Consider the following 57,671-nt stretch of genomic DNA (forward strand, 5'->3'; position numbering starts at 1 on the left):
TCGTAGCAGGTATGGCTCTGCTCAAGGATGCAGTCCACCAGCGGCATGCCGCCCAGATCTTCGGCCAGGCGCCAGGTATCGGCCTTGTCCAGCCACATGAGCGGCGTATGCAGCACGAAGTGGCTGTCCATGCCGGTATTGAGGGCCACCTGCATGGCCTTGATGCTGTCGTCGCGGCAGTCCGGGTACCCGGAGGAGTCGCTCTCGCACACGCCCAGCACCAGATGGCGGATGTTTTTGCCGTAGGCCCAGGCTGCGGCGTGCATGATGAACAGCAGGTTGCGGCCCGGCACGAAGGTGTTGGGGATGCCTTCGCCTTCCTGCTCGATGGGCATGTCTGAGGTCAGGGCCGTGTCGGCCAGCTGGCGGAACAGGCTGATATCCAGCAGGGTGTCGGGCCCCAGACGGTCCTGCCATTCCGGCTTGAGGGCCGCGATGGCGCTGCGGACCTTGCCGCGGCATTCCAGTTCCACGGAGTGGCGCTGGCCGTAATCGAAGCCCAGCGTACGGACGCGGGCAAAGCGGGACAGGGCCCAGGCAAGGCAGGTGGCCGAATCCTGGCCGCCGGAAAAGATGACCAGGGCCTGCTGGTCGGAAAGGGGAGGCTGATGGGACATGATCTTATTTTTCCTCCGGCCAGAAGGGGCAGACGCGGGCCGGAGCATAACCGGCCATGAAGGCATCCATGAGGGTGCCGAAATGGATGCGGTTGCGGGGCTTCATCTTCTGGGCGTCAGGGCAGTCGGCAGGGAAGAAGCGCAGAGAATTGCGGTTGCCGGTGTAATTCTTCAGGGCTTCGGGGCGGGAGAGCACCTCGGCCCACATGCCGCGCCGTTCCTTGATGGCTTCGGCCTGCAGGCCCAGCAGCCAGTCCTGGTACTCCTTGTCCAGCCCCTTGTGGGGATAGAAGAAAGCTGCGCCTTCACGCACCATGATGCCGTTGAGCGAGCGCCCGTCCTTGAGACGCACGTCCGCGACGATGCGGCCGTACTTGTCCTTGCCTTCCTTGTCCACGGCGAAGAACCGGACCTCCTGGCCGCGGGCCAGACGGGTGAGCAGTTCCCGCGCTTCGCGGGCGTAGAACTGGGGCTTGCCCTTGCGGGGCTTGAGTTCCGGCGTGTCGATGCCGGCCAGGCGCACGCGGCTGCGGTTGGTCAGCTGCATGGTATCGCCGTCCAGACAGGAGGCCACCGAGGTCTTGCCCCGGACGGCGATCTGTTCCAGATGGGGCAGGGCGTCCGTCTGTGCGCGGCCCGTGCCGGGGAAGACCCCGGCCACGAGCACGCAGCACAGGAAAAGGATCAGGCAGAGGCTACGCAGCATGACTAATTTTCGTAGTAGGAACGCAGGGGCTGGCTGCGCACGGGATGACGCAGCTTGCGCAGGGCCTTGGCTTCGATCTGGCGGATGCGTTCACGGGTGACGTTGAAGAGCTTGCCCACTTCTTCCAGGGTATGGTCGCTCTTTTCGGCGATGCCGAAACGCTTGCGCAGCACCTGTTCCTCGCGGGGCGTCAGATCGGCCAGCACGGCCGCCAGTTGTTCGGACAGCTTGGTATTGATGACTTCCTCGGCGGGGGCCACGGCCTTCTTGTCCTCGATGAAATCGCCCAGGCTGGAGTCTTCCTCGTCGCCGATGGGCGTTTCCAGCGAGATGGGTTCCTTGGCGATCTTGAGCACCTTCTTGACCTTTTCCACCGGGTATTCCATGCGCTCGGCGATCTCTTCGGGCGTGGGATCGCGGCCCAGCTCCTGCACCAGGTAACGCGAGGTGCGGATGAGCTTGTTGATGGTCTCGATCATGTGCACCGGGATGCGGATGGTGCGGGCCTGGTCCGCGATGGCGCGGGTGATGGCCTGACGGATCCACCAGGTGGCGTAGGTGGAGAACTTGTAGCCGCGCTGGTACTCGAACTTGTCCACGGCCTTCATGAGGCCGATGTTGCCTTCCTGGATGAGGTCCAGGAACTGGAGACCGCGGTTGGTGTACTTTTTGGCGATGGAGACCACCAGACGCAGGTTGGAGCGGATAAGCTCCTGCTTGGCGCGCATGGCGGCGGTGTTGCCGCGCTTGATGCGCCACAGCACTTCTTCCAGGTCGTTGACGTTGTGGCAGCACTTTTCCTGCAGGCGGCTCAGGATCTCGATCTTGCCGATGATCATTTCCTTGAAGGAGAAGAGCTCGTCCACGCTGAGCTTGAGATCGCGGGCGGCATCATTAGGATTGATGGTGCGCTGCTCGAGGCCGGTGAACATTTCCTGGATCTCGGCCTGGGTACGGCCGGTGGACAGGATGTAGGCCGAAAGGTCGCGCTGGCAGTTGTGCATCTGGCGCACGTAGTCCTCGACCGTCTCGATGATGCGGTCGATGAGGGTCTTTTCCAGCTTGATGTCGCGCAGGCGGGTGACGATCTCTTCCTTGTAGCTGATGATCTCCTTCTGGATGGCGGTCACCTTGCGGTCAAGGGTGTTGCAGTCGTCCAGCTTCTTGTAGATCTTGCGCTTTTTCTTGAAGATCTGCTTGATCTCGTCCAGCAACAGGATGACGCGGGAGCGCTGGTTGAGCTCGTCTTCGCTGGGATCGTCTTCTTCGATGGTCTTGACCACGTCCTTGAGCTTGATGCGGTTTTGGCGCAGGTCCTCGCCCACGTTGATGAGCTCTTCCACGGCCACGGGCACTTCCACCAGGGCGTAGAGCACGTCCTGTTCGCCCATCTCGATCTTTTTGGCGATGACCACTTCACCGTCGCGATCCAGCAGGGGCACGGCGCCCATCTCGCGCAGGTACATGCGCACCGGGTCGGTGCTGCGCGAGGAATAGTCGGCGGATTCTTCGTCTTCGGCCAGCTCCAGGGAGCCGTCCATGGCGTCGTCGTCGGTTTCGGTGGGCGTGGCGGAGATTTTTTTGCCGTCCTTTTCGGAATCGACGATGGCGATCTCCAGCTGCTCAAAGATGCCGATGATCTCCTCGAACTGCTCGGGGGTGTTCATCTCCACGGGAAGGGCTTTGTTGACCTCGTCGAAGGTCAGGTAGCCCATGCCCTTGCCCTTGGCGATGAGGCTTTGAATTTGCTGGATATCTTTAAGATTGCTCATGTCCCTGCTCCAAGGTTTCCTGCAGTGCGCGAAGATATTCCAAATCAGCGGCAAAGTCGCCGGTGCCGGTGTTCTGCCGCAGGGCGGCCGTCACGGACTGGCGCTGGGTTGCCGCATAATAGGCATCAAGATCATGGCGCAGGGCTGCCAGTTCCCTGTCGCCGTCATCACGGGGGGCCGCTTCGGCGCCCCGGCAGAAGGACCAGAAATTCTTTTCGCGCTGGTCCAGATGGTAGGGGGCCTCGTCAGAGCCCCATTCTTCGATCTTGTCCCACAACTGACGGGCGATATCCGACTGCAGGGCCAGGTCAGCACCCAGGTCCCGCAGATCGTCCAGTCGGTCGGGGTAGCGGACCGCATACATCATGATCTGGCGGTCACGCATGTTCTGTCGCGCCCGGCTGGGGCGCGTGTTCTGTCCGTCAGGGCCGGGACGTCTGCTGTCGGCCAGTCCCTGACGCAATTCCGCCTCGGAAAGCTGCAAATGGGTGGCCAGCCGTGACACATAGGGGCTGACCAGTTCCGGCACTTCCACATGGCGCAAAAAATTCTTGGCCCATTCCACGGTCTCGCGCGGGGCCAGGGCGCGCAGCACGTCCAGACAAAAACGCAGCCCGTCCGGCGCCTGGGCCTGCAGGGCCTCGAAGGCCTCCACGCCCTGCGTGCGCAGCAGGCTGTCGATGTCCTCGCCCTCGGGCATCAGGACAACGGTGCAGGCCAGACCGCGGGTGAGCAGCATCTCGCAGGAACGCAGGGCGGCCTTGCGGCCGGCGCGGTCCCCGTCGAACAACAGGGTGAGCTGCGAGGTGAAGCCCGAAAGACGCTTGATCTGGTCCGGGGTCAGGGCGGTGCCCAGCACGCCCACGGCATTGTCGTAGCCGAACTGGTGCAGGGTCAGCACGTCCATGTAGCCCTCGGTCAAAAGGGCCCGTCCCTTTACAGTAATGCCTTTTCTGGCCTGGGCAAGACCGTAAAGATGTTCTCCTTTCTTGTAGATGGGCGTATCGGAGCTGTTGATGTACTTGGCTTCGTCCTCGTCCGCGATGATACGCCCGCCAAAGGCGATGACCTGGTTGGAAAGGTTCTTGATGGGAAAGATGAGACGGCCCCGAAAGCGGTCATAGACCGAGCCCCGGTCCGAACGTCCCACCAGTCCGGCCTCGGCGGCCAGGCGCATGTCATAGCCCGCGCGCTGCAGGGCCAGATCCAGCGAATGCCAGTCACGCCGCGCCCAGCCCAGACCGAAACGTTCCACGATCTCCGGGCTCAGGCCGCGCCGCTGTATGTAGGCCCGGCACTCCTCGGCTTCCGGGCTTTTGAGGGCCGCGGCAAAGTGGGCCGCCGCCAGCTCGTACATGCGCAGCATGGTCTGGCGGGAAGAACGCCGCTGCCGGTCCTCTTCCTGCCGTTTTTTGTCAACGGGCCCGCGCTCCAGGGTGATGCCGGCCTCGGCGGCCAGCTGCTCCAGGGTCTCGCGGAAATCCAGGCCGTTGATCCGGCCGTAGAAATCGAAGATGTCCCCGGATGCCTGGCAGCCGAAACAGTAGAACAGGCCCTGTTCCTCGTTGACCGAGAAACTGGGCTTGGTCTCCTGATGGAAGGGGCAGGGCGCCACCCAGCGCGGCCCGTTACGCTTGAGATCCACGTAACGGCGCACGATATCCGTGATGTTGAGCCGCTCCTTGATGGCGCGGATGGCATCTCTGGACTGCATGAGGCCCCCGCCGGACTGCCCGGCTGTGCTAGCGCAGGTTGACGATGGTCATGCCATCGCCGCCGCGATCCTCCGGAGCGGTGGCAAAACGGGCCACGGCCGGGAAGGAGCGCAGAAAATCATGGATCTGGCGACGCAGGGCGCCGGTGCCGCGGCCGTGCACGATCTCCACTTCACTGAAGCCGGAAAGCAGGGCCTTGTCCAGGAAGCGTTCCACTTCGGCCTGGGCCTGGTCGGCACGCATGCCGCGCAGGTCGAGGCGCAGGGCGGGCGCATCGTCGTTGGCGATGGCGGCCTTGACCGGGGAGACGCGCTGCGGCGCACGGGGGGCCGCAGCCTGGGCGGACTGGCCGCTCTGGCGCACGTCCTTCATGGCGGCCCACAGGCTCACGCCGTTGAGGTCCACGCGCACGCGCTTGCGGCGCTCGTCCACGTCGGTCACCACGCCGCGCTTGTTGAACACGGTATGGAAGACCTGCTGGCCGGGCGCGAAATGTTCGATCTGCGGCAGCACCGAGGTCTCTTCCTGCACCACGGGCGCGGCCAGATCGGCACGCAGGCGCGACATCTCCTTCAGGGCCTGCTTGTGCGTGGCGCGGCCTTCCTTCCAGGCGCGCATGAGCTCGCCGGCCTTGGCGCGCACTTCGTCATGCAGGCGCAGGCGTTCCTTCTCGGTCTTCTCGCGCATGATCTGGGTGTCGCGGCGGGCCTTTTCCTGCTCCTGGCGCAGACGGGCGATCTCCTGTTCGCGCTCGGCGGCCAGGGCATTGAGGCGGCCCAGCAGAGCGCTGGTGTCCTGCCCGTCCTGCAGGAGGTAATGCTCCGCACGGCGCAGGATGCTTTCCGGCAGGCCATGCTCGCGGGCCACGTCCAGGGCCTGGCTGGCGCCCACCTGGTCGTAGGCCAGTTTGAAAAGGGGCTTCTTGCTCTGCGGGTCGAAGAGCACCGAAGCGGCCCGCGCGCCTTCGCGCGACAGGGCGTAGGTCTTGAGGGCCGGGAAGTGGGTGGCGGCCAGCACGAAGGTCTGCTTGTCCAGCAGGCCGTCCAGCACGCCCTGTGCCAGGGCCGCGCCCTGGGCGGGGTCGGTACCGGCGCCGAATTCGTCCAGCAGCACAAGGCCGGTGCTGTCCAAATGCTTCCAGGCCTTGGCCAGATGCTGGATCTGGGCCGTGAAGGTGGAAACGTTGTCTTCCAGGCTCTGTTCGTCGCCGATGAAGGCATCCACGCGACCGAACCAGGGCAGATGCGAACCGGCGGCCGCAGGCACGGGCAGGCCGCTCAGGGTCATGGCCACGCACAGGCCCAGGGTCTTGAGGCAGACGGTCTTGCCGCCGGCGTTGCCGCCGGTGATGATGAGGGCTCGTTCGCCGGGACGCAGCACGATGTCCAGCGGGCGCACCTGCTGCAGGCCGCCGCTCTTGCCGCGTTCGTCCTTGCGCTGGCGCAGGCTGACCAGGGCCAGCAGGGGATGGCGGGTCTCCAGCAGGCAGACGCCTTCCTCCACGGGCGAGAGCGGCACGCAGCGGCCGTCGTATTCGGCGGCCAGGCGGCGCTTGGCCTGCAAAACGTCCAGCTGGGCCAGCAGTTCCAGGGCGGCACGCGCCCCGGGCAGTTCGGCCAGCAGCAGGCTGCGCAGATAGGCCAGCACCTTGTGCTCTTCCTCGCGCTCCTCGCGCTTCAGCTCCTGGAGGCGGTTGTTGATCTCCACCAGGAACATGGGCTCGAAATAGCAGGTCTCGCCGGTCTGGGACCAGTCATGGATGATGCCCTGCATGCGGCCCTTGAAGTTGGCCTTGAGGGGCAGCACATAGCGGTCCGAGGACAGGGTCATGAACTCGTCCTGCAGCCAGGCCAGCATATTGTACTGCATGGCATAGTCCTTGACCCGGCGCATGCAATTCTGGTGCAGGCGGCGCAGTTCGCTGCGCACCTGGAAGAGTTCGGGCGAGCTCTCGTCGCGGATCAGGCCGTCATCGGAGATGCAGCGCAGCAGGGCCGCCGTGAGCTGCACGGGCAGCGGCGTTTCCTGGGCCAGGGCCAGCAGGTGCGGCCACTGGTCCTCGGCTTCGGGCAGGGCGATGGAGGCATGGGCGGCCTTGGCCAGCCGCAGCATCTCGCGCAGGGCCCAGAAGGCATCGGTATCGGGCTGCAGGCCGGGCTTTTCGGCCACCCGCAGGAAGGCGCCCACATCGGGGAAGGACCCCAGGGCAAAGCCGCCCTCGCCCATGGGACGGGCGGCCCAGACGGCGGATTCGTCATACAGGCGCGCCGCGTGGGTGACGGCGGCGGCGTCTTCCAGCGGACGCAGCTCGAGAGCACGCTCGCGGCCGGCCGGGGAAAGGCACAGGCCGGCGAGGTGCTCTGTGATCTGCGGGAATTCGAGCGCGTGGAGAGTGCGGCTGTGGATCATGGAGGCTCTTAGGCGGTCAGGCGGGCCTTGACGGCGGCGGAAAGGGCCTTGCCGTCCACACGGCCCTTGTGGGTGGCCATGATGGCGGAGATGACCTTGCCCATCTCGCGGGGCGAGGTGGCGCCCACTTCGGCGATGGTGGCATCGATGAGTGCGGTCAGCTCTTCTTCGCTCAGGGGCTTGGGCAGGTAGCTCTGGATGACGGCCAGCTCGGCGGCTTCCTTGTCGGCCAGATCCTGACGACCGGCGGAGGTGTACTGCTCGATGGAGTCCTGACGCTGCTTGCCTTCCTTGATGATGAGATCGAGCATCTCGGCGTCGTCCAGGGTGCCGCCGGGACGGCACAGGTCCACCAGGCGGTTCTTGACGGCGGTCTTGAGCAGGCGCAGGACGGTCAGACGCACGGCGTCCTTGGCCTTGTAGGCCTGGACGTAATCTTTTTCGATAGTTTCAAACAGGCTCATGGCGTTGGGATGGGTAGGGGGTGAAAAGAGGAACTGCGGAAGACCACGAGGGCCTTCCGCAGTTCAAAGGTGACGTGCAAGGCCTGAGAACTAGGCCATGTTCATCTTTCTGATTTTCTTCATCAGGCGCTTACGGGCAGCAGCCTTCTTCTTCTTGCGCATCACGCTGGGCTTTTCGTAGTGCTGGCGCTTTTTCATTTCGGACAGCACACCGGCCTTTTCCACCTGCTTCTTGAAGCGGCGCAGCGCGATATCGAAGTTGTAATCGTCTTCGTTCAGAAACACTCCGGGCACGAATATCACCCCCTCCTGCGAGAGCTCCGGCCAGGCCGGGCAATGACGCGGGCGTCATCCGACCTTGTTTACAAGGTCAAGGACAGTCTTGTAGTCCTGATGCCCAAAAAAGGCAAGCATTTTTTTACAGGACACATAAAGGAGAGGGCAGCGGGTGCGGGCCCCTGCCGGAAGGTGCTGAAAGGACGGAAAGGCTACTCGGCGTCGGAGTCGTCTTCTTCGCAGGCGTCAAAGACGCTTTCCTGCATGTCCAGCAGCAGCTCCACATAGCGGCGCAGGTTGCTGCGGAAGAGTTCCGGCGTGGCCAGGCCTTCCACACAGAAGCGGATCTCGAAGCACTCGTCTTCGATCTCGCCGATGTAGGCCTTGGCGATCCGGTATTCGCGGGAGGCTTCGGAAGCGGCGCTGTAGAAGAGCTCCAGCTGATCCATGTCGTCCACTTCGAAGGCGCAGACCAGAGAGAAGAAGTCCTTGTCTTCCTCGTCGAGGATGAGGGAAAGGGAAATCTCGCCCGCGAGGAAGGAGATGTCGCCGTCTTCGTCGATCTCAGGCTGGAAGCCTTCTTCAGCCAGGGCATCGAAACAGAATTTCTTGTCCATTGGGGTGATCCTTTTCCCGGCGTGGCCGGGGACGGGGCTTTGCGGTCCTGGGGACCATGAGGAGGCGGCGGAGAAAAGATAAAACAGGCGGGGCCTGTTTTATCTTTTCCGGAAAATGGGGGGGCGGCTAGTCGAGGGCGTCCTTGAGCATCTTGCCGGGACGGAATTTCACCATCTTGCAGGCGGGGATGGTCAGGGTCTCGCCGGTACGGGGGTTGCGGCCCTGGCGTTCCTTGCGGGTCTCCACCACGAAGGTGCCGAAACCGGTCAGGGTCAGCTTGTCGTCCTTGGCCAGGGATTCTTCCACAGAAGCCAGGAAGGCATTGAGCGCGCGTTCAGCAGCGGCTTTGGTCAGATTGGCCTTGGCGGCAATCTTTTCAACCAGGTCAGCCTTGGTCATTGGGATATCCTCCTCATCTCGTCAGTGATACGCCATGTCCGCCGCGGGGCGGATCCCCTCTGGCGTGTTGTTTTTGTAAAACTACCTGTCAGGCAATCAGTTTTTCAAGGGGTTGTCAAGCAAGGAAGCCCCGAAACGGCTGATATGCTGAAAGTCCGCCACAGTGAGCTGTTCCGGCCGCAGGGTGGGCGTGATGCCGGCCTGCTCGATGGCCGCGGAAAGCCAGGGCGCCAGAGGGCAGCGGCGGGCGATGCTGCCCAGCTGCTTGCGGCGCTGCTGGAAGCAGACCTTGATGACCAGGGCCAGCAGATCCGGGCGTTCCGGGCGCTGGTCCAGGGGCAGGGGTTCGAAGGAGAGCACGGCGGAATCCACCTTGGGCGGCGGGCTGAAGGCGCCGGGGCCCACGATGAACTCCATGCGCGGCCGGGCAAAGCTCTGCACCCAGACCGACAGGGCTCCGTAATGGCCGTTGCCCGGCCCGGCGGCCAGGCGCTGGCCCACTTCCTTCTGGACCATGAAGGCCGCCCGCACCAGGCCCGTGGCGCGGGAGAACAGGTCCCACATCATGGGCGAGGCCACGTTGTAGGGCAGGTTGCCGATGATCTTCCACGGATTGTCGGGCGTGATGCGGCTCCAGTCGAAGCGCAAGGCGTCCGTCAGCACGGCCTGGGTACGCGCCGCGCCTAGGCGCTGGCGCTCGGCGGCCCAGTGGCTGTCCTTTTCCAGCAGCACCAGCCGGGCATGGGGCTGGGCCTCGATGGCGCGGGTCAGGGCGCCGGGGCCGGGGCCGATCTCGATGACGTTGTCCGTGTCCTTGGGCAGCAGCAGGGAGGCGATGCGGTTGCAGATGCTCTCATGCCGCAAGAAGTGCTGGCCCAGACTTTTTTTGGCCTTGGGTTGGGTGCTTTCGTTCATCAGGGCAGGTCGAAGCGGTCAAAGGTGAGTACGAGCCCGGCCCGGCCCTGGGTGGCCGAGCGCAGGGAGGTCGAAAAACCAAAAAGTTTGCGCAGGGGCGCCAGCCCGCGCACATGCTTGAGCCCGGAGCGGTCCTCCAGGTCTTCCACACGTCCGCCGGCCGTGCCGAACAGGCTGATGGCCGCGCCCAGGAATTCGTCGGGCACGCTGATCTCTACTTTCATGAGCGGTTCCAGCGCCACGGGCGATGCCGCGGCCAGGGCCTCGCGCAGGGCCATGCCCGCGGCCATGTGGCAGCCGGGCACGGTGGTCTGGCCCTCGCGCCGTTCCACGGCGGTCAGGGTCACTTCCACGTCCTCCACGGGATAGCCGGTCAGGGCACCGCTCTGCAAGGCATCGCGCACGCCTTCCAGGGCGGCGTCCAGCAGAGGCTTGGGCAGCAGCTTGCGCGCTTCAGCCTCGTCGGCGGGCAAAAAGTCGCCCACCAATACACGGTTGCCCGTGCCGCGCGGCAGGGGACACACATGCAGCTCCACATGGCCGAAGTGGTGCTCCTTGCCCAGCTCGCGGTCGAATTCGCCCTGGCCGTCGGCCTCCTTGCGCACGGTCTCGCGCAGGATGACCTGCGGATGTCCGGCCCGGGGCGAGATGCCGTATTCGCGGGACATGCGTTCCAGCAGCACGTCCAGATGCAGTTCGCCCATGCCGGAGACCATGCGGCAGGCCGTTTCCTCGTCCATGCGCACTTCCAGCGTGGGGTCTTCGGCGGCGTAGCGCTCCAGGGCCTCGTCCAGCACCTTGCCTTCATCGGCATTGCGCGGCTCCAGGGCCAGGGTGATGACCGGCGCGTAAGAGTCGATGGCTTCCAGGGCCAGCAGGCGGCTCTTGTGGCAATAGGTCTCGCCGGTGTGCGCGCCGCGCAGGCCCACGAGGGTCACGATCTCGCCGGTGGAGGCGCTTTCCAGCTGCTCGCGGCGGTCGGCATGCATGCGGTAGATGCGGCTGATGCGGTCCTCGGTCTTGCCGGCGGTGTTGGTCAGGGCGTCGCCCTCGTGCAGGCTGCCTGCGTAGACGCGGGCAAAAGCCAGCTTGCGGCCGTTCTCCATGAGCACCTTGAAGATCAGCACCACGGCGGGCGCGGCGGCATCGGGAGGCACGGGCACCTCGTTGCCCTCGCTGTCGCGGCCCACGGGAGCGGGCACGTCCAGCGGCGAAGGCAGCAGGTCGCAGACGGCATCCAGTACGGGCTGTACGCCGCTGTTGCGCAGGGCAGAGCCGCAGAGCACCGGGGTCACGGCCCGGCTCAGGGTGGCCCGGCGCAGGGCGGCGCGCACGTCCTCCAGGCTGTATTCCCCGCCCAGATACAGGTCGAGGAAGGGCTCGTCGGCCTCGGCCAGATGCTCCAGCAGGCTTTCCCGCCAGGGCTCGGCCACAGCGGCTTCCGCATCGTTCCAGGGGCGGCGGGTCACGGTGCGGCCCTGGTCGGCCTGGTCGAAGTCCAGATGCTCGCGGGCCAGCAGGTCCAGCACGCCGTCGAAGGCCTCGCCCTCTCCGTTGGGGATGGTCAGGGGCAAGGGATTGGCGCCCAGACGTTTTTTCATGCCTTCCAGTACATTGGCGAAATCAGCGCCCATCCGGTCCATCTTGTTGATGAAGGCGATCTTGGGCACGCCGAAGCTCTCCGACTGCCGCCAGACCGTCTCGGACTGCGGCTCCACACCGGCCACGCCGCAGAACACGCCCACCGCACCGTCCAGCACGCGCAGGGAGCGCTCCACCTCGATGGTGAAGTCCACATGGCCGGGCGTGTCGATGAGGTTGATGGTGTGCTCGTTCCACTGGCAGGTGGTGCAGGCCGACATGATGGTGATGCCGCGCTCCTGCTCCTCGGGCATGTAGTCCATGGTGGCGGTGCCGTCATGGACTTCCCCCAGGCGGTGGATCTTGCGGCTGTAGTAGAGCATGCGCTCCGAGAGCGTGGTCTTGCCCGCGTCGATGTGGGCGATGATGCCGATATTGCGGATGTTTTTCATGGCAGTCTCGTCAACGTATGGGCCGGGAGATCCCGGCAGGATGGCGAAAGTATGCGCTTTCCCGCCGTTGCGCGCAAGCGGCGGGGCTGGCGGCGGTGGCGCCGCGGTCATCGTCTGTCCTGACCGGGTGGTTTACAGCAGGCTGAAGGCCCGGCGACGGCAGCGGAAAAAGTCCGGCGTCAGGCCCGGGTGCAGCCAGAAGGCCTCGCAGCCGGGCGTGAGCAGCAGCTCCACCGTCCCCTCTTCGTCCTCCATGGCCAGGCGGGCGGCTTCGTCTTCCTCCAGTACGGCGGCGGGCAGGCAGGGACCGGGCAAAGGTTCGCCGTCCAGTACGGCCCGGGCGGCTTCGCCATGCAGGGCCTGTGCCGTACAGTCCGGGCCGTGGGCAAAGGCCAGCAGCTCTGCATCCACGGCAGCGTCCTGCGGCAGCAGGAACAGGGGCAGGGCGTCTTCGCGCCAGATGCGTCCCGGCAGGTCGTCGCGTTTCGGCAGGGTGTCCTCGTCCAGACCGTGCAGCAGGACCACGCGGCACTGGGGCAGTTCGCCCGTCAGGCGCGTGAACTCGGCAGCCGGAAGGGCAAAGGCATCTTCCACACCGGCCAGCTCCAGGGTCACCAGCACTTCGGGCGTGGGCTCACCGCCAAGACAGAAGGCCCCTGTCAGCGGAACACCGGCCAGGATGGCGGGCATGAGGGCCGCCGCCAGACGGGCGGGCGAACGCAGCGAGGCCGGAAAGGCCACCAGGGCAAAGGGCGCCGGGCCGTCCGTAGCCGTCCGGCGGAAGCCCCGGCGGGGGAAACGCTCGTCCCGGCAGGTCCGGCTGTCCATCTCCCCGGCGTGGGCCTGATGCAGGGCCAGCGCGGTCTTGATGGCGGCACGCAGATGCGCGGGCGTGTCCTCGTACGCTGCGGCGCGCGGTTCGTCAGGTACCCGGAAGGCTTCCAGCCACTGGGGCCAGGCCGGGCCGCTGTCCTCTTCCGCGAAGATGTCCTCACAACCGGTGGGCATGCAGATGCTGTCCATGAGGGCTCCTACAGGCTGTCACAGGCCAGGGCGTACAGGCGGGCCTCCATGAGGCGGCGGGCCGCCAGCCGTTCCGGCCAGAAGGCCGCGGCACGACGCAAGGCGGTATCCGAAGCCCGGTCGGCAGGCGCAAGGCCGTGCCAGGAGAGCACGGCGGCATCCTCGGCGGCCAGGGCCAGCAGCTCGTCCGTCAGGGGCCAGCCGCTGGTCAGGGGCGCGGCGGCGCATTGTTCCGGACCGTGCCCCATGTACACGGCGTGGGCGTTCTCCAGCACCAGTTCGGGGTCGCGGCTCAAGAAGATCTTGGCGCCCGCGCGCAGGGCCATGTCCAGCAGGGAGTGGTCGGGCTCGCCCCATTCGGGCAAGGCCATGAACAGTTCGAAGGGCGCGTAGATGGCGGCCGTGATCAGATCGCAGGCCAGGCCGCACTGGGCACCGCCCAGCCAGGAGATGCGCAGGCTCTCCCAGTCCCCGTGCCGGGCGGCCAGCAGGGCAAGGTCGGCCAGGGCCTGGCCCGGCGCGCCCTTGTCGTTGCCCGCATTGACCACCGCTCCCGGCAGACCGGCGGCCAGGCAATCCAGGGCACCGCCCTTGAGCCCGGCGGTCAGGCAGAGCCCGGCATGGGCGTAGAGCGGGGCCTGAAGGTCACAGGAGGCCATGTCCTGCGCCCAGAGCGCGGGCGGCAGCAAGTCCACGTCCATGCCCAGCTGACGGGCCGCGGCCGTGGCGGCCAGCACGTCCTGCGTGTCGGCGCCGTCAGCGGCCAGCAGCAGGGCCGTCTTGCCGGTCAGGGGGGCGGGCTGGCCCTCCATCTGCATCAGTTGCCAGAAGGTGGACTGTCCCAGGTCACGGATACGCAAGATCTGCCGGGCCATGATAACTCCTTGTGCTGTACTTGAAGGCGGCGAAAGGGTGGGACGAGGGGGAAGAGGGAAACCTTTTGGAAAAGGTCTCCCTCTTCCCCCTCGAGCTCCCCCATCACCCTTGCCAAAACTTTTTATTCAGATCCATGCGACTGTGTCGCAGCGCCTCGGGCAGCCATCCTGCTCCGGTCCCCCGGTGCTGTGGCGGGGCTGCACGGTGGAAGGGCGTACGTCCCTGCCGTGTCGTCATGTCCGTGTCGGCGTGTGCATCGTGTTCCGGCCAGGCAGCGCAAAGCGCTTTCCGGAAGGCTGCGGGCAACAGGCTCGGAGCGGGCACGGGGCGGCGGAAGCGGGACAAGGGCTCGGGCCAGTCTTTCCGGCTTCCGGGACATGACGGGCAGCCGCCCGGCACAGCGAACAGTCTGGACAAATCCTGCGCTATGGTCTGCCACAAATCAAGGAAATTTCTTTTTTTCTGGGCAGGGGCCTGGGGACGGCGCCGGCATCCTTTGTGGACGAAGGGCGGTTCGGGCACATTTCCGCACAGCGGCAAGAGCCCGAGGGGTTGCTTTAGAGAGCGGAGAGAAAAAGGTCGTGGAGAGGGGAGAGGCCGGGCTGTAAAACTTGGGCGGTATGGTATCCGCAGACAGGCAGGGATGCCGCACCAGGCGTGGCGTAAAAGGTCCTGCCTTGCCTGATCTGTACCGGAAGGTACCATGCCGGAAGAGGGAATATCCGCCCATGTGCAGCACCGAAGCCTCACAGGGTATCGGCATGTCCCGGGCCGACGGATCACTGCATGTTTGCAACGATGGGGGAGCGTGCCGTCGTTTGCAGAAAAATTTGCTCTGATAAAGCGCGCTGGGAGGGGGAGGGAGCTTGAGGGAAGGGGGACCTTCTCGCGCTGGCAGAAGGTCCCCCCTCCCTTAAGAAAACAGCCTTTTCTGCTCAGGGCCGGGGGCATTCGCGCCAGCGGGCATTGAGCAGGAAGTGGGCGTCGGTCTGGACGCCGGGATCCTTCATGGCCTTGGCGGCAAAGGCACCCCAGGGCAGGGTGGTGCAGTCTTTGGCGGCGCTGCGGGCGATATGCATGAGCTTGCCCTCGCGCTTGTGCTGGTCGAACAGGAGCACGGCGGCCACGCAGGCGGCATCGAAGCGGCCCATATCCAGCGATTTGTCGATGAGGGCCGCCAGGCGGGCGTCCTTGCTGTCATGGGTGGCGAACCCCGTGGAAGCGTTGGTGATGGACTCACGCAGCAGCTTGCCTTCGGGGTCGGCTTCCAGGTCGATATGGTAGGTCTGGGCCACGGCCACAAGACCGGGCTCCAGCGGCGGCACCTCGGGCTTGCCCAGGTTGCGCCACAACCAGGTGCCCAGCACGGCTACGCCCATGACGGCGCAGAAGAGCAGGGGCACTTTCCAGCCGGTGGCTTTTTGCTGGCTCATGCGCGCTCCTGCAGCCAGCTGCGCAGCTGCTCGATCTGGCGGGCCACGGAACGGGGGCCGGTACCGGCGGGCGTCTCGCGGCGGCGCACGGCGGCGGCGTAATCCAGCACGGCATAGACGTCATCGGCGATGCGGGCGTCCAGCTGCTGGAGTTCGGCCAGCGAAAGGTCTTCCAGCCCCTTGCCCTGCTTTTCGGCCAGGGCCACGGCATGGCCCGTGACGTGATGGGCCTCGCGGAAGGGCAGGCCCTTGCCCACCAGATAGTCGGCCAGTTCCGTGGCGTTGAGGAAGCCGCGGGCGCAGGCGGCGCGCATGCGGTCGGTGCGGAAGGTCAGTTCTTCCAGCATGCCGGCCATGAGCATCAGGGAAGCATCCACGGTGCGGTCGGCATCGAGGAAGCCTTCCTTATCTTCCTGCAGGTCGCGGTTGTAGGTCATGGGCAGACCCTTCATGATGGTCAGCATGCCCATGAGCGAGCCGTAAACACGGCCGGTCTTGCCGCGCATGAGTTCGGCCACGTCGGGGTTCTTCTTCTGGGGCATGATGGACGAACCCGTGGAGTAGCCGTCGGAGAGCTGCACGAAGCCGAAGGCGGGGTTGGCCCAGATGATGAGCTCTTCACACAGGCGGGACAGGTGGGCCATGATGCAGGAGCCGGCGAACAAGGCCTCCAGCACGAAATCCCGGTCGGAGACGGCATCCATGGAGTTGCCGTAGATGCCGTCGAAGCCCACTTCGTCGGCCACGCTCTGCGGATCAAGGGGATAGGTGGTACCGGCCAGGGCGGCGGAGCCCAGCGGGGAGATGCGCACGCGCTTGAGCACGTCGTCCAGGCGCATGCAGTCGCGGCGGAACATCCAGGCGTAGGCCAGCAGATGGTGGGCCAGGCTCACGGGCTGGGCGGGCTGCATGTGGGTGCAGCCGGGCAGGATGTCGTCCTGATGGCCGTCGGCGCAGGACACCAGGGTGGCGCACAGATGGGCGGCGCGCTGCTGCCAGACCGTCAGGCGGTCGGCCACGAACAGGCGGAAGGTCAGGCCCACCTGGTCGTTGCGGCTGCGGCCGGTGTGCAGCTTTTTGCCCACGTCGCCGATGATCTCGGTGAGGCGGGCCTCGATGTTCATGTGCACGTCTTCCAGCGCCGGTTTCCAGACAAAGGCGCCGGATTCGATCTCCTGCTTCACGGCATCGAGACCGTTGACGATCTGCTCGGCCTCGTCGGGCGTGATGACGCCCTGACGGCCCAACATGCGGGCATGGGCCTGGGAACCGCGGATGTCCTGGGCATAGAGGGCGCGGTCATAGGTCTGGGAATCGGTATAGGCGGCCACGGCTTCTCTGGGGCCTTCGGCGAAGCGGCCGCCCCAGCTCTGATTGGTGCTCATGGAAAGATCTCTTTGCCCCGGGAGGGGCCGGTGTATGCGCTGCGGCGCGCGATGACAGGGGGCCGGAAACGGCGGCGCCCCGTGCGGGATGCGGACGGGGCGGCCTTCCGGATGGAAAGAACGGGGCGGACGGGTTTCCCCGCCCGCCGTGAGGAAGACTTACTTGCCCAGCTTGTTCTGGACCGCGGCGTACATGCCGAGGCGCAGGCAGTTGAGGCGGATGAAGCCGGCAGCGTCCTTGTGGTCGTAGTTGCCGCCTTCGAAGGTAGCCAGGTCTTCGGAGAACAGGGAGAAGGGAGAGGTACGGGCCAGGGGCCACACGCCGCCCTTGTACAGCTTGGCGCGCACGGTACCGGTGACGGTCTCCTGAGACTTGTCCATAAAGGCCTGCATGGCTTCGCGTTCGGGCGAGAACCAGTAGCCGTTGTACACGGCGTGGGAGTAGGGCACGGCCAGCATGTCACGCAGCTGCAGCAGTTCGCGGTCCATGCACAGGCCTTCCAGGTCGCGGTGCAGGGCGTAGAGCAGGGTGCCGGCGGGGTTTTCGTACACGCCGCGGCACTTCATGCCCACGTAGCGGTTCTCCACCATGTCGTCACGGCCGATGCCGTGCTTACCGGCCAGTTCGGCCAGGGTCTTGATGATGGTGTAGGGCGACATCTTTTCGCCGTTGACGGCCACGGGGTTGCCGTGCTCGAAGCTCACTTCGATGATCTCAGGCTCGTTGGGGGCCTGTTCCACGGGCACGCAGCGCTCGTGGCAGGACTCGTGGGGAGCGTTGCCCGGATCTTCCAGCTCGCTGCCTTCGAAGCTGGTATGCATCATGTTGGCGTCCATGCTGTAGCGCTTGGCTTCCTTGGAGATCGGGATGCCGTGCTTTTCAGCAAAGGCATTGAGGGCCGTACGGGACATCAGGTCCCATTCGCGCCAGGGAGCGATGACCTTCAGGTCGGGGGCCAGGGCCTTGGCGGCGAACTCGAAGCGCACCTGGTCGTTGCCCTTGCCGGTGGCGCCGTGGGCGATGGCGTCAGCGCCTTCCTTGCGGGCGATGTCCACCAGGGCCTTGGTGATGATGGGGCGGGCGATGGAGGTGCCCAGCATGTAGCGGTTCTCGTACCGGGCGGCGCCGCGCATCATGGGGAAGACGAAGTCGCGGGCCATTTCTTCACGCAGGTCCACAACGTAGGCCTTGGAAGCGCCGGTCTTGTAAGCCTTGGCTTCCACACCGCTCAGGTCTTCGGGCTGGCCCAGATCGGCAGTGACGGTGATGACTTCGCACTTGTAGGTTTCGATCAGCCACTTGAGGATGACGGAGGTGTCCAGGCCGCCGGAGTAGGCGAGCACAACTTTCTTGATGTCTTTGTTCATCGTAAGGCCTCGTAAAAAAGATTGAGAGGGAAGCAGTATTCTCCAAAAGCCCGTCCTTGGCAAGTGCGAAAGGGGGCAAAAGGCCCGCAGGCGCACGCTTTGGCCCCGGCCGTGCCCTTGGCCGGACATCCTGCCGGGAAGGGCAGGCAGCATCTTGACGAAGGCAGCGCAAGCGGATAGAAAAAAACGTTTTAACCGGATGTCTTCCGTGCAATGCGCCATGGGGCGGCAGGGGAGGCACCCGGAGGGGCAGGGCCGCACCCCTGCGATTTTCCCAACCATACAGGAACATCCAATGCCCAAACGCACGGATCTACACAAAATTCTGGTTATCGGCGCAGGTCCCATCGTCATCGGCCAGGGCTGTGAATTCGACTATTCCGGCTCCCAGGCCGTGAAGGCCCTCAAGGAAGAAGGCTACGAGGTGGTGCTGGTCAATTCCAACCCGGCCACCATCATGACCGACCCCCACATGGCCGACGCCACCTATATCGAACCCATCGAGCAGCAGACCCTGGCGGCCATCATCCGCAAGGAACGCCCCGATGCCCTGCTGCCTACCCTTGGCGGACAGACGGCGCTCAACGCCGCTCTTGGTCTGGCCAAGAGCGGCGTTTTGGCGGAGTGCGGCGTTGAACTCATCGGTGCGCGTGCCGAAGTCATCGAAAAGGCCGAAAGCCGCGAACTGTTCCGGCAGGCCATGGAGAACATCGGCCTCAAAGTGCCTGCCAGCGGCATTGCCCACAACATGGATGAAGTGCGCGCCCTGGGCGACGTGCTGCCCTTCCCGCTGATCATCCGTCCGGCCTTCACCCTGGGCGGCACCGGCGGCGGTATCGCCTACAACATGGCCGACCTGGAAGAAGTGGCCGGTCACGGCCTTTCCGCCAGCCCCGTGTCCGAAGTCATGATCGAGCAGAGCGTGCTGGGCTGGAAAGAGTTCGAGATGGAAGTCATGCGCGACAAGAATGACAACTGCGTCATCGTCTGCTCCATCGAGAACGTGGATGCCATGGGCGTGCACACCGGTGACTCCATCACCGTGGCCCCGGCCCAGACCCTGACCGACGCCGAATACCAGATGATGCGCGACGCTTCCTTCGCCATCATGCGCGAGATCGGCGTGGAGACCGGCGGCAGTAACGTGCAGTTCGGCATCAACCCCGACAACGGCGAGATGGTGGTCATCGAGATGAACCCGCGCGTGTCGCGTTCCTCGGCCCTGGCCTCCAAGGCCACCGGCTTCCCCATCGCCAAGCTGGCCGCCAAGCTGGCCATCGGCTATACCCTGGACGAACTGCGCAACGATATCACCCGCGAGACCGCGGCCAGCTTCGAGCCGGCCATCGACTACTGCGTGGTCAAGATCCCGCGCTTCACCTTTGAAAAATTCCCCGGTGCCAAGGACGAGCTGACCACCTCCATGAAGAGCGTGGGCGAAGCCATGAGCATCGGCCGTACCTTCAAGGAAGCCCTGCAGAAAGGCCTGCGCTCCATGGAGATCGGCGCCTCCGGTCTGGGCTTCAACTTCCGTCGCGAGCTGCCGCCCCTGCCCGAGATCATGGCCGGCCTGCGCAAGCCCCATTCGCGCCGCATCTTCACCCTGCGCCAGGCCCTGCTGGCCGGCGTGAGCGTGGAAGATATCCACGAGGCTTCCGGCATCGATCCCTGGTTCATCCGCCAGATGCGCGACATCGTGGACATGGAGACCCGCATCCGCGACTTCGGTCTGGCCAACGACATGACGCCCCTGAATCCCGAGCTGCCGGAGATCCTGCGCGAAGCCAAGGAATACGGCTTCTCCGACCGTCAGCTCTCCGAGATGTGGAAGCGTCCCGAGACCGACATCCGCCGTCTGCGCAAGGAAATGGGCATCGTGCCCACCTTCTACCTGGTGGATACCTGCGCCGCGGAATTCGAAGCCTACACGCCCTATTACTACTCCACCTATGAAAAGGGCGACGAAGTGCAGACCAAGGACTGCCGCAAGGTGCTGATCCTTGGCGGCGGCCCCAACCGTATCGGCCAGGGCATCGAGTTCGACTACTGCTGCTGCCACGCCTCCTTCGCCCTGCGCGACGCGGGCATCATGGCCATCATGGTCAACTCCAACCCCGAGACCGTGTCCACGGACTACGACACTTCCGACCGCCTGTACTTCGAGCCCCTGACCTTTGAAGATGTGATGAACATCGTGGAAAAGGAAAAGCCCGAAGGCGTCATCGTGCAGTTCGGCGGTCAGACCCCGCTGAACCTGGCCGTGCCGCTGATGCGCGCCGGTGTGCCGATCCTGGGTACCTCGCCCGATGCCATCGACCGCGCCGAAGACCGCGAACGCTTCCAGGCCCTCATCGAAAAGCTGGGCCTGCTCCAGCCGCCGAACGGTACCGCCATGGACCTGGATCAGGCGCTGGAAGTGGCCGAGCGCATCACCTATCCCGTGGTGGTGCGTCCCAGCTACGTGCTGGGCGGCCGCGCCATGGCCGTGGTCTATGACAAGGAAGAGCTGGTGGATTACTTCCGTGAACAGGTGCCCGAAAAGCCCGAGCATCCCATCCTCATCGACAAGTTCCTGGAACATGCCGTGGAAGTGGACGTGGACGCCCTCTCCGACGGCAAGGAAGTCTATGTGGCCGGCATCATGGAACACATCGAAGAAGCCGGTATCCACTCCGGTGACTCGGCCTGCGTGCTGCCTTCCTTCTCGCTCTCCTATGACCATGTGGCCCTCATCGCCGCCCAGGCCGAAGCCCTGGCCCGCGAGCTCAAGGTCGTGGGCCTGATGAACATCCAGTTCGCCATCAAGGGCGACGACCTGTACATCCTTGAAGTGAACCCGCGTGCCTCGCGCACCGCGCCCTTCGTCTCCAAGGCCACCGGCGTGCCGCTGCCTTACATGGCCACCCAGGTCATGCTGGGCAAGACCCTGGACGAGCTGGATCCCTGGAGCATGCGCCGCGGCGGCTTCACCTGCGTCAAGGAAGCCGTGCTTCCCTTCCAGCGCTTCCCCGGCGTGGACATCATCCTCGGACCCGAGATGCACTCCACCGGCGAAGTCATGGGCATGGGCAGCGACTTCCCCGAAGCCTACTACAAGAGCCAGCTGGCCTCCGGTCAGGATCTGCCGCAGGGCGGCAATGTCTTCATCTCGGTCAATGACCGCGACAAGCCCATCCTGCCCGAAGTGGCGGCCATGTTCGCCGACCTGGGCTTCCACCTGCTGGCCACGCGCGGCACGGCCCGCTACCTGCGCGAGCGCGGTCTGGAAGTGGAAGAAGTGCTCAAGGTCTATGAAGGCCGTCCCAACATCGTGGACCGCATGATCAACGGCGACGTGGCCCTGGTCATCAATACGGCCTCGGGCAAGAACACGGCCCGCGACTCCAAGTCCATCCGTCATACGGCCGTGAGCTACGGCGTGCCTTACTGCACCACCGTGGCCGGTGCCAAGGCCTCGGCCATCGCCATCGGCAAGCGCCGTGAAGACACGCATGTGGAAAGCCTGCAGGAATACTACGCGCGGGAAGCGCGGGGGTAAGATATGAAAGCATTACTGGTACTTGAAGACGGTTTCTGCCTTCAGGGCAAATCCTTTACCGGCGATTTTGAAACCGGTGGGGAAGTGATTTTCAATACAGGCATGACCGGCTATCAGGAAGTGCTCACCGACCCCTCCTATTACGGGCAGATGGTGTGCATGACCTATCCGCTCATCGGCAACTACGGCATCACCGCCGAAGACATGGAATCCGGCCGCGTGCACATGCGTGCCCTGCTGGTCAAGGAATGCTGCAAGGAGCCCTCCAACTGGCGCTCCAAGGAATCCCTGCCGGACTTCCTCAAGCGTTGGAACGTGCCCGGCATGGAAGGCCTGGACACCCGCGCCCTGACGCGCCATCTGCGCATCAACGGCGCCATGCGCGGCATCATCTCCACCCGTGACCTGGATGTGGAGAGCCTGCGCGCCAAGGCCTGCGCCCTGCCCAGCATGGAAGGTCAGAACCTGGTGCCCTTCGTGGCTGCCCAGAAGCCCTACATCCTTACGGCCGACGGCCCCAAGGACGCTCAGTTCGATGCCAACGGCGCCTATGCCTGGCAGGGCACGGGCATCCCGCTGCTGGTCTATGACTTCGGCGTGAAATGGAACATCCTGCGTCTGCTGGCCGAAGTGGGCTTCGAGCCCCTGGCCGTGCCGCCTTCCTTCACGCCGGACCAGGCCCGCGCCAGCGGCGCCAAGGGCGTGTTCCTGTCCAACGGCCCCGGCGACCCCGCCACCCTGAAGGACGAGATCGCCATCATCCGCGAACTGGTGAAGGAATTCCCCGTGACCGGCATCTGCCTGGGCCATCAGCTCATCGGCCACGCCTTGGGCGGCACCACGGCCAAGCTGAAGTTCGGCCACCACGGCTGCAACCATCCGGTCAAGGATCTGGGCACGGGCCGCATCGAGATCTCGTCCCAGAACCACGGCTTCCATGTGGTGCTGGACGGCCTGGACGATGTGGAAGCCACCCACATCAACCTCAATGACCAGACCCTGGAAGGCCTGCGCCACAAGACCCTGCCCATCATGAGCGTGCAGTACCATCCCGAAGCGGCCGCCGGTCCCCACGACGGGCGTTACCTCTTCGAGCGTTTCCACGAGATGATGAAGGCCGCTCTGGCCTAAAAGATATACGGCCTGAGGAGGGGGGAGCTCTTCTCCCTCCTCTCCAGCGCGCATTGTTGAGCGCATCGTTGACAGGGCTCTTCCCGTGAGGGAAGGGCCCTGTTTTTTTGTCGTGGAGGGGATGGCCGGTGATGGTGCGCAGGGATGCACCTGCAGCACAAGGGCAGGGGAGCCCCCGGGAGGCGGAAAAGGATGTCCGTCCGGGGATAGCCGCTAGACGCGAAGGGCCGGGGCCGCACAGGGCGCCATGGCGGGGATGCACGGCTGTCAGCGGGCGAAGGGCTCAGGAGCGGGAGAAAAAGAAAAAGCACTGCTATTCCCGGGCCCTGACGTTTCGCTCACGCTCTTGGTGCCAAGGTTCCGGCACAGGCTTGCCATCACCTGCGCACTTGGGCTATCGTCGTGGTATCGGTCCGAATCTGCTGCAGGCAGGTCGGCCTTCAACTGTCCGCAAGGGCAACAGACCAAAGGAGTCTGGAGTGAAAAAAGCCATCATGAGCCTTTGTCTGGCTGCGGCGCTTGTTTTTGGAGCTGCCGGCGTTCAGGCGGCAGAGCAGGACAAGGGCAACAATCCCGTGCTGCAATTCACGGGCAGCGTGTGGCAGAAGAGCAGCCTGGATAACAAGCTGAGTTTCCTGTTCGGCATGGATACCGCCATTGCTACGGAATACTTCGTCAACAGCCGGGAAGCTGAACTGGCCGCCAAGAATGGCAAGATGCCTGTGTCCAACCTGTCCAAGTTCGAAAAGGGCTGGATGAAGGCGTTCAAGGACGTGAAGCGCACCACCATCGTGGAAGAAGTGGATGCCTGGTATGCGGCCCATCCTGACAAGCTGGATCGCCCTGTCCTGGGTGTGCTGTGGTTTGAACTCGTCGAGCCGCGTCTTGCGGCCGCTCAATAACGGATCGTCCCTCACGAACTGATACGCCGATGCGTATTGTGGAGACTTCTATGAAAAAACTGTTTGCGATCATCTTGATGGCCGCCTTTATGGCAACGGGCGTCGCCTGCACCAATATGTCCCCCACCCAGCAGGGCGTGGCCAGCGGTGCCGCGCTGGGTACGCTGGGTGGTGCCGGCGTGGCCGCCATTTCCGGCGGTTCCGTGGGCTGGGGCGCTCTGGCTGGTGCCGGTATGGGTGCTCTGGCCGGTGGTATCGTAGGCAACCAGCAGGAAAAGAGCCGTTACCACCATCGTGGCTGGTAACCCCGCTTTCTTTGCTTTGTGACAGCGACCGCTCCCTTCGGGGAGCGGTTTTTTTATGGCCTTTATCCTGTTGCGCTCCACGGTGCGAAAGGGAAAACCATCCGCCATGCGGATGGCCTTGATCCCCGGAGCATCATTTCCTGCATCCCCGGCAAAAGTTCCCTCCTGTTCCTCGTGCTTTTCCATACGAAAGATGCCGGATGGACCTTTCCCGTATTTCCGGGGGACAGGGGCGTCGGGCACGGTCTGCCACGCTACTTCATCCTGCCATAGACCAGAGCAAAAGTTTTGGGGAGGGGATGGGGGAGTTTGAGGGGGAAGGGGAGGACTTTTTCCAAAAAGTCCTCCCCTTCCCCCTCATCACATATTTGCGTCAGCACCTCTCATCCGAAGGGCCCTGCCAGCGGCGGCACAACCGGTGGGACAATCCCAGCTGGTCAAAGATGCGGCCGCAGAACTGGCCCATGAGCCCTTCGAGGGTATCCTCCCCGCTGTAGAAGGCGGGCATGAAGGGCATGATGACGGCTCCGGCCTCGCTGGCCCAGAGCATGTTGCGCAGATGGATGCGGCTCAGGGGGCTTTCCCGGGGGACGAGGATCAGGGGGCGGCGTTCCTTGAGGGTCACGTCGGCGGCGCGGTGCAGCAGGTTGGTCCCGGCACCGGTGGCGATGCTGGCCAGGCTGCTCATGGAGCAGGGACAGACCACCATGCCGTCGTGCTGCCAGGAGCCGCTGGCCGGGGCGGCTCCCAGACAGGCCGCATCATGGCTGACGTCGGCCAGGGCATGCAGGGCGGACGGGGCAAGGCCGCATTCCGCTTCCAGCACGGCATGGGCCCCGGGCGAAAGGATGAGGTGGCTCTCCACGTCGGGCAGGGCAGCCAGATGGCGCAGCAGACACAGGGCCAGGGACATGCCGCTGGCACCGCTGACGCCTACGATGATTCGTTTCATAAAAGCTCCTTGGCCGTACCCTCCCCGGAGGAGGGCCTCTGCCGCAGGCAGCGGAAGGCCGGTGCCCTTTGGCAGGATGGCATGAAAGCGGGAGCGGGGACGGAAAACTGAGGATACGGTGGGAGAGAGGAAAAGAAAAGTCCCCCCTGCCACACGGACAGGGGGGACAAAGCGACAAATCGTGCGGAACCTAGCCCAGGTTCACGATGGATTCTTCGCCGGTCTCAGCGTGCAGCACGTGCACGGCACAGCCCAGTCACGGGTCGAAGGCGCGGATGGTGCGCCCAACATTGACGGGGTTGTTGATATCCGGGACCTGCACACCGATGAGGGCTTCTTCCAGAGGACCACGGCGGCCCTTGTCGTCGCGGGGCGAGCAGTTCCACAGAGTGGCGGAGATGATCTGGTAGCTGTCGATCTTCTGGTCCTTCACACGGATGTAGTGGACCAGCGAACCGCGGGGCGCTTCGGAGCAGCCATAGCCTTCGGCGCTCTGCGGGATCTCGAAGGGAGTGAAGGTCTCGCCGTCGGGCTTGACTTCCTTCAGCCAGCCTTCCACGGCATTGGCGATGAGCAGGGCTTCTTCGGCGCGGGCCACGTGACGGCCCATGATGGAGAAGACCTTGTCCCAGCCCAGGTCGCGGATGGTGCGGGCTTCGATGCCGAACTTTTCCTTCAGCATCTTCACGCCCACTTCGGACAGCGGCGCGTTGGCCACCCACATGCGGGCGGCGGGGCCCACTTCGATGACTTCGCCGTCGTAACGGGGAGCCTTGACGAAGGAGTAGGCGTCCTTCTTGTCCAGATTGGGGTTGGTCTCGGCGCCGTCAGCACCCTTGCCGGTGGTGGCGTCGTCGTACCAGGCGTACTTGAGGTCTTCGGTGATCTTCTTGGGATCGAATTCCACGTCACGGCCATTGAGGAAGACACCGGCCTTGAGCAGGTGGGTCTTGCCGTCGTCGGTCATGGGGAACACGCCGAAGCAGGAGCAGCCGTGCACGCCCTGGCCCTGTTCGAACAGGTCCTTGTACACGGAGCCCACGATGTAGGTGATGGGCAGGTATTTTTCGACGATGAACTGGCGCACCTTCTTGAAGCGGGCCGCATATTCCAGCAGGGCTTCCTTGGTGGGCATTTCAGTGGCACCGCCAGGCACGATGCCCTGCACATGGGGCATACGGCCACCGAAGAGGGCGACCATCTCGTGGGCGATGCGGCGCACTTCCAGGGCTTCCAGGTACTGGTCCACGCCCACCTTGTTGGCTTCGGGGGGCAGACGCAGGTCGGGCTGGGCGAAACGCGGCACGAAGGGCGCGGTATCGGGGCCGGCCACGAAGTCCAGAGCGGCCAGATGGTAGAAGTGCAGGATGTGCGACTGCAGGTAGTTGGCGCCCAAGATCAGGTTACGGGTGATGCGGCCGTTGCCGGTCACCTTGATGTTGAAGGCGTCTTCCTGCGCCAGGGCGGAAGCCATGGCATGGGAGGTGGGGCACACGCCGCAGATGCGCTGCACGATCTGGGTGGAGTCACGCGGGTCGCGCCCTTTCAAAATCTGTTCAAAACCGCGGAACATCCCACCGGTGAGGTGGGCGTCCACAACCTTGCCGTTCTCCACCACCACTTGGGCCTTAAGATGGCCCTCGATTCTGGTGACGGGATCGATGGCGATAGTGGCCTTGGCCATAAAGCTCTCCTTTGAACGTCAGAAAAAATGGAAAAGCCGGGCCGCTTCTAGTTGCTGTAGAAGGGGCTCTGTCCGTCGGGGAACGAGGGCTCGGTGCAGCCGATGCAGATGGCGTTGGCCACGCACCAGTTGACGCCGTTCCATTTACGTTCAAACGAGTCGCAGTACGCACCGGGGCCCTTGCAGCCCAAGTCGTAGCGGCAGCCGTCCTTCTCGGTGAAGGTGGCGGAGAACTTGCCTTCGTCGTACTTGCCCAGATAGGGGCAGTTCTCGTGCACGTTGCGACCGTAGAAAGGCAGCGGGCGGCCTTCGCTGTCCAGCAGGGAGACCACTTCGGCCAGGCCGGCTTCCAGGCCCTTTTCCTTGATCTTCTGGAGGGCCAGGGCGATGGTGCCCACGATCCAGTCAGGCTGGGGCGGGCAGCCGGGGATGTTGACCACGGGGGTCTTGATGCCGGCCTGCTTGAGCAGGGCACCGGTACCCATGGCTTCGGTCACGGAACCCTTGGCAGCGGGGATGCCGCCGTAGGCAGCGCAGGTACCCAGGGCCAGCACGGCGGCGGCATCGGGAGCCAGCTTTTTGACCAGGTCGGCCATGGTGATTTCGGTGTGGCCCTCTTCGGCCACCACGCAGTAGCGACCATCCTTGGCCAGCGGGATGGAACCTTCGATGGCCAGGAAGAACTTGCCCTTGAAGTTTTTGGCAATGTTCAGCATGTGGGTGTAGGCGTCGTGGCCTTCACCGCCCATGACGGTAGGATGGTACTCGAGGCTGATGATCTTCAGCAGCACATCAGCGATGGAGGGGTTGACGTTGTTCAGCAGCGACACTGAACAACCGGTACAGCCCTGTCCCTGCAGCCAGATGACAGGGGGGCGTTCGCCAGTCAACGTGCCGGCCAGGGCTTCGCGCACCGCAGGATGGAACATCTGCGCAACGCCGAAACCCGCCACTGTGCCGGTGCACAGTTTGACGAAATCACGCCTGTTGAGACTCATGCATGCCTCCTCATGTTGGCGTAGTGAAAAAAAACGGCAGTCGGGTTATGCCAAATGACATAAGTAATATGGATGTACCAAGGCCGGAAGATTGTGTCAACGTAACAATCCGAAGAAACAGGCTTAGGACAAGGGATTCCGAGCTCTTTGCTTGTTTTTTTGACGGACTTTTCAGCAGCTGAAGATACGCAGTCCGGCGTAGCCCACGACATGTTCCGCATCGTGCGAAACTGCTGCGGACGTTTCGTGCATGACCAGGGCGGCGCGCACTGCCGCATCGGGCACCCAGGCGTGCAGGGCATAGAATGCCAGCGCCAGCGGCGCGGCCCCGCACATGCTGATGCCCTCCCGGGCCACGGTGGCCAGCAGGGCGTCGGCATCACCTTTGAGGGCGGCGTCCAGGGCCAGGCCGTCCTTGTGCAGGGTGGTCTGCTGGTCTTCGTAGTGGTTCATGTCCGAGCTTACCAGCAGCAGGGGGCGCCGGCCGTCACGGCGCTGACAGCGCTCCAGGACCCGGGCCAGGCGCTGGCCGGCCGTGCGCAGCACAGGGGCCTGGCCGGTGCCCACGCAGACCGGCACCACATGCAGGGGTGCATCGCCCGCGCAGACCTGCAGGAAGGGCAGCAGGACCTCGATGCTGTGTTCCCGCACATGTCCCATGACATCGGTGCTGAAATCTTCGTCGGCCTCGCAGAGCAGGCGGGCCATCTCGCCGTCCACGGGCACGGGGCCCAGCGGGGTCTGCCAGGCACCGCCGGGCCAGACGGACAGGGGCGTGCCCAGTCCGGTATGGTTGGGGCAAAGCAGAAAGACCGTGCGCGGCAAGCGCACATGGGCCAGGGTGGCGCCGATGACCCGGCCGCTGTAGACGTGCCCGGCATGGGGGAGCATGAGACCCGCCAGATGGGCCGCATCTCCGGCGGCAAGGGCCGAAGCGGGCAGGGCCGCCCCCTGTTTCAGGAACGACTCCACTTCGGCGCGCAGGTCGGCCGGGACATCAGTATAAAAACGGCCTGCGACAGCGGGCTGACGAAGATGCATGGCGGTATCCTCCCGAAAAAGATCTTGAACAGGAAGGAGCATAGCGCCGGCGGCGGACAAAGACCAGCAAGACCGGGGCAGCTTTCCCGGCGGGAAAAGGGCAGGGCGGGAAGATGGGCGGTGAAGGCAGAGGAGGGCCTGCAAGGCTGTGTCGGCTGCTTTCCGCCAAAGGACTTTTCGCCTCAGGGATGTATGCGTGCCTCGTCCATCAGGCTTTGGCGATGTGATGCAGGTATTGAGCGAGCATAAGAAAGATACCTTTGTGTCTCAACGGTGCCTTTCTGCATCATTTGTGTTGTGTGGAAGGTATCGTTTCCCTGCGACGTGTTTCTGAAAAGGGTAACACAGGCCCATCAGACAGGTCAGCGGTATGGCATCAAGAAAAGTATCCCCATATGTCCGGGCAATGTGGGCGCAGGAGAAAAGAGACGTAAGCAAGGCCCGGAGCAACATCCCTTTGGGCAAGCCCGGTCGGCAGCGTCAGCAGATTGTTATAAGAGCAGCCGTGAGCCACAACATGCTCAGGCAAACATGCGCAAGCAGCAATGCACGTTTGAGAGGCCATCGGCATACACAAAGCCATATTCCAGACACAAACCAAACGATCAGGCAGGCCAGGTGAAGCAAGTAAAGATTTTCTGAGGCATAGTACCACAGTTGAGCCACAGACCCTTCACCGCCCCACAAGCAAGCGTATTGCTCCGGTGCGGTTTTGACGTTCCAGACTTCACTCACCCATACTATGGTCATGAAGCCACAAAACAGCAGCCATATAAATTCCCATGAAAAAATCTTTATGGATGCTAGTTTGTTATTCATTATGATTCTTTAAGGGGATATACGTTCACGATATGTAGTTTTATGAAGGTCTCTAAAGCGCTTGCCGGCTGCTTTCATAGCATAGGTGGAAACGATACACACAAGCTCCAGGGATATCTTCGCTCATGATAAGCCTGGGAACAGACGGCAGATAAGCGAGCTTAGGGGAACAGTTTTGCCCTGTCCTGAGCCCTGAGCAGGGGACCGCCCTGTGCGCCATTTGGGGATGGATGGGCCACGCGCTCGTGCTGCCCGAAAGCTGGCGCAGGCCGTGACCGTTGCGACAAGGCACCTGCGGGTATCGACAGCAGCGATACAGGGAGGCCTTCCTCCGATCCGAAAAAAAATGCCATGCCCGTCGGTACAGACACCGTTCGGGCATGGCACAAAGTTACAAGGTCTTTTCCCTGTTTTTTAGAACAGCTGGACGCCGCCTATCCAGTGATGACGGACGCGGCCCTGCATCTCCTGGCCCAGGAAGGGAGTGTTGTAGCTCTTGGAGTACAGGGTCTCGCGGCTGACGGTCCACTTTTCTTCGGGATCGAAGAGGAAGAAGTCGGCCGGATCACCGGGTTCGAAGCGGTTGAGGGGCAGATTGAAGATCTCGGCCGGGCGCACGCTCCAGAGGCGGTGCAGGTCGGCCTCACTGATGACGCCCTCGCGCACCAGCTGCCAGGTCAGGGTCAGGGCCAGGTCCATGCCGGTGAAGCCGCAGGGGGCCTCGTCCAGGGTACGCTCCTTTTCATGGGCGGCGTGGGGGGCGTGGTCGGTGGCCAGGATGTCGATGGTGCCGTCCTTGATGGCCCGGCGCAGGGCCTCGCGGTCTTCGGGACGGCGCAGCGGCGGGCTGACCTTGGCGTTGGTGTTGTAGCCGTCCAGCGCGGATTCATCCAGCGTCAGATAGTGGGGGCAGGTCTCGGCCGTGACCTTGACGCCGCGGGCCTTGCCCCAGGCGATGATGTCCACGGTCAGGGCGCTGGAGACGTGGGCGATGTGCACGGGCAGGTTCAGGTATTCGGCCAGCATGATGTCGCGGGCGGCCTGCACGGCCTCGCCCACCGGGGGCTGGCCCTTGACGCCCAGGCTGCCGCTGAGGGGACCTTCGTTCATGACCCAGCCGCGGGCCAGGGTGCTGTCCTCGCAGTGATCGATGAAGGTCAGGCCCAGGTCGGCGCCGTATTCCATGACGCGGCGCAGCAGTTCGGTGCCGGGCATGGGACGGCCGTCATTGGAGATGGCCACGCAACCGGCGTCCTTGAGCTCCTGCAGGGGGGCCATCTCTTCACCGGCCAGGCCCACGGTGGCGGCGGCGATGGGGCAGAGGCGCGGACCGTGGGGATGGGTCTGGGCGGCGCGATCCAGCATGAAGCGGGTGACGCTGGCGTTGTCGTTGACGGGCTTGGTGTTGGCCATGCACATGACCGAACCGAAACCGCCGCGGGCGGCGGCCTCCAGGCCGGTGTTGATGTCTTCCTTGTATTCGAAGCCGGGCTCGCGCAGGTGGACGTGGGCATCCACCATGCTGGGCATGAGGATCAGGCCGCGGGCGTCCACGATCTGGCTGCCTTCAGGAGCGGCGTGATGGCCGGCGGGGGTCATGGTCACGATCTTGCCGTCCCGCACCAGCAGGTCAACGGGGGCGTCCAGGTGACGGGCGTTTTTGATGCACAGGGTCATTTAGCAACCTCCATCGTTACGGGTGGCCAGCAGGTAGAGGACGGCCATGCGGGTGGCCACACCGGACGCCACCTGATCGAGGACCAGGCTGCGCGGGTCGTCGGCCACGTCGTTGGAAATCTCCAGCCCGCGGTTCATGGGGCCGGGATGCAGGACCTTCACGCCGGGGTGGGTGAGTTCCAGATGACGTTCGGTCAGGCAGAAGCGGCGGGAATATTCGGCCAGGTCGGGCAGCAGGCCTGCCTGCTGGCGTTCCAGCTGCAGGCGCAGGCACATGACGGCGTCGGTGTCGCGCACGGCCTGGTTGAGGTCGCCGTACACGTCCACGGGCCAGGATTCCACACCGGCGGGCAGCAGGGTGCGCGGCGCGCACAGGCGCACCTTGGCGCCCAGCATGGTGAGCAGGTGCACGTTGGAGCGGGCCACGCGGCTGTGGGCGATGTCGCCCAGGATGAGCACCTGCTTGCCGGCAAAGGCATCGCCCCAGACCTGCCGCAGGGCGAAGCTGTCCAGCAGGGCCTGGGTGGGATGGGCGTGCCAGCCGTCACCGCCGTTGACGATGCCGCAGGAGACACGCTCGGCCAGGAACTGGGCCGCGCCGCTGCTGGGATGACGGATGACGATGACGTCAGGCCCCATGGCCTGCAGGGTCAGGGCCGTGTCCTTGAGGCTCTCGCCCTTGTTGAGGCTGGAACCGGACTTGGCCAGGGAGTAGGTGTCGGCGGAAAGGCGCTTGCCGGCCACATCGAAAGACGTCTTGGTGCGGGTGCTGTTCTCCACGAAGAAGAGCACCACGGTCTTGCCCTTGAGGGTAGGCACCTTTTTGACGGGTCTCAGGTTGATTTCCTGGAAACTGGCGGCCACGTTCAGCAGGTGACGCACGTCCTGTGCGTCGAGCTGGGTGACGTCCAGCAGGTCTTTGTGCGGCCAGCGGTACGTAGTATCTGTAGTCATGGCGTCGTGGGGTTGCAGGATTAAAAAAAAGCCCGCTCAACGGCGGGACAAAAGAAAAACCGGGCAGAACCCCTGCGAACGGTGTTCACAGGGCGCAGATCACCGCGGTACGTTGCCAGACATTTCATGGGGGCAAACCTAGACGCTGCCGGGCGCTTTGTAAAGCAAAAAGTCAGTTGACGCTTTGGGGGGCTTTGTCTACTTTCTTGAGGTATTGCGCCGGACCAGCGGCAGGTGTCCGGTGCCTGTCCCGGGGGCGTGACGGGGCCCGTGGCCCCACGCCTTTTTGTTTTTTCTGCCGTTTCGTACCGCGATCGCGCCTCCGGGCACGACCTGCGCTGCCATGGAGGAAGGTCGTCATGCTCGTTTCAATCCTTGTCTATTTGTGCTGCGGCGCCGTGGCCGGTGTGCTTGCCGGTCTGCTGGGCGTGGGCGGCGGTATCGTCATCGTGCCCATGATGGTGGCGGTCTTCCCCAGTCAGGGCATCCCCGCCGAGTATGTGCAGCAGCTGGCCCTGGGCACCTCGCTGGCCAGTATCATGGTCACGTCCATCTCCAGCAGCCGGGCCCATCACAAACGCGGTGCCGTCCACTGGGACATCTTCCGCAACATCACGCCCGGCATCCTGCTGGGCACTTTCCTGGGCGGTCTGGTGGCCACCCACATGCCGACCCTGTTCCTGAAGGTCTTCTTCATCTGCTTCCTGGGCTTCGTGTCCCTGCAGATGCTGTCCAACTACCGTCCCCCGGCAAGCCGTGAGATGCCCGGCGCCCTGGGCACCGCCGGTGTGGGCGGCGTCATCGGCCTCATCTCCAGTTTCGTGGGCATCGGCGGCGGGACGCTCTCCGTGCCGTTCATGAGCTTCTGCAACGTGCCTCTGCATCACGCCGTGGGCACCTCGGCCGCCATCGGCTTCCCCATCGCCGTGGCCGGTACGCTGGGCTATATCGTGGGCGGCTGGAACGCCCCCGGCCTGCCTGCCGGTTGCGTGGGTTTCGTGAACCTGATGGCCTTTTTCGGCATCGCTGCCGCCAGTTTCATGACGGCTCCCATCGGCGCCAGGCTTTCCCACTCCCTGCCCACGGCCAAGCTCAAGAAGGGCTTTGCCGTGTTCCTCATCATCGTGGCCCTGCGCATGCTGCTGGGCCTGTTCTAGGATCATCCCCGGGCGGACCGGGACCGTCACCGTTTTGGGGCCTCGCGTCCCTGCCGAGGCCGTCGTGCTCTTTTGCGGAGCGCGGCGGCCTTGGACGGAACGGGCCTGTTCGTCCCTGTTTCAAGGCTGGCACGCGGCCTTCCACCGTAACCATTTCGAATCGGGAGACCCATGAAGCTGAAAACATACAATAACAGGCTCGCTGAGTCCGTCTGGTGGAACCTGCTCTGGCTGACCATCGGCGCCTTTTTCGTCACCGTATGCGTCAAAAGCGTGGTGGCTTCGCACGCCATGCTGGCGGGCGGCGTCCTGGGCATGGCCCTGCTGGTGTTCTACAATACCGGCCTGCTGACGCCCCTGATCTGGTACCTGTTGCTCTCCATCCCCATTTGGGTCTGGGGGTGGTTCTTCGTGGGGCGCCGTTTCTTGCTCTATACGGCCTACGGCACCATCTGCACCACCATCTTCGGCATGTTCGTGGACTTCCAGATCCCCATCAACAACGAAGTCTATGCCGCCGTGGTGGCCGGTGTGCTGCACGGCACCGGCGTGGGCATGATGCTGCGCACCCTGGGCAGCGGCGGCGGTACGGACATCATCGCCGTGGCCCTGAAACAGCGCTGGAATATCCCCATCGGGCAATTCAGCTTTGCGGTCAACATCTGCATCTTCCTGGTGGGCGCCTTCAGCCTGTCGCTGGACATCATCATCGCGTCCACCATCATGATGTTCATTTCGGCCAATACGCTGGAATATGTGGTGGGCCTGTTCAACCACCGCAAGCTGGTGATGATCATTTCCGAGAAGGGCGAGGAGGTCAGCGAGGCCATTTTGGCCAGCGAGCGCTTCGGCGTGACCCTGATTCGGGGCAAGGGCGCCTATTCCGGCGGCGACAGGGAGATCCTGCTCACCGTCACCAACAACGTGGCCCTCAAGCGTCTGGAGAACCTGGTCTTCATGGTGGACCCCAAGGCCCTGTTCGTGGTGGAGAACACCTTTTACGTGTCCGGCGGACAATTCTCGCGCCGGAATTGATGCCCTATGCTGCAAGAACATGACGACCGGCTCCGCATCATCCGCGCCCGGACCATCCTGGATATGCTCGGGGAGCGCCCCGCCACGGGCCGTGACCTTTTCCGTCCCCTCAAGGGGCTGGACAATGCGGCCCTGCTGATACGCGGCGGCTGCGTCCTGGACGTGCTGCCCTGGAAGAGCGTGCGTGTGCCTGCCGGGACCCCGGTGACGGACATGGGCGACGTGACCCTGATGCCCGGCAGCATCAATGCCCACTGCCATCTGCAATTGTCGCATACGGCGGGCCGGACGTTGTTCGGCGCGGGCTTCACGGCCTGGCTGCGCAGCCTCATCGCCCTGTTGCGCGAAGAGCATGACGGCACGGCCCTGACCCGGGCCTGCCGGGACATGGCCGCGGCGGGCACGGCCCATGTGGGCGATTATGCCGGGGACGGTCTGCTGGCGGTGGATGCTGCCGTGCGGGCGGAAGGCATGGGCGTGACCCATTTTTGCGAGTGGTTCGGCGGCCAGGCCCCCTTTATCGACGACGGGCGTCCCTGGCCGCCGCGTTGCCGTTCCCTGCTGGAACGCCAGCCGGAAGTGGCCGGGCGCTGTGCCCCGGCCGGGCACGCCCTGTATTCTACGGATGCCCGCGTGTTGCAGGATGCGCGGCAGTGGTGCCGTCTGAAGGGGCGTCCCTTCGCCCTGCATCTGGCGGAATCCGAGGACGAGACGCGCCTGCTGCTTGACGGCGAGGGCCCCCTGTGGGACTGCTACCGGGGCATGGTGCTGCCGGAAGACTGGGCCGTGCCGCATCTGCGGCCTGTGGCCTATGCCCGGCGCCTCGATCTGCTGGGCCCGGGCACGCTGGCCGTGCACGGCGTGCAGCTGGAGCCCGCCGAAGTGACGGCCCTGGCCGCCAGCGGCAGTGCCCTGTGCCTGTGCCCCCGTTCCAACGAAAATCTGGCCGTGGGCACGGCGCCCGTGGCCGCGCTGCTGGAGTCCGGCCTGCTGTGCTGCCTGGGCACGGACGGTCTCAGCTCCAACACGGATCTGGATGTGCGTCAGGAAGCTGTTTTTTTGCGCGAAAGGCTGGACGTTGCCCCGCAGGCCCTGATACGGTGCCTCACTGTGAACGGGGCCGCCGCACTGGGCCTTGCCGGATACGGGCGCCTCGAGCCCGGGAGCAGGGCCGTTTTCAGCGTGCTGCCTGAAAGCCTCTCCATCTGATCCCATGCTATTTCGGCCGGTATGTCTCCGGCCTTCCACGACAGTTGTCCTTCATATTCACCGAATCATCAGAACGAGCAATAACGGGAAAGGTTATGAGCGAAGCAATCCTTGACTGGAAGGAAGCCATGGCGCGCGTGGATACCACGCGCGGGCTCTATGTGAAGCTGCTGCGAAACTTCATCGAGACGGAACGGGATACCCCCGTCAGGGTCTCGGTAGCGCTGAAGAACGGTCAGCAGGAAGAAGCCCGCGCCATGGTCCATGCCACGCGTGAAGCTGCCGCCGAACTGGGCGGCAAGGCGCTGGCGGCGGTCGCGCTGGAGCTTGAAATGGCCATCAAGGCCGGTGCGGACACCACGGTGGCCCTGCACCGTTTCGACAGCATCACCACGGATACCCTGGTGGCCATGGCCACGGTGGCCGCACAATAAACAGATGTTTTTCCGCCCATCTCCCGCATCCCTGATGCCGGGAGGGGCAAAAAAGTCCTTTTTTTTCCATCGTTGCAACTGTCGTGGAAGGCCCTTTCCGCCCCGGACGGGGAAAGAGGAAAGGGCTTTTTCTTTTGTACGTTTTGGGATATGCTGTCCGCTTGCAACAACTCGTACCTTTGGGAGAGTACCTTATGAAAAAGCTCGGGCTTTTGCTGGGAGTGGTAGCCTTGCTTGTGCCTTCGCTGGTTCTGGCGGGCGACATCAAGATCGGTCTGATGTGTCCGTTGACGGGCAAATGGGCCTCCGAAGGGCAGGACATGAAAAATATCGTGAGCCTGCTCGTGGATGAAACCAATGCCAAGGGCGGCATCAACGGCAGCAAGGTGGAACTGGTGGTGGAAGACGACGCCGGTGACCCGCGCACCGCTGCCCTGGCGGCCCAGAAGCTGGCTTCCGCCGGTGTGGTGGCCGTCATCGGCACCTACGGCTCCGCCGTGACCGAAGCCACCCAGAACATCCTGGCCGAATCCGAGCTGGTGCAGATCGGTACCGGCTCCACCAGCGTGCGTCTGACCGAAAAGGGCCTGCCGCTCTTCTTCCGCACCTGCCCGCGTGACGACGCCCAGGGCAAGGCCGCTGCCGCCGCCATCATCAAGGCCGGTTACAAGAAGGTGGCCCTGCTGCACGACAACTCCTCCTATGCCAAGGGCCTGGCCGAAGAAAGCCAGGCGGCTCTGGAAAAAGCCGGTGTGAAGATCATCTTCTACGATGCCCTGACCCCCGGCGAACGTGACTACACCGCCATCCTGACCAAGCTGAAGGCCGCCAACCCCGACCTGATCTTCTTCACCGGCTACTACCCCGAAACGGGCATGCTGCTGCGCCAGAAGAAGGAAATGGGCTGGGATGTGCCCATGATGGGCGGTGACGCCGCCAACCATCAGGACCTGGTCAAGATCGCCGGTCCCGAAGCCGCTGCCGGTTACTTCTTCGTGAGCCCGCCGCTGCCCCAGGACATGGATACCGACGAGGCCAAGAACTTCCTGAAGGCCTTCAAGGACCGTTACAAGACCGTGCCCGTCTCCGTGTGGGCCGTGCTGGCCGGTGACGCCTACAAGGTGCTCGAGGCCGCTATCGCCAAGGGCAACGACGATCCCGAAAAGATCGCCGAATGGCTCAAGCAGCTCAAGGAACTGCCCACCCTGTCCGGCAAGATGGGCTTTGACGAAAAGGGCGACCGTGTGGGTGATTTCTACCGCATCTACAAGGTGAACAACGCAGGCAAGTTCGAGCTCCAGGCTCGATAGAAAAGTCATCCGAAGCGGGGCGGCGGGCAGTGAACGCCGCCCCGCAAACTGCGCCGTGGGGCGCATGACCGAGACATGGAACAGTTTTTTCAACAACTTTTGAACGGCCTTGCCGTGGGCGGCATCTACGCGCTGGTGGCCCTGGGCTACACCATGGTCTATGGCGTGCTCAAGCTCATCAACTTCGCGCATGGCGACCTGTTCACCATCGGCGCCTATCTGGGCCTGACCCTGCTGGTGAGCTGCAACCTGGCGGGCGTGCTGCCGCCGGTGGTGGCCGTGCTGGCGGTCTTCATCATGGTGGGCATCATGGTGGCCATCATCGGCTGCCTGCTGGAGCGCGCCGCCTATCGCCCCCTGCGCAAGGCCGGGCGCCTTTCGGCCGTGGTGTCCGCCCTGGGCGCTTCCATCTTTTTCCAGAACGCCGTCATGCTGGTCTACGGCGCGCGCTTCTATGTTTATCCCGACTGGCTGCGACCGGACTTCACCGTTGACCTCTTCGGCATCGCCGTCCCCGGCGTGCGCCTGATGGTCATCGCGGCCAGCGTGATCCTGATGCTGGCCCTGTGGGCCTTCATCCAGCGCACCCGTATCGGCGCGGCCGTGCGTGCCGTGGCCATCGACCAGGGCGCTGCCCGCCTCATGGGCATCAACGTGGACCGTATCATCTCCCTGGTCTTCTTCATCGGTCCCGGCCTGGGCGGCGCAGCCGGCCTCATGGTGGGCATCTACTACGGCCAGATCGACTTCACCATGGGCTGGTCCTACGGCCTCAAGGCCTTCACCGCCGCCATCCTGGGCGGTATCGGCAACATCCCCGGCGCCATGATCGGCGGCCTGCTGCTGGGCGTCATCGAAGCCCTGGCCGCCGGCTACATCGCCATCGCCTGGAAGGATGCCATCGCCTTCACGGTGCTGATCCTCATCCTGATCATCCGTCCCACGGGCATCCTGGGCGAAAGGACGGCCGACAAGCTATGAACCGCACCATCGTCATCGTCGCGCTGGCGGCGGCCCTGCTGGTCCTGCCGCTGTTCACCAATCCCTACTGGACGGACGTGTGCGTCAGCATCGGCCTGTATGCCCTGCTGGCCCTTTCGCTCAACGTCATTCTGGGGCAGGCCGGCATCTTCCATATGGGTCATGCCGCCTTCTTCGCCGTAGGGGCGTACAGCACGGCCATCCTGAACACCATGTACCACTGGCCCATCTTCCTGACCATGCCGGTGGCAGGCTGTGCGGCGGCCCTGTTCGCCCTGGTGGTGGCGCGGCCCATCATCCACCTGCGCGGTGACTATCTGCTCATCGTGACCATCGGTATCGTGGAGATTGTGCGCATCGCGCTCATCAACGACGTGGGCGGTCTGACCGGCGGTTCCAACGGCATCTTCGGCATCAGCCGTCCCGTGTTCTTCGGCTTCCGCATCTTCAAGCCCCTGCATTTCTATTATCTGGTCTGGGGCATGGTGGGCGTCAGCCTGCTGTTGTTCTACGGCCTGTGGCGTTCGCGCATCGGCCGCGCCCTCAACTGCATCAAGGAAGATGACGTGGCCGCCGAAGGCTGCGGCATCAACGTGACCCACTACAAGCTCATGGCCTTCGTGTTGGGCGCGTTCTGGGCCGGTATGGCCGGCACCCTCTATGCCGCCAAGATGACCACCATCGCGCCGGAATCCTTCAACTTCATGGAATCCGTCATCATCTTCGCCGTGGTCATCCTTTCGGGCGGCAGCCAGCTGGGCGTGCTGGTGAGCGCCTTCTTGTTCATCGGTCTGCCCGAGCTGCTGCGCGAATTCTCCGGTGCGCGCATGCTCATCTTCGGCCTGGCCATGATGCTGATGATGATCTGGCGTCCCCAGGGCCTCATGCCGCCCAAGAGCCGCCGTTACGGCGTGGCAGCTCTGCTGGAGGCCATCAAGGCCCGTGCCTGTGCCGCCGCTGACGGCAACGCGGTCCGCCTGGCGGACGATGCCCGCACTGCCGAGAAGGAAGGAGGCCGCGCATGAGCCTGCTGCAACTGCATGAGATCAGCAAGATCTTCGGTGGCCTGATCGCCATCAACGAGCTGTCTTTCTCGGTGGAGCAGGGCAGCGTGGTGGGCCTCATCGGCCCCAACGGGGCGGGCAAGACCACGGTCTTCAACTGCATCACGGGCAACTACAAGCCCGAACACGGCCGCATCACCTTCGGCGGCCAGAACATCACCGGCAAGCGCCCGCACAATATCGTGGAGATGGGCATTGCCCGTACCTTCCAGAGCATCCGTCTGTTCGGCAAGCTGCCCGCGCTGGAGAACGTGCTGGCGGGCCGTCACTGCCGCCTGAAGTCCGGCTTTTTGTCCTCCATGCTGCACACGCCTTGGCAGCGCCGCGAGGAAAAGGCCGCTGTGGAACGCTGCATGGAAGAGCTGGAGTTCGTGGGCCTGGCCGACCATTACGCCGAGGCCGCCAGCAGTCTTTCCTACGGCAACCAGCGCCTGCTGGAGATCGCCCGCGCCCTGGCCTCCGACCCCCGGTTGCTGATCTTGGATGAACCCGCGGGCGGCATGAACGACCAGGAGACCGTGGCCCTGGTGGATACCATCGCGGCCATCCGTGACCGTGGCATCACCGTGCTGCTCATCGAGCACGACATGCGCCTGGTCATGCAGATCTGTGAACACCTTGTGGTGCTGGAAAACGGCACCCTCATCGCCCAGGGCACGCCCGACCATGTCCGCAACCATCCTGCGGTCATCGAGGCCTATCTGGGTTCCGACGATTCCGAGACGTGGTAATATGGCACTGCTGACGCTATCCAACATACATGTCCGTTACGGCAGCGTGGAAGTGCTGCACGGTATCGACCTGCACGTGGACGAAGGGGAGATCGTGACCATCCTGGGCGCCAACGGCGCGGGCAAGAGCACGACCCTGCTGTCCATCAGCGGTCTGGTGCGGCCCTGCGAAGGGGAGATCATCTTTGACGGCAAGCCCCTGCTCAAATACCCCAGCCACGAAGTGGTGAACCTGGGCATCGCCCAGTCGCCCGAAGGCCGTCGGGTTTTCGGCACCATGAGCGTGCTGGAGAACCTGCGCCTGGGGGCCTTCTGCATCCGCGACAAGGAGCGCAGCGAGCGGACCCTGGAGTGGATCTTCGAGTTGTTCCCGCGTCTGTTCGAGCGCAAGCAGCAGCTGGCGGGCACGCTTTCTGGCGGCGAGCAGCAGATGTTGGCCATCGGGCGTGCCCTCATGGCCGAGCCGCGCCTGCTTCTGCTGGACGAACCCTCGCTGGGTCTGGCGCCGCTTTTGGTGCGTTCCATTTTCGAGACCGTGCGCGCCATCAACCAGAAGGGCGTCACCGTGCTCCTGGTGGAGCAGAACGCCCGTGCGGCCCTCAAGCTGGCCTCGCGCGGCTATGTGCTGGAAGTGGGCAACGTGGCCATGGAGGACACGGCCGCCAATCTGCTGGCCGACGCCAGCGTGCGCGAAGCCTATCTGGGCGGCTAACCGTCTGCCCGACACATGCGATAAAAAAGAGCCCCTGCCTGATGCGGGGGCTTTTTTTGCGTTATGGGCTCAGCGGTGGCGGAAGCCGTACGGCAGGAGCGGGAAAGAACATGCTGCTGGCGGTACCAGTTGGTGGACAGTTTGGGGGCCAGGATGACAGCGGCCCGTGCGGCAGAAGACGTCCCGCACGGTGGCCATGATTCGCGCTGGCTGAGTAAGCCCTGCCTGCGCCGTGTCCTTCCTTGCTTATTGCTCCTCCCTGTCTGCCGTGCAGGTCCGCCGCAACGGGAATCTCCCCCCGCCTTACTTGTCGATCTGGCTTTCCGTAAAGGCGTCCGCGCGGTGTCCCATGAGGGTGATCCCGCCGTATTCCCGTTCGAATTCTTCCAGCTCTTCAGGCGTCAGGCTCACGGCGGCACCGCCGAGGAAGTCGTCGAGATGGGCCGGATTGGTCGTGCCGGGGATGGGAGCGATCCAGGGGGCCTGGGCCAGGAGCCAGGCGATGGCGAACTGGGACATGGTGCATTGCTTGCGCTCGGCCCAGGTGCGGATCAGACGAGGCAGGGGCATGTTGTGCTTCAGGGCTTCCGGGGTGAACTGCGGCAGGGTGGACAGGCGCCCTGTGGTGAAGCGGCTGTTCTCGTCGATGGCACCGGTCAGGAAGCCCCGTCCCAGAGGGCAGTAAGGGACAAGGCCGATGCCCAGTTCCCGCAGGGTGGGGAAGATCTTGGTCTCCGGTTCGCGCCACAAAAGGGAGTATTCGCTCTGCACGGCGCTGACGGGCTGGACGGCATGGGCCCGCCGGATGGAGGCCGCGCTGGCCTCGGACAGACCGAAGTGGAGGACCTTGCCTTCCCGGATGAGGTCTTTCACCGTTCCGGCCACGTCTTCCATGGGGACCTTGGGGTCCACCCGATGCTGGTAGAGCAGGTCGATGTGGTCGGTGCGCAGGCGCCGCAGGGAACCTTCCACGGCCCGCCTGATATGGTCGGGACGACTGTTGAGGGCCGTGGGCCGGCCTTCTTCGACGCCGAAGCCGAATTTGGTGGCGATGACGACCTTGTCGCGTACCGGGGCCAGGGCTTCGCCGACCCATTCCTCACTGGTGTAGGGGCCGTAGACCTCGGCCGTATCGAAAAAGGTCACGCCGCTGTCGTATGCCCGCCGGATCAGGGCGATCATGTCCTTTTTGGCATAGGTGCCGCCATAGTAGCCTACCATGGGCAAACAGCCGAGGCCGATGGCAGAGACCTGCAAGGAGCCGAGACGGCGTTGCGGCAGGGAGCGGGGCTGCTGCCTGTTTTCCGTGGCGGATGGGGAGGGAAGTGTCGCGGCATGGGCCATGCCGTGCAGGGAGGAGGACAGAAGGGCGGCCGCTCCGACGGCCAGGCCACCGGCAAGGAAGCGGCGGCGGGCAAGCTGGTTTTCTCTCGTGATCGTATTCATGACGTACCTCCGTCAGCATCTGGCTGTGATCCCTGTATAGGCAGAGCACGCGAAGGAAGAAAGAAACGATCTTTGCAATTAGTTGCCTGTTTTTGGCGATGTCGGCTGATCCGGCCGGATGCGGCAAGATGCTGTCATGCCATCAGCACCGGGCGTCAGTGGCGAAGAGCCGTATCCCGCCCCAAAGAAAGATTTTACGGCATGGAGCGTAGAGAAAGGGGCACTTTTTCCGAAGCGCCCCTTCCCCATCATAAAAATGAAAGATGTCTATTTGCCCGTGAACAAGGCCAGGGCCCGTCCGGCGGCCATGCCGCTGGCCCAGGCCCAGTGCAGGTTGTAGCCGCCCAGCAGGCCGGTGACATCCAGCAGCTCGCCCACGATCCAGAGGTTTTCCCGCACCGTGCTTTGCAGGCTGTAGGGGTCCACTTGCCGGGTGTCCACACCGCCGCGGCAGGCCTCGGCTTTTTTCAGCCCGGCCAGACCGGCGGGGACGGTGCGGAAATCATGGATGCGGGCACAGATCTGCTGCCGGGCGGCGCGGGAAAGTTCGGCTATCTTGCGGCCCGCAGTCTCCGGCGGCAGCAGGGCGTCCACCAGACGCTGGGGCAGCAGGCGGCGCAGCAGTCCGCGCGGGGTTTGCTTGCCCTGGCCGGGGCCGTCCAGCAGGGCGGCCAGATCACTGCCGGGCAAAAAGTCCAGGGCAACTTCCTGTCCCGGCCGCCAGAACAGGGAAGCCTTGAGGCTGGCCGGGCCGCTGATGCCGTCGTGGGTGAAAAGCAGGTCGTCCTGCCAGACAGGATCCGCAGCCAGCGAAGGGGAAAGCCCGGCCTGCGGCAGACCGATGCGCACCGGCAGGCTGATGCCCGCCAGATTGTCGTCCAGCCAGCCGGGTGCCATGCGGAAGGGGGCCAGCGCCGGAGCATGCTCCACAAGGCGGTGCCCCAGTGCCTGGGCCAGCCGGAACCCGCTGCCCGTGGCTCCGCACTGCGGCCAGGCGGGACTGCCCAGGGCCAGCACCAGACGGCGGCAGCGCCAGAGGCCCTGCGAGGTGCCGACCTCGAAGCCCGCGCCATCGGGCAGGGCCACCACGTCATGCACATCGGTTTGGCAGTGGAGGGCACAGCCCAGACGGCGGCAATCCTGCACCAGGGCGTCCAGCAAACGTTTGGCCGGGACAGTCAGGAACAGCTGGCCGTGGGCGCGTTCTTCCACGGGCAGGCCCCAGCCGTGCACCAGGCGCTCCATATCCTGCGGGGTGAAGGCATCCAGTGCGGGCTCGCAGAAGGAAGGATCGGCGCAGGCATAGTGATGGGCCGCCAGACGACGGTTGGTGAAGTTGGCCTTGCCGCCGCCGCTGATGCACAGCTTGCGGCCGGGGGAGGGGGCACGTTCCAGCAGGGCCACGTCCAGGCCGTGGGCCGAGGCTTCGCGGGCGCACATAAGGCCCGCCGCGCCTGCCCCCAGGATGAGGACGTCCGTTTTCCGGGGAGCGGCGTTTGACAGGGCCTTTCTGACAGGTCTAGGATGAAAGTTTGCTTGCATCCCACCGTTCTTACACGAGGCCTGCCGTCATGCCAATACTGCCCAGCCGCTACCGCGCGCCGCTCTGGCTGCGCAATGCCCATGTCAACACCATCTGGTCCGCCAAATGCCGCCGTCTGGACTTTCCCGATGCGGCACAGGCCGCCCGCTGCCGAAGGGTACGCCTGGATACGCCGGACGGGGATTTTCTGGATGTGGATGTCTACACGCCCCCGCCGGGCCTGCCGGAACGCGGGGTGGCCATCCTGTCGCACGGTCTGGAAGGGCACAGCCGCCGCCGGTATATCCTGGGCCTGGCGCGCGTGCTGCTGGAAGAAGGTTTCCGGGTGCTGGCCTGGAACATGCGCGGCTGCTCCGGTGAGCCCAACCGGACCGACCGCCTGTACCATATGGGCGTGACGATGGATCTGGCCACGGTGGTGCGTTACGCCGAGCAGTGGGATCTGCCCATCCTGCTGGCCGGGTTCAGCATGGGCGGCAACCAGACCTGCATGTATCTGGCCAGGGAGCAGGTCTCGCCGCTGGTGCGTGCGGCGGCGGTCGTCTCCGTGCCCTGCGATCTGGTGGGCGCGGCCAAAGTCATGGACGGGCCCGGCTGCCGCATCTATTTGCGCTATTTCCTGCGGACCATGTGTCCCAAGGTTCGTGAAAAAGCGGCCCGGTTCCCCAACTACCCTCCGGTGGAGGGCATCGAGAAGTTCCGTACCTTTGCGGAATTCGACGGCCGCTTCACCGCGCCCCTCTATGGCTATGCCAGCGCCCAGGAGTACTGGCGCGAGAACAGCTCGCTGCCCTGGCTGCCGTCCATCCAGACACCGCTCTATATGCTGATGGCCAAGGACGATCCCTTCTGCTCGCCTTCCTGCTATCCCGTGGATATGGCGGCCAAAAGCGGGACCCTGCATCTGGAAGTGGCCCCGCACGGCGGGCATGTGGGCTTTGCCCAGCCCGGCAGGGACTATTACAGCGAAGAACGCATACGCGATTTCGTACGCTCACTGTGGTGAGTCGGGGGAGTGGAGAGATGGATTTGAGGGGGAAGGGCCCTTTTTCTGGCGGAAAAAAGGGCCCTTCCCCCTCAAACTCCCCCATCCCCCAAAAACCGCTCGTATGGTCTTTTGACAGTGACGCGTGATGCGGCGGGCAGCCTTTGCTGCCGGTCCCCCGATGTATGGGGGAGAGGGACGCGGGGAGGTTGCTGGAAAGGATGCTTTCGTCAGAGGCGGTGTAGCCGGAGTGTGGCCGGGTGGAAAGCTGGAAGTTGCCCGGGAAGGGCGATGAGCTGGGCTCTTTATATTTTGCCGTACTCTTGGCGGAGCCTTCATTTTTTCCGGCAGTGGGGCAGGACGCGTTTTCAAGTAGATATTTTGCCGGACGCGCAGAGGCGTGTTCGAGGCCATACGACCAACCGCTTTTTGCAGCGTAGGCGGCTTGCGGCCCCAAGCTTTTTTGCCGTCATTGTTGTGGTGTGCCGGGGGACTGTGAGCGAAGGGAGACCGTTGCTTATCCGCAGCCTCCATCTTCCTGAACAACGCGCGTTTGGGGAAGGGGTGGGGCTTGGGGAGGGGGAACCCCTTTGTGCGCTGGCCAAAGGGGTTCCCCCTCCCCAAAAAACGACCTATTTGCCGCGGGCCAGTTGGCGGTTGGTGCGGGCTGTGGCCTGGGCGGCCAGCGGGTCATCGGGCCAGGGATGGCGCGGATAGCGGCCGCGCATCTCGGCACGCACCTGCGGGTAGCCGTTGCGCCAGAAGTGGCTAAGGTCACGCGTGATTTGCAGGGGGCGCCCGGCGGGCGAGAGCAGATGCAGGGTCAGCGGCACGCGCCCGTCGGCGATATGGGGCGTATCCTCGCAGCCGAAGAATTCCTGCAGCTTGGCGGCCACGAAGGGCCCGCCTTCGGCATCATACACGATGGGATGTGATCTGCCGGAAGGGGCCTGCCATTGTGCGGGGGCTAGCTGTTCGAGACGCCGCGGCAGAGGATAGGGCAGAAGACAGCGCAGGGCATCAGCCAGCCGGGCGGCGGAGAGCTGGCGCAGGTCGGTGCAGGTGCCCAGATGGGGCGCCAGCCAGTTTTCCAGCTCGTCCAGCAGCCAGGTATCGGAGAGGTCGGGCCAGGGCTCGCCCCATGTCTGGTGCAGCAGGCGCACACGGGCCAGCCATTGGCGCGCGGGTTCGTCCCAGGGCAGGACACGCAACCCTTGGTCGCGGATGAAGGCGCACAGGGCCAGGGCGCAGGCGTCGCCATCGGGACGGGGCAGCGGGGCATCATCCAGCAGCAGGGCCCCCAGACGGCGACGGCGGCGGGCATTGACCTGGCCTTCCGGGCTGACGTTCAGGTCTTCGCTTTCGGTGATCTCTGACCGGAAAAGTTGTTCCAGCACGTCCTGCTCCAGTGCTGCGGCCAGACGGATGCGGCCGCGCGTGCCTGCATCCACGGCGGCCACGGCCAGCATGTTCTGCCGGGCCAGACTGTCCGTCAGGGGCAGGACGGCAGCCTTGCCGTTGCGCATGAGGTACTGGGCCATGCCGTTGTTCTCGCCGCTGCGCAGGGCCACCCGCTCGGGATAAGCCAGGGCCACGACCTCGCCCAGATGGGGCAGCTGCTGCCGTGCCGTGCGCAGCAGGGAAGCCCCGGAGGCATCGGAGCCGTTGCCGGTAGGGATGTCCGCCAGTCGTGCCATACGTTCCGCCCACTGACGCAGGCGGCGGAAGGAGCCATGGCCGTCGCCGGGCGCGCAGAAGCGGTCCAGGCGCAGCGCCAGCGATGCGTCCGCCAGCGGCAGGGGATCGCGCTCATCCAGCAGGGAAGCCACACAGGCGGCCAGGGCGCCGTATCCGTGCTCCCGGGCGCGCAGCAGCAGGCAGGCCAGCCGGGGCGGCAGGGGCAGTTTTACCAGCTGCCGGCCCAGGGGCGTGGGCAGCAGTTCTTCCGTGCCGGGCTCGATGGCTCCCAGCCCGGCCAGCTGTTCCCGGGCCACGGCCAGATGGGCCTTGGGAGGCAGGTCCAGCCAGGACAGGTCCTCGGGCCTGCGTGCCCCCCAGACGGCCAGTTGCAGGCAGAACGGCGCAAGGTCCGCATCCAGGATCTCCGGCCGCTGCTGGGGGCGGAAGCCGTGCTCTTCGGCCTGCTGCCACAGGCGGCAGCAGATGCCGGGCTCCAGACGTCCGGCGCGACCGGCCCGCTGCCGGGCCCCGGCCAGCGAGACGCGCACGGTCTCCAGGCGGGAAAGACCGCTGGCCGGATCGAAACGGCTCTCGCGGGAAAGGCCCGCATCCACCACCAGACGGATACCTTCGATGGTCAGGGAGGTCTCGGCGATGGCCGTGGCCAGGACGACCTTGCGTTCGCCCGCAGCCGCCGGGGCGATGGCCGCATCCTGTTCCTGCGGACTCAGCATCCCGTAAAGAGGGTAGAGGCGGGTATCGGTGGGCAGGCGTCCTTCCAGCAGCTCGGCCACACGGCGGATCTCGCCCGTACCGGGCAGGAAGGCCAGCAGACTGCCGGATTCCTGACGCATGAGGGCCGCGATAACATCGGCCATGTGCGGCCACAGGGCCTGAGGACCGCTGTGGGCCGCGGCGGGCGGCAGCGGCAGATAGCGTTCCTCCACGGGGAACTGGCGGCCCTCGCAGGCGATGACCGGCGCATCCTCCAGCAGGGCGGCCACCTTATGGCTGTCCAGCGTGGCGGACATGACCAGCAGGCGCAGGTCGGGCCGGAGTACGGCCCGGCTCTCCAGACAGAGGGCCAGCCCCATGTCGGCATGCAGGGAGCGCTCGTGGAATTCGTCGAAAATGACGCAACCCACGCCGGAGAGTTCGGGGTCGGCCAGGAGGCGGCGGGTCAGCACCCCTTCGGTGATGATCTCCAGCCGGGTCCGGGCCGAGACGGCGCTTTCCTGCCGCATGCGGTAGCCCACGGTCTGGCCCACGTCCTCGCCCAGCAGGCGGGCGGCGTAACGTGCCAGAGCCCGGGCAGCCACCCGGCGCGGCTCCAGCAGCAGGATCTTCTTGCCCTCCAGCCAGGGAGCCTCCAGCAGCCACAGGGGCACGCGGCTGCTTTTCCCGGCGCCGGGAGGGGCGCTCAGGACGGCATTGCCCTGTTCCAGGGCGTCGGCAAGTTCCGCACGGACGGCATCCACAGGAGCGGAAGGAAGGTCGGGGCAACGGTAAGACCGGGCAGCGGCGGAGGAATCTTTCATGACGGTCGTGCGGAAGGGAAGATGCATCCCTGTTTTTTTACTGGAAATTGATGGCCTGTCAGTGTATTGACAGTGTAAAGGCCATGAACGTGGAGAATATGCATGGAGCTCAAGAGCAATGGAATCATCGGGCAAAGCGCCAGCCTGGCCGGTGTGTTCAAGATCCTGGGCAAAGTGGCGCCCACGGACAGCACTGTGCTTGTAACCGGGGAATCGGGAACAGGCAAGGAATTGCTGGTGCGGGCCCTGCATGCTGCCAGCCCCAGGGCTGACAGACCCTTCGTGCCCGTCAACTGCGGCGCCATCCCCCGTGATCTTCTGGAAAGCGAACTTTTCGGCCATGAAAAGGGAGCCTTCACGCACGCCCTGCGTTCCCGCCCCGGCCGTTTCGAACTGGCGGACGGGGGCACCATCTTCCTGGACGAGATAGGCGAAATGGAGCCCGGCCTGCAGGTCAAGATCCTGCGCGTGCTGCAAGAAAAGGAAATAGAACGCGTGGGGGGCACGGGCTGCCGCAAGGTGGACGTGCGCATCGTGGCGGCCACCAACCGGGATCTGGAAGCCGCCGTGGCCGCGGGCACCTTCCGCGAAGATCTTTATTACCGCCTCAACGTCATCCCCATCCATCTGCCGCCCCTGCGCGAACGGGGGCAGGACGTCCTGCTGCTGGCCCGGCATTTTTTGGGCCGCTTCTGCCGCAAGAAAGAACGGCCTCCGCTGGAGCTTTCGCCTGTCGTACAGCGCATCCTTCTCGCCTATGCCTGGCCGGGCAATGTCCGCGAACTGGAAAACGTCATGGAGCGCCTGAGCGTGCTGGTCGACGGGCATATCGTGGCCCCGGAGGATCTGCCCGCGCGTCTGCTCCAGAGCGTGGGGGATATTGCCTTGTTGCCGGAAGTGGAGGAATATGCCCCTGAGGCTGACGTCCTTTCCGGTGCCGGGAACGGGGAGCCCGCTGCGGCTGCCGGCAGCCTGGCCTCCGGCTTTGCCTGGCCGGATCTCCAGACCCTGGAGGCCCAGGGGATGGGGCTGAAAGAATTCCTGGATGCGGTGGAAATGCACCTCATCGAGGAAGCCCTGCAGCGGACCGACGGCGTTAAGAACCAGGCTGCGGAGCTTTTGGGCATCAAGCGGACGACCCTCATCGAAAAATTGAAGAAAAAAGGCCTGTAGCCGGCATGGCCGGCGGCTTTTGACTGCGGGCATGCCCGCAGGTTTGCCTGCCCTTGCGGCAGGAGGAGGCTATCATGAACATGAGAATGGCAAGCATCCTTTGTCTGGTCATCATGCTGGCCGGCTGTGTTGCCGGGCAGCAGCGCGGACTGGTGGGCGATACCTATGTTTCGTCTTCCCAGCCTGCTCTTGCCCTTAAAGCCCGTGACCTGCCCCTGATGGGCAGCACGATGGGGGCCTCGCGCCTGACCAGTTCCGGCGCCATGGGCGGACTTTTGGTGGACAGCTGGGTCACGGTCTACGGCAAGGGCGACGGCGCGTCGCCGCTGGCCATCGTGGCTCACGGCGAAGTGCCTGACGGCTGGTACTGGGACGGCATCATGCGCCACCCGTTCAGCATCAACGAAGGTGTGGAGACCATCGGTGGTGTGGGCTTCCAGGCCTGCACCTATGTCACCAGTGAAAAGCGTGACGCCTTCCTGCCTTTGGAAGACCCCGAAGGGGCCCGCATCCTTGCGCAGGACGGCCAGCCGCCCCGTCGCTGGCTGGCACGCATGTTTGCCAACCGCTTCGACTTCGACAGCGACAAGATCGTGCTGGAGTACCGCGAGCCTCTGCCCGAGGACATCACCTCCATCACGGCCCTGCCCCTGGGGCGCGCCGACTACATCGCTGCCTTTGAACAGCGCGCCCGTGAAGCCTTTGTGGTCGAGACCGCTGCCGTTCCTGCTGCAGGCATCATGCAGCAGCGCAACATCGGTGCATTGCAGTGGCGTTACATGGATGAAACGTTCTGGGGAACGGTCTCTCCCTATGACCGTATGGACTGGCGTTGATCCATCCTGGCGAAAAATATACGATTTTGCGTTTCGTCTTTGTTGACGAAAGCCTGTCGTCTATTGTACCCAGTAAAAAGTTGTTGAAATTGGTGCAACGAGAGGGATGCAATTCCACTGTTGCAGGCCATACGCATGAGGTACACTATGGATGATTATTTGAAAGAAGCACTGGAAATTGCCAGGGCGCAGGCCAGCGTGCGCGTCATGTCGGAAGAAGAGATCACTTCGTTTATCCAGAAAGTGGCTGCCGGTATCCGTACCGTCGCCGAAGGCGAAATGCCTGTGGAGCTGGATTCCGCCGACATGCAGCAGGATGCCCGTAAATCCATCAAGGAAAAGTCTGTAACGTGTCTTGAATGCGGTAAGACTTTCAAGATCCTCACCAAGCGCCATCTGGCCATGCACGGCATGGATGCCGCGGCCTATCGCGAAAAGTGGGGCTTCAAGAAAGATACGCCTCTGGTGTGCAAGGCGCTGCAGCGCGAGCGTCGCCGCAAAATGAAAGACATGAAGCTGTGGGAAAAGCGTCGCAAGGCCCAATAGCACAAACACCCGCCGCCCGGCGGGTTTTTTCTTTTACCGGAAGGGCATATGCTGCCCTGGTGCAGGGCCATGTGCCCTTCCGGGGGCATCGCGCTCCTCATCCATCCGGACAGGCATTGACCCGATGTCTGTCCCCTTCGTCCCAAGCATTCCCCCAAGGATCCATCGCATGAACCATCCTGTTTTTCCCGTCCCCGCCACGCCCGCTGAGGCGGCTCATCTTCTTGATGCGCCGCTGGAAGCCCTGCTGGACAGTGCTGCCATCCTGCGCGAGCGCCATCACGGCAAGCACATCAGCCTGTGCGCCATCATCAATGCCCGCAGCGGCGATTGCGGCATGGACTGCCGCTTCTGTTCCCAGAGCAGCCATAACCACACGCCCATCGCCCACTTTCCTTTTCTGGAGGCCGGTGAGCTGCGTGAACGCATCCTGCGGCTGGCTGCCTGGCCCGTGCGCCGTATCGGCATCGTGACCAGCGGGGGCGCTTTGGAAGAGCAGGAACTGCATTGTTTGCTGGCTGTGGTGCGCGACCTGCCCGAAGACGTGCGCCGTCGGGTGTGCACCTCGCTGGGACGACTGCCTGAAAAGCATCTGCGGGAACTGGAGCAGGCCGGAGTGCGCCGTTACCATCATAATCTGGAGACATCACGTGCCTATTATCCCAGCATCTGTTCCACACAGCTTTGGGACCAGCGGCGGGATACGGTGCTGCGTGCACAGGCAACGGGTCTTTCGGTCTGTGCCGGTGGCCTGTTCGGCCTGGGCGAGAGCTGGGAGGACAGGATGGACTTTGCCTTCAGCCTGCGGGAGCTGGGCGTGCGTCATGTGCCCATGAATTTTCTGCATCCCCACCCGCAGACGCCGCTGGCAGGGCAGCCTCTGTTGGAGCCGGAAGAGGCCCTGCGCATCATCGCCCTGTTCCGGCATATCCTGCCCGAGGCCAGTCTGCGCATCTGCGGCGGACGGCCCGAGACCTTGCGGGAGCGCCAGGGGGACATGTTCCGGGCCGGGGCCGACGCCCTGATGACCGGTGATTACCTGACCACGCAGGGTATGGGCGTGGAAGACGACATCCGCATGATCGAAGCTGCGGGGCTGGAGGTGGCACGTCCATGAGTGCTGGAAAGATGACAGCGGGCATTCCCGGCGACAGAGGGCCCGTACAGGGATTTTTCGTGACCGGCACCGGGACGGACGTGGGCAAGACCGCGTTTACGGCGGCTTTGCTGCGGGCCCTGCGTGGCCGGGGCGTGGCGGCCCAGGCCCTCAAACCTGTCCAGACCGGTGTGCGGCCGGAGCAACTGGCGACCTCCGCTCTGGCCGATGGCGTGGCCTACGCGCGCGCCGTGGCCGATCTGCCGCCCTTGCCCCCGGCCCCTGCGGCGACCCTGCACTGCTTTTGCTTGCCCGCCTCGCCGCATCTGGCGGCAGGGGAGGAGGGCCAGCGCCTGACGGTGTCCGGGCTGGCCGAGGATGTCCGGGCCCACTGGCAGGGGACGGAGGCCTCCCTGCTGCTGGTGGAAGGTGCGGGCGGCATGGCTGTCCCCATCAATGAGGAAGAAGACACGCTGGACTTCATGGCGGCCCTGGATCTGCCTGTCCTGCTGGTGGGCAGCAACTGCCTGGGCGCGCTCAACCATGTACTGCTTTCCCTGCAGGCCCTGCGCCTGAAGGGGCTGCGCCCGGCGGCGGTGGTCCTGATGGCTCCGGAGGAGCCGGAAGGCCTGAGCGCCGGGGAGCGGCATGACCGGGAACGGGTGCTGGCCGACAATCCTGAATTTTTGCGTCGCCGTCTGGCGGCCTGGGGCGAGGATGCACCGGTGGTCGTCCTGCCCCGTGTGGCCCGGCTGGATGCGGCGGGCTGGCAGGAGCTGGCCGATGCCTGCGCCGTGCTGCTGCCCGCGCTGTCCCGGCATGTATCGTCCCTGACAGGGCAGCAGGTACCAGCGGGCAAGGAAGAACCTCTGCCGCTGCGGGACAGGCGCATCCTCTGGCATCCGTACACGTCCGTGGTGGATCCTTTGCCGGTCTTCGCGGCCGCGCGCAGCCACCACAACCGCATCGTGCTGGACGACGGTCGGGAACTGGTGGACGGCATGTCCTCGTGGTGGACGGCCATCCACGGCTACAACCATCCGCGTCTGGTGGCCGCGGCCCAGCGGCAGGCCGGGAGGATGCCGCATGTGATGTTCGGCGGCTTGACCCATGCGCCTGCCGTGGAGCTGGGCGAACGCCTGCTGACCATGCTGCCGCAGGGCCTTGCGCGCGTCTTTTTGGCGGACTCCGGTTCCGTCTCGGTGGAAGTGGCCTTGAAGATGGCCCTGCAATACCAGCAGGGCATCGGCCAGAAGCAGCGTACCTGCTTCCTCACGCCCCGGGGCGGTTATCACGGCGATACCACCGGCGCCATGTCGGTGTGCGATCCCGTGACCGGCATGCACTGCCTGTTCACGCATATGCTGCCGCGCCAGATCTTCATGGAGCGGCCTTCCTGCCGTTTTGATCAGCCTTTCGATCCGGCCAGCCTGGATGATGCCCGCCGCATCTTTGCGGAGCAGGGCGACCACATCGCGGCGGTCATCCTTGAGCCGCTGGTGCAGGGCGCGGGCGGCATGTGGTTCTATCATCCCGACTATCTGCGCGGCATGGCCCGCCTGTGCCGTGAGCACGGGGCCCTGCTGGTCTTCGACGAGATCGCCACGGGCTTTGGCCGTACCGGGACGCTGTTCGCCGCGGAGCGGGCCGGTGTCTGCCCGGATATCCTGTGCTGCGGCAAGGCCCTGACCGGCGGCGTCATGACGCTGGCCGCCACGGCCTGCACGGAAGAAGTGGCCCAGGGCATCTGCCGGGACGGCATGGTCTTCATGCACGGGCCCACGTTCATGGGCAATGCCCTGGCTTGTGCCGTGGCCTGCGCCAGCCTGGACATCCTGGCTGAAGGGCGTTGGCAGGAGCAGGTGGCCATGCTGGAAACGGCCCTGACAGCAGGCCTGGCTCCCTGCCGGGAACTGCCGCAGGTGGAAGACGTGCGTGTGCTGGGCAGTATCGGCGTGGTGGAGACCACCCGGCCGGTGAACATGGCCGCCATGCAGGACTTTTTCGTGCAGCGGGGCGTCTGGATACGACCTTTCAACAGGCTGGTCTATGTGATGCCGCCCTATGTGAGTCCCCGCGAGGACGTGGAGCGCCTCTGCGCGGCCATGCATGATGTGCTGGCCCTGCCCGGCATGCTGGCGTAGGGCAGGGGAGTTTTTTCGAAAACATATCCTGATGATGACAAAGGCCCCGTCTGCTGATGGCAGGCGGGGCCTTTGCGGAATGACGTGTGGGGAAGGGGCAGGGGCCCGTTTCGTATGCCGGCAATGGGCTCAAGGGACCATAAGGGCCGGGCCTGCTGCGACACAGGGGGCTGCGGGCATCAAGAGCCGCGAGACCGGGAGGAAGGCTCTCCTTCCCTCAAAAAGCATCTTTCCCGTTACTTTTTCTCACCTTCGGGGGCGGCCCCCGCACCGGCCAGCAGGCCTATCTGGCCGCGGAAGATGACCTTGGTGGCCGTCTCGTCGGCCAGTTCGGCCACGTCCATGAATTTTTCCAGCAGCTCCAGCAGATAGTAGCGGTCGTTCTCGCAACCGTCCTTGAAATCGGTCTCCAGCTCGCCGGAGCGCATGTAGTTCTCGAACTCTTCAAGATCTTTCACTGTCAGCATGGTCGTTCTCCTGTAGCCTCCGGAGACGGTGCAGGCCGCAGGCTCCCAGCATGCGGGCCAGGGCCAGTACGGTGTCGATCTCCTCGCGGCTGATATGGTCATAGTGGATGCCCGCGCTGACGCATACCGTGGCCTTCAGCGCACGGCAATAGTCCCGGGCCAGCGGCAGGGCGGCCTTGTCGTCGTGGTGCCCTGTACGGCGCAGGACATGCAGGCGCACGCCATCTTCCGTCCCGGAAGAGGCGGTGTCGGCCGTGGCCCCCGGTCGTGACTTGCATCCGGCGGTGCGGGCGGACATGGCTTCCGGGACGTCCGGAGGCATGGCGTTTGCGGGTTCGGCCAGGATCACGGCACCGATATGGGCATCACCGCCGGTCAGCAGCAATTGCCAGTCCTGCCCGGCGGGCAGCAGGCGCAGTTCCAGGGCCAGCCGGCCGTGCGTGCAGCGCAAAAGGAAGGGCTGGGATCTTTCCATCCGCAAAGCATGCTGCAGATGGCATGCAAAGGCAAGCCGGAGGCAGGCATTTGCTTGACCCAAAGCCCTGTAAAAGGGTAAGTAACAGGCAAACAAAAAAGGAGAAGCCATGGCTCTTGATCCCACCAAGCACCCTGACTGGCAGATCGCCCAGGATGCCGAAAAATCTATGAAAACTGTGGAAACCCTGGCTGCCGAGCTGGGGCTTGAGAAGGACGAGCTGCTGCCTTACGGCCACTACATGGGCAAGATCGAGCAACAGGCGGTGCTGCGCCGTCTGGCTGACAGGCCCAATGGCAAATATGTGGACGTGACCGCCATCACGCCGACCCCGCTGGGCGAAGGCAAGTCCACCACTACCATCGGTCTGGTGCAGGGCCTCTCCAAGCGTGGTGTCAAAACCACGGCGGCCATCCGCCAGCCTTCGGGCGGTCCCACCATGGGCATGAAGGGCTCCGCTGCGGGCGGCGGTCTGGCCCAGTGCATCCCGCTGACCCCGTATTCCCTGAATTTCACCGGCGATATCCACGCCATCACCTCGGCCCACAACCTGGCCATGGTGGCCCTGACCTCGCGCATGCAGCACGAGCGCAACTATGACGACGAAAAGCTGGAACGCCTGTCCGGCATGCGCCGTCTCAACATCGACCCCACCCGCGTGGGCATGGGCTGGGCCATGGACTTCTGCTGTCAGGCCCTGCGCAACGTCATCATCGGCATCGAAGGCGACGGCCGCCGCAACGACGGTTTCATGATGCGTTCGCGCTTCGACATCACGGCCGCCTCGGAGATCATGTCCATCATGTCCCTGGCCCGCGACCTGCCCGACCTGCGCAAGCGTCTGTCGCGCGTGGTGCTGGCTTTTGACCGCGCCGGCAATCCCGTGACCACCGCCGACCTGGAAGTGGACGGCGCCATGATGGCCTGGCTGTTGGAAGCCAGCAAACCCAACCTGATCCAGACCATCGAAGGCCAGCCCGTGCTGGTGCACGCCGGTCCCTTCGGCAACATCGCCCTGGGCCAGAGCTCCATCATCGCCGACCGCGTGGCCCTCAAGCTCAGCGACATCCATGTGACGGAATCCGGCTTCGGTTCCGAGATCGGTTACGAAAAGTTCTGGAACGTCAAGTGTCACATGAGCGGCCTCAAGCCCGATGCCGCCGTCATCGTGGCCACGGTGCGCGCCCTCAAGAACCACGGCGGCGCCCAGCCGCCCATGCCCGGCCGTCCGCTGCCCGAACCCTACACCCGCGAAGACGTGGGCCTGGTGGAAGCCGGCTGCGTGAACCTGCTGCGTCACATCGGCATCGTGCGCCGTTCCGGCGTGTCGCCCGTGGTCTGTATCAACGCCTTTGCCACCGACAGCAAGAACGAGATCGCCGCCATCCGCCGCATCTGTGAAGAAGCCGGCGCGCGCGTGGCCCTGTCCGAGCATTGGCTCAAGGGCGGCGACGGTGCCCTTGAACTGGCCGATGCCGTCATGGACGCCTGCAACGAGCCCAACAACTTCGCTCCCCTGTACGACTGGTCCATGCCCTTCGAACAGCGCATCGAGACCATTGCCAAGGAAGTCTACGGCGCCGACGGCGTGGAATTCTCTTCGCTGGCCAAGCAGCGCATCAAGGAACTGCAGGCCCGTCCCGACGCCGAAGAACTGGGCATCTGCATGGTCAAGACCCAGTACTCCCTGTCCGACAATCCCGCCCTCAAGGGTGCGCCCACGGGCTGGCGCCTGCATGTGCGCGACTGCCTGTTCTACGGCGGTGCGGGCCTGGTGGTGCCGGTGGCCGGCGACATCAGCCTCATGCCCGGTACGGGTTCGCGTCCTGCCTTCCGCAATGTGGACGTGGATCTGGAATCCGGCCAGGTGACCGGCCTGTTCTAGGCTTTTTCTGACGGCATAACGCTGTGATACGGGGAGACCTTCCTGCCCTCAGGGCCGGGAGGTCTCCTTTTTTGTGCCATGATCTTTTCGCAGCGTACTGGCGGAGAGGCGGGGGCCGACAGCCCTGCGGGGAGATCCGTGTCGTCAGGCGGGGCCGGATACCTGCCGTCGGGCGGCGGATATTGACATATTTATCGAAAAAATAGTATTTATTTTCATCTGGCCGTCATTGATGGATGGCCGCAGCGTTCCTGCCTGATTCCAGGGATTTGCGTCACCGTGTTCCTTACCGGGGCAACGTATGTGCAATCATCTGGCGTGGCAGGATTTTTTTATGCCTACTCCCTGTCTGACGCCGGACGCTCCCCGAGCGTGCCTTGCAAAGCCGAGCCCTGTCCCGAGCCCTTTCGGTACGGGGCTTTTGACGTTTTCATATTTTTTTGACAGATCACACGATTTTTTATCCGGGGGTCCCACATGGCCGATATCCGTCTTGCCAAGCCTGCTGCTGGCACCACACAGACCGTCCCCAGCGCTCCTGACGGGCGCTTCATCTTCGATTTTCCTGCGGATGCGGCGACGCTGACCCGCAATGGCGACGATCTTGTCCTGAGCTTTGAAGATGGGTCTTCCATCCAGTTGCAGGGCTTCTACACCACGTACTCCAAGGAAGAGATGCCCTCCTTCCAGGTGGATGGTGTGGAGATCAGCGGGCAGGATTTCTTCGCGGCCCTTGGCGAAAACCTGATGCCCGCCGCCGGTCCTGCCGCCAGCAACAGTGCCTCGCGCGGCGGTCGCTATAACGAATACGGCGGCAGCGACCTGCTGGACGGCATCGATCATCTGGGACGCCTGGACATCGGTTTTGGCGATGGCGTGGAGTGGGCCGATGACAAGGTCGGCGACTGGCCGCACCAGAACCTCGATCCTGAGATCAGCGGTATCATCGCCGTGGACGGTAACGACATGACCCTGGTGGAATCCGGTGTGGAGACCGACGAAGGCCAGGAGATCCAGGGCAATGTCTTCACTCCCGGTGTGCCTGTCGTCGTGGGGCAGGTGATGGCCAGCGATCCCGACGGCGGGCGGCTGTCCTACAGCTTTGCCGACGGCAGCAACCGCATCGTCACCGAATATGGCGTCATCACCATCGATGCCGACACCGGTGTCATCACCTATACTTTGAACAACGATGACCCTGATGCCGACAGCCT

The 57,671-nt window shown here is 64.3% G+C and carries 48 protein-coding genes (2 of these 48 only partly in view); 21 read left to right on the forward strand and 27 right to left on the reverse strand.

Features of this window, described 5'->3' with window-relative positions; genetic code table 11:
* The 16 genes from queC to ACQRBR_RS04355 form a co-directional block, all read right to left on the reverse strand.
* On the reverse strand, positions 1–617 hold the 5' portion of the coding sequence (queC, locus tag ACQRBR_RS04280) for a 7-cyano-7-deazaguanine synthase QueC (RefSeq protein ID WP_303880800.1). 112 nt of this gene lie to the left of the window's left edge; 617 of the gene's 729 nt are visible here — the first part of the coding sequence; it begins with the start codon at positions 615–617; the stop codon falls past the left edge of the window.
* A 4-nt stretch (positions 618–621) separates the two neighbouring features.
* Positions 622–1,323, reverse strand: coding sequence for a thermonuclease family protein (locus tag ACQRBR_RS04285; protein ID WP_321031568.1), 702 nt, complete (start codon positions 1,321–1,323; stop codon positions 622–624).
* Positions 1,324–1,325: 2 nt separating this feature from the next.
* Positions 1,326–3,095: an RNA polymerase sigma factor RpoD gene (gene rpoD, locus ACQRBR_RS04290; RefSeq protein WP_006003927.1), complete on the reverse strand. Its 1,770-nt coding sequence runs from the start codon at positions 3,093–3,095 to the stop codon at positions 1,326–1,328.
* Complete coding sequence (gene dnaG / locus ACQRBR_RS04295; RefSeq protein WP_278882293.1) at positions 3,082–4,809, reverse strand: DNA primase; 1,728 nt, start codon at positions 4,807–4,809, stop codon at positions 3,082–3,084. Before dnaG ends, rpoD begins: the two co-directional genes overlap by 14 nt.
* A 28-nt stretch (positions 4,810–4,837) precedes the next feature.
* A complete protein-coding gene (locus ACQRBR_RS04300; protein WP_303880801.1) occupies positions 4,838–7,219 on the reverse strand; it encodes an endonuclease MutS2 in 2,382 nt (793 codons plus the stop codon).
* An 8-nt stretch (positions 7,220–7,227) separates the two neighbouring features.
* Positions 7,228–7,683, reverse strand: a complete 456-nt coding sequence (locus ACQRBR_RS04305) for a GatB/YqeY domain-containing protein (protein WP_297137599.1) — start codon at positions 7,681–7,683, stop codon at positions 7,228–7,230.
* Positions 7,684–7,773: 90 nt separating this feature from the next.
* On the reverse strand, positions 7,774–7,977 hold the full coding sequence (gene rpsU / locus ACQRBR_RS04310; protein ID WP_040368982.1) for a 30S ribosomal protein S21: 204 nt from the start codon (positions 7,975–7,977) through the stop codon (positions 7,774–7,776).
* A gap of 194 nt (positions 7,978–8,171) precedes the next feature.
* Entirely contained in the window at positions 8,172–8,576 is a 405-nt protein-coding gene (locus tag ACQRBR_RS04315) for a YbjN domain-containing protein (RefSeq protein WP_204625595.1), read from the reverse strand.
* Positions 8,577–8,703: 127 nt separating this feature from the next.
* Complete coding sequence (locus ACQRBR_RS04320) at positions 8,704–8,976, reverse strand: HU family DNA-binding protein (RefSeq protein WP_168934613.1); 273 nt, start codon at positions 8,974–8,976, stop codon at positions 8,704–8,706.
* A gap of 96 nt (positions 8,977–9,072) precedes the next feature.
* Complete coding sequence (gene rsmA, locus ACQRBR_RS04325; RefSeq protein ID WP_297137598.1) at positions 9,073–9,891, reverse strand: 16S rRNA (adenine(1518)-N(6)/adenine(1519)-N(6))-dimethyltransferase RsmA; 819 nt, start codon at positions 9,889–9,891, stop codon at positions 9,073–9,075.
* A complete protein-coding gene (fusA, locus tag ACQRBR_RS04330; RefSeq protein WP_427812383.1) occupies positions 9,891–11,924 on the reverse strand; it encodes an elongation factor G in 2,034 nt (677 codons plus the stop codon). The genes rsmA and fusA overlap by 1 nt, the downstream gene beginning before the upstream one ends.
* Positions 11,925–12,056: 132 nt before the next feature.
* Entirely contained in the window at positions 12,057–12,947 is an 891-nt protein-coding gene (locus tag ACQRBR_RS04335) for a hypothetical protein (protein ID WP_427812384.1), read from the reverse strand.
* Between the two features lie 8 nt (positions 12,948–12,955).
* On the reverse strand, positions 12,956–13,822 hold the full coding sequence (locus ACQRBR_RS04340; RefSeq protein ID WP_427812385.1) for a hypothetical protein: 867 nt from the start codon (positions 13,820–13,822) through the stop codon (positions 12,956–12,958).
* 936 nt (positions 13,823–14,758) lie between these two features.
* The gene (locus ACQRBR_RS04345; protein ID WP_427812386.1) at positions 14,759–15,256 is read right to left on the reverse strand and encodes a hypothetical protein; all 498 of its coding nucleotides are present in this window, start codon (positions 15,254–15,256) and stop codon (positions 14,759–14,761) included.
* On the reverse strand, positions 15,253–16,641 hold the full coding sequence (gene argH / locus ACQRBR_RS04350; RefSeq protein WP_427812387.1) for an argininosuccinate lyase: 1,389 nt from the start codon (positions 16,639–16,641) through the stop codon (positions 15,253–15,255). The genes ACQRBR_RS04345 and argH overlap by 4 nt, the downstream gene beginning before the upstream one ends.
* A 159-nt stretch (positions 16,642–16,800) precedes the next feature.
* A complete protein-coding gene (locus tag ACQRBR_RS04355; protein WP_168934606.1) occupies positions 16,801–18,009 on the reverse strand; it encodes an argininosuccinate synthase in 1,209 nt (402 codons plus the stop codon).
* Positions 18,010–18,304: 295 nt separating this feature from the next.
* On the opposite strand from ACQRBR_RS04355, the gene carB reads away from it, so the two are divergent.
* The 4 genes from carB (at position 18,305) to ACQRBR_RS04375 (ending at position 23,885) form a co-directional block, all read left to right on the forward strand.
* A complete protein-coding gene (gene carB / locus ACQRBR_RS04360) occupies positions 18,305–21,547 on the forward strand; it encodes a carbamoyl-phosphate synthase large subunit (RefSeq protein ID WP_040368931.1) in 3,243 nt (1,080 codons plus the stop codon).
* A gap of 3 nt (positions 21,548–21,550) precedes the next feature.
* Positions 21,551–22,678, forward strand: coding sequence for a glutamine-hydrolyzing carbamoyl-phosphate synthase small subunit (carA, locus tag ACQRBR_RS04365; RefSeq protein WP_006003958.1), 1,128 nt, complete (start codon positions 21,551–21,553; stop codon positions 22,676–22,678).
* A 479-nt stretch (positions 22,679–23,157) separates the two neighbouring features.
* Positions 23,158–23,580 carry a hypothetical protein gene (locus ACQRBR_RS04370; RefSeq protein ID WP_303880813.1) on the forward strand — a complete coding sequence of 141 codons (423 nt, stop codon included), beginning with the start codon at positions 23,158–23,160 and terminating at the stop codon, positions 23,578–23,580.
* Between the two features lie 50 nt (positions 23,581–23,630).
* Positions 23,631–23,885 (forward strand): glycine zipper domain-containing protein, encoded by a 255-nt coding sequence (locus ACQRBR_RS04375; protein ID WP_040368933.1) that lies wholly within the window; start codon positions 23,631–23,633, stop codon positions 23,883–23,885.
* Positions 23,886–24,258: 373 nt separating this feature from the next.
* Here the strand turns inward: ACQRBR_RS04375 and ACQRBR_RS04380 are convergent, their stop codons facing one another.
* From ACQRBR_RS04380 to ACQRBR_RS04405, 6 genes are all read right to left on the reverse strand, one after another.
* Positions 24,259–24,837: a UbiX family flavin prenyltransferase gene (locus ACQRBR_RS04380; RefSeq protein WP_427812388.1), complete on the reverse strand. Its 579-nt coding sequence runs from the start codon at positions 24,835–24,837 to the stop codon at positions 24,259–24,261.
* A 190-nt stretch (positions 24,838–25,027) separates the two neighbouring features.
* A complete protein-coding gene (gene hysA / locus ACQRBR_RS04385) occupies positions 25,028–26,521 on the reverse strand; it encodes a NiFeSe hydrogenase large subunit HysA (protein WP_081446786.1) in 1,494 nt (497 codons plus the stop codon).
* Between the two features lie 47 nt (positions 26,522–26,568).
* Positions 26,569–27,519, reverse strand: a complete 951-nt coding sequence (hysB, locus tag ACQRBR_RS04390; RefSeq protein WP_006003973.1) for a NiFeSe hydrogenase small subunit — start codon at positions 27,517–27,519, stop codon at positions 26,569–26,571.
* A gap of 171 nt (positions 27,520–27,690) precedes the next feature.
* Positions 27,691–28,560, reverse strand: coding sequence for an AmmeMemoRadiSam system protein B (gene amrB, locus ACQRBR_RS04395; RefSeq protein WP_427812389.1), 870 nt, complete (start codon positions 28,558–28,560; stop codon positions 27,691–27,693).
* Positions 28,561–29,793: 1,233 nt separating this feature from the next.
* Positions 29,794–31,056 (reverse strand): dihydroorotase, encoded by a 1,263-nt coding sequence (locus tag ACQRBR_RS04400; RefSeq protein ID WP_303880862.1) that lies wholly within the window; start codon positions 31,054–31,056, stop codon positions 29,794–29,796.
* A complete protein-coding gene (locus ACQRBR_RS04405) occupies positions 31,057–32,010 on the reverse strand; it encodes an aspartate carbamoyltransferase catalytic subunit (RefSeq protein WP_006003985.1) in 954 nt (317 codons plus the stop codon).
* 359 nt (positions 32,011–32,369) lie between these two features.
* Between ACQRBR_RS04405 and ACQRBR_RS04410 the strand changes: the two genes are divergently transcribed.
* From ACQRBR_RS04410 to ACQRBR_RS04450, 9 genes are all read left to right on the forward strand, one after another.
* Positions 32,370–33,167, forward strand: a complete 798-nt coding sequence (locus ACQRBR_RS04410) for a sulfite exporter TauE/SafE family protein (RefSeq protein ID WP_300706047.1) — start codon at positions 32,370–32,372, stop codon at positions 33,165–33,167.
* A gap of 171 nt (positions 33,168–33,338) precedes the next feature.
* On the forward strand, positions 33,339–34,202 hold the full coding sequence (locus ACQRBR_RS04415) for a YitT family protein (protein ID WP_006003987.1): 864 nt from the start codon (positions 33,339–33,341) through the stop codon (positions 34,200–34,202).
* Positions 34,203–34,208: 6 nt separating this feature from the next.
* Entirely contained in the window at positions 34,209–35,411 is a 1,203-nt protein-coding gene (locus ACQRBR_RS04420) for an amidohydrolase family protein (protein WP_427812390.1), read from the forward strand.
* 95 nt (positions 35,412–35,506) lie between these two features.
* Positions 35,507–35,845 carry a histidine kinase gene (locus ACQRBR_RS04425; RefSeq protein WP_168934594.1) on the forward strand — a complete coding sequence of 113 codons (339 nt, stop codon included), beginning with the start codon at positions 35,507–35,509 and terminating at the stop codon, positions 35,843–35,845.
* A gap of 194 nt (positions 35,846–36,039) precedes the next feature.
* Complete coding sequence (locus ACQRBR_RS04430; protein ID WP_006003993.1) at positions 36,040–37,155, forward strand: branched-chain amino acid ABC transporter substrate-binding protein; 1,116 nt, start codon at positions 36,040–36,042, stop codon at positions 37,153–37,155.
* A 75-nt stretch (positions 37,156–37,230) separates the two neighbouring features.
* Complete coding sequence (locus ACQRBR_RS04435; protein WP_006003995.1) at positions 37,231–38,136, forward strand: branched-chain amino acid ABC transporter permease; 906 nt, start codon at positions 37,231–37,233, stop codon at positions 38,134–38,136.
* Entirely contained in the window at positions 38,133–39,161 is a 1,029-nt protein-coding gene (locus ACQRBR_RS04440) for a branched-chain amino acid ABC transporter permease (protein ID WP_204626294.1), read from the forward strand. Before ACQRBR_RS04435 ends, ACQRBR_RS04440 begins: the two co-directional genes overlap by 4 nt.
* Positions 39,158–39,931 (forward strand): ABC transporter ATP-binding protein, encoded by a 774-nt coding sequence (locus tag ACQRBR_RS04445; protein WP_427812392.1) that lies wholly within the window; start codon positions 39,158–39,160, stop codon positions 39,929–39,931. Before ACQRBR_RS04440 ends, ACQRBR_RS04445 begins: the two co-directional genes overlap by 4 nt.
* A 1-nt stretch (position 39,932) precedes the next feature.
* Complete coding sequence (locus tag ACQRBR_RS04450) at positions 39,933–40,643, forward strand: ABC transporter ATP-binding protein (protein ID WP_168934590.1); 711 nt, start codon at positions 39,933–39,935, stop codon at positions 40,641–40,643.
* A 303-nt stretch (positions 40,644–40,946) separates the two neighbouring features.
* On the opposite strand, the gene ACQRBR_RS04455 is transcribed toward ACQRBR_RS04450, so the two are convergent.
* A complete protein-coding gene (locus tag ACQRBR_RS04455; RefSeq protein WP_427812393.1) occupies positions 40,947–42,089 on the reverse strand; it encodes an aldo/keto reductase in 1,143 nt (380 codons plus the stop codon).
* Between the two features lie 267 nt (positions 42,090–42,356).
* A complete protein-coding gene (locus ACQRBR_RS04460) occupies positions 42,357–43,631 on the reverse strand; it encodes an NAD(P)/FAD-dependent oxidoreductase (RefSeq protein WP_427812394.1) in 1,275 nt (424 codons plus the stop codon).
* Between the two features lie 29 nt (positions 43,632–43,660).
* On the opposite strand from ACQRBR_RS04460, the gene ACQRBR_RS04465 reads away from it, so the two are divergent.
* On the forward strand, positions 43,661–44,638 hold the full coding sequence (locus ACQRBR_RS04465; protein ID WP_427812395.1) for a YheT family hydrolase: 978 nt from the start codon (positions 43,661–43,663) through the stop codon (positions 44,636–44,638).
* 611 nt (positions 44,639–45,249) lie between these two features.
* On the opposite strand, the gene hrpB is transcribed toward ACQRBR_RS04465, so the two are convergent.
* Complete coding sequence (hrpB, locus tag ACQRBR_RS04470; RefSeq protein WP_427812397.1) at positions 45,250–47,835, reverse strand: ATP-dependent helicase HrpB; 2,586 nt, start codon at positions 47,833–47,835, stop codon at positions 45,250–45,252.
* 102 nt (positions 47,836–47,937) lie between these two features.
* Here hrpB and ACQRBR_RS04475 point away from each other — a divergent pair, with 102 nt between their 5' ends.
* From ACQRBR_RS04475 to bioA, 5 genes are all read left to right on the forward strand, one after another.
* The gene (locus ACQRBR_RS04475) at positions 47,938–49,008 is read left to right on the forward strand and encodes a sigma-54 interaction domain-containing protein (protein ID WP_303880853.1); all 1,071 of its coding nucleotides are present in this window, start codon (positions 47,938–47,940) and stop codon (positions 49,006–49,008) included.
* Positions 49,009–49,082: 74 nt separating this feature from the next.
* Positions 49,083–49,844 carry a DUF4851 domain-containing protein gene (locus tag ACQRBR_RS04480; protein WP_427812398.1) on the forward strand — a complete coding sequence of 254 codons (762 nt, stop codon included), beginning with the start codon at positions 49,083–49,085 and terminating at the stop codon, positions 49,842–49,844.
* A gap of 147 nt (positions 49,845–49,991) precedes the next feature.
* On the forward strand, positions 49,992–50,390 hold the full coding sequence (locus ACQRBR_RS04485; protein ID WP_040368935.1) for a MucR family transcriptional regulator: 399 nt from the start codon (positions 49,992–49,994) through the stop codon (positions 50,388–50,390).
* A gap of 169 nt (positions 50,391–50,559) precedes the next feature.
* A complete protein-coding gene (bioB, locus tag ACQRBR_RS04490) occupies positions 50,560–51,507 on the forward strand; it encodes a biotin synthase BioB (protein ID WP_303880850.1) in 948 nt (315 codons plus the stop codon).
* Complete coding sequence (gene bioA / locus ACQRBR_RS04495; RefSeq protein ID WP_427812399.1) at positions 51,504–53,630, forward strand: adenosylmethionine--8-amino-7-oxononanoate transaminase; 2,127 nt, start codon at positions 51,504–51,506, stop codon at positions 53,628–53,630. Before bioB ends, bioA begins: the two co-directional genes overlap by 4 nt.
* 236 nt (positions 53,631–53,866) lie before the next feature.
* Here bioA and ACQRBR_RS04500 read toward each other — a convergent pair whose 3' ends face one another.
* Positions 53,867–54,097 (reverse strand): hypothetical protein, encoded by a 231-nt coding sequence (locus ACQRBR_RS04500; RefSeq protein ID WP_168934582.1) that lies wholly within the window; start codon positions 54,095–54,097, stop codon positions 53,867–53,869.
* Positions 54,075–54,572, reverse strand: coding sequence for a hypothetical protein (locus tag ACQRBR_RS04505; RefSeq protein ID WP_427812400.1), 498 nt, complete (start codon positions 54,570–54,572; stop codon positions 54,075–54,077). Before ACQRBR_RS04505 ends, ACQRBR_RS04500 begins: the two co-directional genes overlap by 23 nt.
* A gap of 109 nt (positions 54,573–54,681) precedes the next feature.
* On the opposite strand from ACQRBR_RS04505, the gene ACQRBR_RS04510 reads away from it, so the two are divergent.
* Complete coding sequence (locus ACQRBR_RS04510; RefSeq protein ID WP_006004036.1) at positions 54,682–56,457, forward strand: formate--tetrahydrofolate ligase; 1,776 nt, start codon at positions 54,682–54,684, stop codon at positions 56,455–56,457.
* Between the two features lie 477 nt (positions 56,458–56,934).
* Positions 56,935–57,671, forward strand: the beginning of a protein-coding gene (locus ACQRBR_RS04515; RefSeq protein WP_427812401.1) for a VCBS domain-containing protein. It continues 10,942 nt past the right edge of the window; 737 of the gene's 11,679 nt are visible here — the first part of the coding sequence; its start codon is at positions 56,935–56,937; the stop codon falls past the right edge of the window.

It is taken from the genome of Desulfovibrio sp. SGI.133 (assembly GCF_050313955.1).
In the GTDB taxonomy this organism is placed as follows: Bacteria; Desulfobacterota; Desulfovibrionia; order Desulfovibrionales; family Desulfovibrionaceae; genus Desulfovibrio.

Bases quoted from the DNA above. Each gene is read 5' to 3' on its own strand.
- ACQRBR_RS04285 (WP_321031568.1), bottom strand. From the start codon at position 1,323: ATGCTGCGTAGCCTCTGCCTGATCCTTTTCCTGTGCTGCGTGCTCGTG.
- rpoD (WP_006003927.1), bottom strand. From the start codon at position 3,095: ATGAGCAATCTTAAAGATATCCAGCAAATTCAAAGCCTCATCGCCAAG.
- dnaG (WP_278882293.1), bottom strand. From the start codon at position 4,809: ATGCAGTCCAGAGATGCCATCCGCGCCATCAAGGAGCGGCTCAACATC.
- ACQRBR_RS04300 (WP_303880801.1), bottom strand. From the start codon at position 7,219: ATGATCCACAGCCGCACTCTCCACGCGCTCGAATTCCCGCAGATCACA.
- ACQRBR_RS04305 (WP_297137599.1), bottom strand. From the start codon at position 7,683: ATGAGCCTGTTTGAAACTATCGAAAAAGATTACGTCCAGGCCTACAAG.
- ACQRBR_RS04315 (WP_204625595.1), bottom strand. From the start codon at position 8,576: ATGGACAAGAAATTCTGTTTCGATGCCCTGGCTGAAGAAGGCTTCCAG.
- ACQRBR_RS04320 (WP_168934613.1), bottom strand. From the start codon at position 8,976: ATGACCAAGGCTGACCTGGTTGAAAAGATTGCCGCCAAGGCCAATCTG.
- rsmA (WP_297137598.1), bottom strand. From the start codon at position 9,891: ATGAACGAAAGCACCCAACCCAAGGCCAAAAAAAGTCTGGGCCAGCAC.
- fusA (WP_427812383.1), bottom strand. From the start codon at position 11,924: ATGAAAAACATCCGCAATATCGGCATCATCGCCCACATCGACGCGGGC.
- ACQRBR_RS04335 (WP_427812384.1), bottom strand. From the start codon at position 12,947: ATGGACAGCATCTGCATGCCCACCGGTTGTGAGGACATCTTCGCGGAA.
- ACQRBR_RS04340 (WP_427812385.1), bottom strand. From the start codon at position 13,822: ATGGCCCGGCAGATCTTGCGTATCCGTGACCTGGGACAGTCCACCTTC.
- ACQRBR_RS04345 (WP_427812386.1), bottom strand. From the start codon at position 15,256: ATGAGCCAGCAAAAAGCCACCGGCTGGAAAGTGCCCCTGCTCTTCTGC.
- argH (WP_427812387.1), bottom strand. From the start codon at position 16,641: ATGAGCACCAATCAGAGCTGGGGCGGCCGCTTCGCCGAAGGCCCCAGA.
- ACQRBR_RS04355 (WP_168934606.1), bottom strand. From the start codon at position 18,009: ATGAACAAAGACATCAAGAAAGTTGTGCTCGCCTACTCCGGCGGCCTG.
- carB (WP_040368931.1), top strand. From the start codon at position 18,305: ATGCCCAAACGCACGGATCTACACAAAATTCTGGTTATCGGCGCAGGT.
- carA (WP_006003958.1), top strand. From the start codon at position 21,551: ATGAAAGCATTACTGGTACTTGAAGACGGTTTCTGCCTTCAGGGCAAA.
- ACQRBR_RS04375 (WP_040368933.1), top strand. From the start codon at position 23,631: ATGAAAAAACTGTTTGCGATCATCTTGATGGCCGCCTTTATGGCAACG.
- ACQRBR_RS04380 (WP_427812388.1), bottom strand. From the start codon at position 24,837: ATGAAACGAATCATCGTAGGCGTCAGCGGTGCCAGCGGCATGTCCCTG.
- hysB (WP_006003973.1), bottom strand. From the start codon at position 27,519: ATGAGTCTCAACAGGCGTGATTTCGTCAAACTGTGCACCGGCACAGTG.
- amrB (WP_427812389.1), bottom strand. From the start codon at position 28,560: ATGCATCTTCGTCAGCCCGCTGTCGCAGGCCGTTTTTATACTGATGTC.
- ACQRBR_RS04400 (WP_303880862.1), bottom strand. From the start codon at position 31,056: ATGACCCTGTGCATCAAAAACGCCCGTCACCTGGACGCCCCCGTTGAC.
- ACQRBR_RS04405 (WP_006003985.1), bottom strand. From the start codon at position 32,010: ATGACTACAGATACTACGTACCGCTGGCCGCACAAAGACCTGCTGGAC.
- ACQRBR_RS04410 (WP_300706047.1), top strand. From the start codon at position 32,370: ATGCTCGTTTCAATCCTTGTCTATTTGTGCTGCGGCGCCGTGGCCGGT.
- ACQRBR_RS04415 (WP_006003987.1), top strand. From the start codon at position 33,339: ATGAAGCTGAAAACATACAATAACAGGCTCGCTGAGTCCGTCTGGTGG.
- ACQRBR_RS04420 (WP_427812390.1), top strand. From the start codon at position 34,209: ATGCTGCAAGAACATGACGACCGGCTCCGCATCATCCGCGCCCGGACC.
- ACQRBR_RS04425 (WP_168934594.1), top strand. From the start codon at position 35,507: ATGAGCGAAGCAATCCTTGACTGGAAGGAAGCCATGGCGCGCGTGGAT.
- ACQRBR_RS04430 (WP_006003993.1), top strand. From the start codon at position 36,040: ATGAAAAAGCTCGGGCTTTTGCTGGGAGTGGTAGCCTTGCTTGTGCCT.
- ACQRBR_RS04435 (WP_006003995.1), top strand. From the start codon at position 37,231: ATGGAACAGTTTTTTCAACAACTTTTGAACGGCCTTGCCGTGGGCGGC.
- ACQRBR_RS04440 (WP_204626294.1), top strand. From the start codon at position 38,133: ATGAACCGCACCATCGTCATCGTCGCGCTGGCGGCGGCCCTGCTGGTC.
- ACQRBR_RS04445 (WP_427812392.1), top strand. From the start codon at position 39,158: ATGAGCCTGCTGCAACTGCATGAGATCAGCAAGATCTTCGGTGGCCTG.
- ACQRBR_RS04450 (WP_168934590.1), top strand. From the start codon at position 39,933: ATGGCACTGCTGACGCTATCCAACATACATGTCCGTTACGGCAGCGTG.
- ACQRBR_RS04455 (WP_427812393.1), bottom strand. From the start codon at position 42,089: ATGAATACGATCACGAGAGAAAACCAGCTTGCCCGCCGCCGCTTCCTT.
- ACQRBR_RS04460 (WP_427812394.1), bottom strand. From the start codon at position 43,631: ATGCAAGCAAACTTTCATCCTAGACCTGTCAGAAAGGCCCTGTCAAAC.
- ACQRBR_RS04465 (WP_427812395.1), top strand. From the start codon at position 43,661: ATGCCAATACTGCCCAGCCGCTACCGCGCGCCGCTCTGGCTGCGCAAT.
- hrpB (WP_427812397.1), bottom strand. From the start codon at position 47,835: ATGAAAGATTCCTCCGCCGCTGCCCGGTCTTACCGTTGCCCCGACCTT.
- ACQRBR_RS04475 (WP_303880853.1), top strand. From the start codon at position 47,938: ATGGAGCTCAAGAGCAATGGAATCATCGGGCAAAGCGCCAGCCTGGCC.
- ACQRBR_RS04480 (WP_427812398.1), top strand. From the start codon at position 49,083: ATGAACATGAGAATGGCAAGCATCCTTTGTCTGGTCATCATGCTGGCC.
- ACQRBR_RS04485 (WP_040368935.1), top strand. From the start codon at position 49,992: ATGGATGATTATTTGAAAGAAGCACTGGAAATTGCCAGGGCGCAGGCC.
- bioB (WP_303880850.1), top strand. From the start codon at position 50,560: ATGAACCATCCTGTTTTTCCCGTCCCCGCCACGCCCGCTGAGGCGGCT.
- bioA (WP_427812399.1), top strand. From the start codon at position 51,504: ATGAGTGCTGGAAAGATGACAGCGGGCATTCCCGGCGACAGAGGGCCC.
- ACQRBR_RS04500 (WP_168934582.1), bottom strand. From the start codon at position 54,097: ATGCTGACAGTGAAAGATCTTGAAGAGTTCGAGAACTACATGCGCTCC.
- ACQRBR_RS04505 (WP_427812400.1), bottom strand. From the start codon at position 54,572: ATGGAAAGATCCCAGCCCTTCCTTTTGCGCTGCACGCACGGCCGGCTG.
- ACQRBR_RS04510 (WP_006004036.1), top strand. From the start codon at position 54,682: ATGGCTCTTGATCCCACCAAGCACCCTGACTGGCAGATCGCCCAGGAT.